Source organism: Paracoccus sigandri, assembly GCF_003709565.1.
Classification (GTDB): Bacteria; Pseudomonadota; Alphaproteobacteria; order Rhodobacterales; family Rhodobacteraceae; genus Paracoccus; species Paracoccus siganidrum.
The window spans coordinates 1-52780 of sequence record NZ_QNRC01000001.1 but is presented as its reverse complement, the minus strand read 5'-3'; the positions used below and the strand labels follow the sequence as shown (position 1 = coordinate 52780).

The following is a 52780-nucleotide window of genomic DNA, read 5'->3' as shown; positions in this document are numbered from 1 at the left end:
CCGCAGGACCCCGAGGGCTTTCCGAAGGCGCTGCCGGTCTCGGCCGCGACGGGCGAGGGGCTGGACAAGGCCTGGGCCGAGATGCAGGCGCTGATCGAATGGCGCCGCGCGCATGGCCATTTCGACGCCACCCGCGCCGCCCAGGCCCGCCACTGGTTCGAGGCGGAACTGCGCGCGGGTCTTCTGGCGCGGCTGGACCAGCCCCGCGCGCGGGCCGAGATCCAGCGGCTGGGCGAGGCGGTGGCCGCGGGCGCCCTGGCGCCCGGCGCCGCGGCCTCGGAACTGCTGGACTGGCTGGGGCACGCGGAAGAGGCCTGCACGGGGACCGGGGCAGAGGTGGAATAGACGCCCGATTTTGCGGCCCCTGACCGCCGCGAATCGGGTAACAGGACGGGATGAGGAAGGACGCCGCCATGCTGGAGCTGCCCGATCCCCGCACGCTCTATGCCGCGCTGACCGCGCGCGACCCCCGCTATGAGGGGCGCGCCTTCGTCGGCGTCACCACCACCGGCATCTTCTGCCGCCTGACCTGCCCGGCGCGCAAGCCGCGCCCCGAGAACTGCCGCTGGTTCGCCCGGCCGCAGGATGCCCAGGCGGCCGGGTTCCGGCCCTGCCTGCGCTGCCATCCGACCGGCCTTCAGGCCGATGCGGTGGTCGCAAGGCTGGCTGCCCGGCTGAGGGCCGAGCCCGAGCGGCGCTGGTCCGAGGCCGAGCTGCAGGCGCTGGGGCATGACCCCTCGACCATCCGGCGCGCCTTCAAGCGCCATTTCGGGCAGAGCTTCCTGCAGATGGCCCGCGCGGAACGTCTGCGCAACGGCATGAGGACATTGACGAAAGGAGCGCAGATGATCGAGGCGCAGCTGGATGCGGGATTCGATTCGGCCTCGGGCTTCCGGGCGGCCTTCGCGCGGCTGTTCGGCCATCCGCCGCATGAATGGCGCGGCGCGGCGGACCTGCGGGCGGACTGGATCGACACGCCGCTTGGCGGGATGATCGCCATCGCCGACGACCGGGCACTGCACCTGCTGGAATTCATCGACCGCAAGGCGCTGCCGCAGGGGCTGCGGCGGCTGTCGGGCTTCGTCGGCGGCCGGATCGGCCTGGGCCGCAGCCCGGTCCACGATCTGGCCGAGGCCGAGCTGCGGGACTTCTTCACGGGCCGCAAGCCGGTGTTTTCCGTGCCGATCCAGCTGCATGGCACCGATTTCCAGCAGCAGGTCTGGCAGGCGCTGCGGCAGATCCCGGCGGGGCAGACGCGCAGCTATGCCGGGCTGGCCGCCAGCATCGGGCGGCCCTCGGCGACCCGCGCGGTGGCCCGCGCCAATGCCACCAACCGCATCGCGCTGGTGGTGCCCTGCCACCGGGTGATCGGCGCCGACGGGACGCTGACCGGCTATGCCGGCGGGCTGTGGCGGAAGGAGCGACTGATCGCGGCCGAACGCGCCTATGCGGGCGATGACGGGCCGACGGGGCTTGACGGTCCATCAGGGCTTGACGGGCGCGGGCTGGCGCTGTAACCACCCGCGAACGGAATTCCGGGCGCTGCCTCGCGGCGCCCTTTCACATTGGGTCGGACCCACCCGCCGGGGCCGCCCGCCCAGCTGAGACGAAGGATAGATACCATGTCGCGCGTCTGCGAACTGACCGGCAAAGGCCCGATGACCGGGAACAATGTCAGCCACGCCAACAACAAGACCCGCCGCCGGTTCCTGCCGAACCTGAACGAGGTCACGCTGCTGTCGGAAACCCTGGGCCGCGGCTATTCGCTGCGGATCTCGGCCGCGGCGCTGCGCTCGGTCGACCATCGCGGCGGCCTGGACGCCTTCCTGGCCAAGGCCAAGGACAGCGAGCTGTCGGATCGCGCGCTGAAGATCAAGCGCGAGATCGGCAAGAAGGGCGCCGAAGCCTCGGCCTGAGCCGGTTGCCGGTTCCGCGATGATCGCCCCGCCCTTCCGGCGGGGTTTTCGCGTTTGGGCCGTCGCGCGCCCGTGACCTGCGGCGCTGTCCCGGCCGCTAGCATCCGCCGGCAGATCCTCTAGGTTGAGGTCGTTGCGATACTGCACCTTCGACGCGAGGATGACGCATGAGACCGACCGCCTGCGCCGCCATCATGGCATTGCTTCCCCTTGCCGCCATCGGCGGCGAGACGCTGGTCCTGTCCGACGGCCATGTCCGCAGCGGCAATCCGCGATCCGCCGCCGCCTATCTGGCGATCGAGAATCGCGGCGCCGGGGACTGCCATCTGCGGGCGGTGGAATCGGAGCTGGCCGCGCGGGTCGAGCTGCACCGGACGCTGGATGAGGGCGGGGTGATGAAGATGGTGCCGCTGGCCGAGGGGATCACCATTCCCGCCGGAGAGACCCGTCACCTGCGCCAGGGCGGCGATCACGTCATGATGATGGGGCTGCACGCGCCGGTCGCGGAGGGCCAGCTGGTGCCGCTGTCGCTGGATTTCGGCGATTGCGGCACCGTCGCGCTGCAGCTGCCGGTGACGCCGCATGTGACCCCGCGCCGCCAGGGGGCGGCGCATCACTGAGGCTCAGCCGGAAAGGCGGCGGACGGGCGGCCGCGCCGGGCCCGGGTCCAGCATCGCCAGCAGTGCCAGCACCCTGGGCGTCAGGGCCTCGGCGATCAGCTCGACCCCCTGGGCCGAGGGATGGACGCCGTCCGCCAGCAGGTAAGGCGCCCGCTCGCCGACGGGGATCGCGGCCAGCGGGGCATAGAGATCCGCCAGCAGCAGGCAGCCATGCCGCGCCGCCAGCCGCGGCCACAGCGCCGCCCATTCCGCCCGCTGCGGATGATCCTCGGGGGTGCGGATGCCGACCAGCAGCACCGGCCGCCCGCCCTGGCCGGCCCGCGCCAGGATGGCGTCGAAATTCGCCTCGGCCCGCGCGGCGGGGATGCCCGACAGCAGGTCGTTGCCGCCCAGCTGCACGATCACCGCGTCGACGCCCCGGCGCAGCGACCAGCCGATGCGGACCCGCCCGCCATAGCTGGTATCGCCCGACAGCCCGCCATCCAGCAGGATCGCGGGGCGGCCCTGCTGCGCAAGCCGCCGGGACAGGACCGGCACCAGACCCTTGCCCCGGGGCAGGCCATAGCCCGCGGTCAGGCTGTCGCCGAAGGCGAGGATGCGGGGCGGGCTGGGGTCCGCGCCGGCGCCCGTGGCAAGCATCGCCAGGGCGCCGCCCAGCAGCAGGCGGCGTGTCGGGGCGGTGCGGGGAAGGGGATTTCGCGGGCGCATCGGCCTCAGATGTAGCGATCATGTCGCAAGTTCAAGGCAAAGGCGCGGCACTGGCGGCGACGTGAGTTGCGGACGGGGGGGCTTGTTGTGTATCTGTTTGGGCAATGCACCGGAATTCAAACAGGAAAGCCCTGACATGAACCGCCGTCAACTGATGTCGCTGGCCCTGCCGCTGATCGCCGCGTCCGCGCTGGCCCCCTCGTCGGCAATGGCCCAGGCGACGCCCGCGCCCGCCGCCGCCCGCGATCCCTATGCGCCGACCGAGGTCGCCATCCGCGAGGATTTCGAGGTCGGCAGCATCGTCGTGGTCAGCAAGGACTTCTTCCTCTATCACGTCATCGCGCCGGGCCGGGCGATCCGCTATGGCGTCGCCGTGGGCACCGCAGAGCTGGTCTGGAAGGGCCGCGCCGTGGTCGGCCGCAAGGTCGAATGGCCCAGCTGGCGCCCCACGAACGAGATGATCCAGCGCAACCCCGCCGCCTATGCGCGCTATGCCGACGGGATGCCGGGCGGGCCGAACAACCCCCTGGGGGCGCGGGCGCTGTATCTCTACAACGACAAGGGCCAGGACACGGCGATCCGCATCCACGGCACGACCGAGCCGAACTCGATCGGCCGGGCGGTCAGCAATGGCTGCCTGCGGATGCGCAACGAGGCGGTGATGAGCCTTTACGACAAGGTGCCGCTGGGAACGCCGGTCTATGTCTACTGACCGGGGCTGAGGCCGGAAAGACGCGGGCCGCGGGTTTATCCCCGCGGCCCCTTGCGTTCGGGGCGGGGGCAGGTGCCTCCGGCGGGGATATTTGGGCCAAGATGAAAGCGGCCGGGCGAGGGGTCAGGCGGCGCGCAGCAGGCGGCGCAGGATGCGTTCCAGCTTCGCCGCGCCGAGCGGGGCCATGGCCTTGGTGTGGTCGTGGCTGATCGCTTCGTCGCTCATCCCCGCGCCCATGTTGGTGATGACCGAGATCGCCGCGCAGCGGATGCCGAGGAAGCGGGCCAGGATGATCTCCGGCACGGTGGACATGCCGACCGCGTCGGCGCCGAGGATGCGCGCGGCGCGGATCTCGGCCGGGGTCTCGAAGCTGGGGCCCGAGAACCAGCAATAGACGCCCTCGGGCAGCTCGATCCCCTCGGCCTGGGCGGCGGCGAGGATGGCGGCGCGCAGGTCGGCGTCATGGGCATCGGTCATCGGCACGAAGCGGGCGTCGGTCTGTTCGCCGATCAGCGGGTTGGTGCCGGCGAAGGCGATGTGGTCGTTCAGCAGCATCAGCCCGCCCGGCGGGATGTCGGCGCGCAGCGATCCCGCCGCATTGGTTAGGATCAGCCGGTCGCAGCCAAGCGCGGCCAGGGTTTCGAGCGGCAGGCGCATGGCGTCGGCGCGGCCCGATTCGTAGTAATGCGACCGGCCGCCGAGGACCGCGACCCGGCGGCCCTCCAGCTGGCCGATGACCAGCTGCGGGACATGGCCCGAGACGCCCGCATGGGGAAAGCCCGGCAGGTCGGAATAGGGGATCGCCGTGCCCTGGACCGTTTCCGACAGATGGCCGAGGCCCGAGCCGAGGATCAGGCCGTATTCCGGCGCCGCCTGCCCCGCGCGGTCGCGGATCAGCCGGGCCAGTTCAACGCTCTTTGACATAGGGTTCTCCGCCCGCGCGCGGCGGGATGGCGCGGCCGACGAAGCCCGCCAGGATGATGACGGTCAGGATATAGGGCAGCGCGTTCATGAACATCGAGGGGATGGTGACGATCCCCAGGTCGAGATTGGGATAGCGGTTGGCGATTGCTTCCAGCAGGCCGAAGAGGAAGGTCGCGCCAAGCGCGCTCCACGGCCGCCATTTGGCGAAGATCAGCGCGGCCAGGGCGATGAAGCCGCGTCCGGCGGTCATCTCCTTGACGAAGCCCGCCGAGAGGCCGGTGGCCAGGTAGGCGCCCGCCAGCCCGCACAGAAGCCCGCAGATGGCGATGGCGGCATAGCGCAGCCGGGTGACCGAGACGCCCGCGGTGTCGACCGAGGCCGGGTTTTCGCCCACCGCGCGCAGGCGCAGCCCGAAGCGGGTGCGGAACAGCACCCACCAGGTCAGCGGCACCATCAGGAAGGCCACATAGACCAGGATCGTGTGGCCCGAGATCAGCTCGGCATAGATCGGCCCGATCACCGGCACGTCGCGCAGGGCGGCGGCGAAGGGCAGCTGGATCTCGGGGAAGCGGCCGGCGCCGGTCAGCGAGGGGGTGCGGCCGCCAAGCCCGAAGATCTTCTGGCCCAGCAGCACCGTCAGCCCCGAGGCGAGGAAGTTGATGGCGACGCCGGAAATCAGCTGGTTGCCGCGAAAGGTGATCGACGAGAGCCCGTGGACCAGCGACAGCGCCATCGAGCCCGCCACCCCGGCGATCAGCCCCAGCCAGGCGCTGCCGGTCGCATAGGCCACCGAGGCGGCGGTGAAGGCCGCCATCAGCATCTTGCCCTCGAGCCCGATGTCGAAGACGCCCGAGCGTTCCGAATAGAGCCCGGCGAGGCAGGCCAGCAGCAGGGGCGTCATCAGCCGCACCGCGCTGTCGAGGATCTGGATGACCGTGGCGAAATCCATCACGCGCGCCCCCGCTTGCGCATGGCCAGGAAGATCCGTTCAAGCGGCATCCGCACCATGTTGTCCAGGGCCCCGGTGAACAGGATCACCAGCGCCTGGATGACCACGATCAGCTCGCGCGGGATCGAGGTCCAGAGCGCCAGCTCGCCCCCGCCCTGGTAGAGGAAGCCGAACAGCAGCGCCGCCAGGAAGACGCCGAAGGGGTGGTTGCGGCCCATCAGCGCCACGGCGATGCCGATGAAGCCCGCGCCCTCGACCGCGTTCAGCACCAGCCGTTCGGATTCGCCCATGACGTTGTTGATGGCCATCAGCCCGGCCAGCCCGCCCGAGACCAGCATGGCGATGACGATGATGCGCACCGGGTTGATCCCGGCATAGAGCGCGCCGGGCTCGGACCGGCCGAGGGCGCGGATCTCGTATCCCAGGCGGGTGCGCCAGATCAGCAGCCAGACCAGCAGGCAGGCGGCGATGGCCACGAAGAAGGTGACGTTCACGGGCGTGTTGCGGCCCCAGTCCAGCCCGATGCCGGCCGCCATCTCGGACAGTTTCGGCAGATGGGTGGCCGGCGGGAAGCGGGCCGAGGCCGGGTCCATGCTGCCCACCGGGCGCAGCAGGTTGACCAGCACGTAGTTCAGGGCCGCGGCGGCGATGAAGTTGAACATGATCGTGGTGATGACGATATGGCTGCCGCGCTTCGCCTGCAGCCAGGCCGGGATCAGCGCCCATGCCGCGCCGAACAGCGCCGCGCCGACCATCGCGGCGGGCAGCGCCAGCGCCCAGTGCGGCAGCGGCAGGTAGAGCAGGACCAGCGCGACGCCCAGGCCGCCCATCGCCGCCTGGCCCTCGCCGCCGATATTGAACAGGCTGGCGTGATAGGCGACCATCACCGCCAGCCCGGTGAAGATGAAATTGGTGGTGTAATAGAGCGTGAAGCCCCAGCCATAGCTGGATCCCAGCGCGCCATCGACCATGGTGGTCAGCGCCTCCCACGGCGATTCCCCGATGGCCAGGATCACCAGCGCCGAGATCGCCATCGCGAGGATCAGCGAGATCAGCGGCGTCAGGATGACATCGGCCCATTTCGGCATCTTGTCCATCAGGCGCTTTCCCCCGGCAGTTCCTCGACATGCTTGTGCGCGGGCGGGATCGCGTCCTCGGGTGCGGTGGTGGCCGGGTCCACCCCGGCCATCAGGCAGCCCAGATCGCCGGTCGTCGCCTGGTGGGGCAGCCGTTCGCCCATGATGCGGCCGTCGAACATGACCAGGATCCGGTCGGCCAGCGACATGATCTCGTCCAGCTCGACCGAGACCAGCAGCACCGCCTTGCCGGCGTCGCGCAGCTCCACGATGCGCTTGTGGATGAACTCGATGGCGCCGATATCGACGCCGCGCGTCGGCTGGCCGATCAGCAGCAGGTCCGGGTTGCGCTCGATTTCCCGCGCCACGACGATCTTCTGCTGGTTCCCGCCCGAGAAATTCCGCGCCGCCAGGGCGGCATCGCGGGGGCGGACGTCGAAACGCTCCATCTTGCCCTCGGCATCGTCGCGGATGGCGGCATTGTCCATCAGCCAGCCGCGATTGTATTCGGGCGCGTGGTGATAGCCGAAGGCGACGTTTTCCCAGGCGGTGAAATCCATGATCAGCCCCTCGACCTGCCGGTCCTCGGGGATGTGGCCGATGCCCTGGCGGCGGCGCTCGGCGGCGTTGCAGCCGCCGCCCGACAGCGGCAGATCGCGGCCGTTCAGGCGGATGGCGCCGCTGAGCGTGCTGCCCTTCTCGGGATAGCCGCCGAGGATTTCCAGAAGCTGCGTCTGGCCGTTGCCGCTGACGCCGGCGATGCCCAGGATCTCTCCGGCGCGGATGTCGAAGCCGATGCCGCGCAGGCGTTCGACGCCCTCGTCATCGACCATCTTCAGCTCGCGCACCTCCAGCACTGGCGCGCCGGGCCGGGCCGGCGCCTTGGCGACATTCAGCAGGACCTTGCGCCCGACCATCAGCTCGGCCAGCTGCTCGGCGCTGGTCTCGGCGGTCCTGACCGAGGCGACCATCTCGCCGCGCCGCATGACCGAGACGTTGTCGGTGATCTCCATGATCTCGCGCAGCTTGTGGGTGATCAGGATGATCGTCTTGCCCTCGGCCTTCAGCCCGCGCAGGATGCGGAACAGGTGGTCGGCTTCGGCCGGGGTCAGCACGCCGGTCGGCTCGTCCAGGATCAGGATGTCGGCCTGCCGGTACAGCGCCTTGAGGATCTCGACCCGCTGCTGGTGGCCGACCGACAGTTCCTCGATCGTCTCGTCGGGATCGACGTTCAGCCCGTATTCCGCGGCCAGCTGCTTCAGCACCCCGCGCGCCTTGGCCAGCGAGGGGCGCAGAAGCCGCCCGTCCTCGACCCCCAGGATGACGTTTTCCAGAACGGTGAAGTTCTGCACCAGCTTGAAATGCTGGAAGACCATGCCGATGCCCGCGCGGATCGCCGACTGGCTGTCGGCGATGGTCAGCGGCTGGCCGTTCACCAGGATCTCGCCCGCATCGGGCTTGTAGAAGCCGTAGAGGATCGACATCAGCGTCGACTTGCCCGCGCCGTTCTCGCCGATGATGCCGTGGATGCTGCCTTTGGGCACGCGCAGGTCGATGTCCTTGTTCGCCTGGACCGGCCCGAAGGCCTTCGAGATGCCGCGCAGCTCGATGGCGGCGGGGGCGGCCGTTTCCGGTCGCCCCTCTGCCGTGTCGCCTCCGGCCGTCATTACTGGACCGGGCAGGTGTTGTCGGTCATGTAGTCGTGAACCGCGATCTCGCCCGAGGTGATCGCGGCGGTGGCCTCGTCGATGGCGGCCTGCATCTCGGGGGTGACCAGCTCCTGGTTGTGCTCGTCGATGGCGACGGCCACGCCGTCGGCGGCCAGGTCCATGACGGTGACGCCCGGCGCCAGGTCGGTGCCCGCGGTGAAGGCGTCGAAGACCGCGTTGTCCACCCGCTTGACCATCGAGGTCAGCACCTGGCCCGGATGCAGGTGGTTCTGGTTGCTGTCCACGCCGATCGACAGGATGCCCTCGTCGGCGGCCGTCTGCAGCACGCCGATGCCGGTGCCGCCCGCCGCCGCATAGATCACGTCGGCGCCCTGCGATTTCTGCGCGCGGGCCAGTTCGCCGCCCTTGACCGGGTCGTTCCAGGCCGCGGGCGTCGTGCCGGTATAGTTGATCAGCACCCGGCCTTCCGGCTTGACCGCCTTGAAGCCCTGCGCGAAGCCGCATTCGAACTTGTGGATCAGCGGGATGTCCATGCCGCCGATGAAGCCCACCGTGTCGGTCTGCGTGGCATGGGCCGCCATCACGCCGGCCAGATAGCTGCCCTGTTCCTCGGTGAAGACCACCGATTGCACGTTGGGCTGGTCCACGACCATGTCGATGATCGAGAATTTCGTGTCGGGATAGTCGGGGGCCACCTTGTTCAGCACGTCGCCGAAGGCGAAGCCGGTCATCACGATGGGATTGGCGCCGGTTTCCGCCAGCCTGCGCAGGGCCTGTTCGCGCTGCGCCTCGGACTGCATCTCCAGCTCCTTGTAGCTGCCGCCGGTCTCCTCGACCCAACGCTGCGCGCCGGTGAAGGCGGCCTCGTTGAAGGATTTGTCGAACTTGCCGCCAAGGTCGAAGATCAGCGCCGGTTCGGCCGAAGCGGCCCCGGCCGCAAGCGCCGCCAGCGCCGAGCCCGCCAGAAGCGATTTCATGAAGGTCATTGCGGAACCCCATCCTGTTTGATGCGGGCGATTCAGACGCCCTTGTAATGGGTTGATTAGGGCGCATCGGCCCGAAGGGGTCAACAGCATTATTGGTCCGCGGCCAGTGCCAGCGACAGCACCAGGGCGTCCCGGCCGGGCCCGTAATAGCCGCGCCTGCGCCCCGCCTCGCGCCAGCCCAGCCCGGCATAGAGCGCCCGTGCTGCCCGGTTGTCCGCCGCCACCTCCAGGAAGGCGCCGGTCGCGCCCCGCGCCCGCGACGTTGCGGCAAATTCGCGCGTCAGATCGCGGCCCAGCCCGGCGCGGCGGGCCTCGGGGGCGACGGCGAGGGTCAGAAGCTCTGCCTCGTCCGCGATCACCCGGCCCAGGAGGAAGCCCAGGGGGGTGTCCGGCGGGCGGGTCAGCAGGAAGCAGCGGGGGCTTTCCAGAAGCTGGGCGAATTCCCGTGCCGACCAGGGCCGGGGCGCGGTGAAGCAGCGGGCGTGCAGCGCGGCCAGCGCCTCGGGCGTCACGGCAGGATGACCGGGGCGGCTTCGCGCGGCGGGGCGGCATCGGCCGGGCGCAGGTAGAGCGGGGCCGGGCGCGGGCCGGGATCCTGGCGCCGCGCCAGCGCCAGGCGCGCGATGGCCTCGGCCAGCGGGACCGCCGGCGCAGCCGGCGCGGGGCCGGGCGGCAGCGCGCCGGCCGCAGCTTGCTGCGGACGGCTTCCCGCCTGTTCGTCTTCATCGGCGCCGAAATCCTGCCAGATCACCTGGTCGCGGCGCGAGGGGACGGCAACGCGGCAGGGGCGTGGCAGGTCGAAGGCCGCGGCTTCGGTGATGGTGACGCCGACGGCGGGGATGCCAAGCGACAGCGCCAGCCCGCGCGCCGCCGCCACCGCCACGCGGATGCCGGTGAAATTGCCCGGCCCGATGCCCACGCCGATCACGTCCAGCTCGGCCCAGCCCAGCCCGGCCTCGGCCAGAAGCCCCTCCAGCAGGGGAAACAGCCGCTCGGCCTGGCCCTTGGCCATCTCCTCGTGGCGCGATGCCAGAACCCGGTCGCCGCACAGCAAAGCGGCCGCGCAATGCGCGGCCGACGTGTCGAAACCCAGTCCGATCGGGTCAGGCAACGGGGCGGACCTCGATCACCTCGGGGATGTAGTGGCGCAAGAGGTTCTCGATCCCCATCTTCAGCGTCAGCGTGGACGAGGGGCAGCCCGCGCAGGCGCCCTGCATGTGCAGGTAGACGATGCCGCGGTCGAAGCCGTGGAAGGTGATGTCGCCGCCATCCTGGGCCACCGCCGGGCGCACGCGGGTATCCAGCAATTCCTTGATCTGGATGACGATCTCGGCATCGGGGCCGTCATGGCTGGCATGGCCCGCCGTGTCGGGGCCGTCGCCCTCGATCGCCGGGGCGCCGGACTGGAAATGCTCCATGATCGCGCCCAGCACCGAGGGCTTCAGGTGGTCCCAGGGAAGCGCCTCGGCCTTGGTCACGGTGATGAAGTCGCGGCCCAGGAACACGCCGGTCACGCCCTCGATCGCGAAGATCCTCTGCGCCAGGGGCGAATTGCCCGCCGCCTCGGCATTGGGATAGTCGGCGGTGCCCTCGCCCAGCACGGTCTCGCCGGGCAGGAACTTCAGCGTGGCGGGGTTCGGGGTGGTCTCGGTCTGGATGAACATGGGCGCGCTCCTTTGGCGCTGACAGATATGGAGATCGGCGGGCCTCGGGTCAAGGCGCGGGGCCCCTCAGGTGATCGCTTCAAGCCGTTCCTTCGACATGTCGCCCGGCACCAGCGTGATCGGGCAGGGCAGGGCCGTGACATCGCGCAACAGGCGGGTCAGCACCGGGTTCTGGGCGGATTTCTCGCTGGACAGGCCCAGCACGACGATGCCGATCTCGGGGTCCTCGGCCACGACGCGCAGCAGTTCCTCGGCCGGGTCGCCCTCGCGGATGATCAGTTCCGGCTCGACCTTGGGGCGCGAGCGCATCCATTTGGCAAAGACCTCGTAATGCGCCTCGATCCGTTCGCGGGCCTCGGCGCGCATCAGTTCGGCGACGCCGAAGCCGTGCTGGATGTCCTCGGCCGGGATCACCGACAGGATCACCACGCCGCCATCGCTGTTCGAGGCGCGCATCGCCGCGAAGCGCATGGCGTTCAAGCATTCGTGAGTATCGTCCAGAAGAACGAGGAATTTGCGCATCAGCGCCCTCTGACTTGGCCATTTCCTGCCGACAGAGTGGCCGATGTGCCATGCTGGCGCAAGTCATTGGAACCGCGGCCCCGTCGCGTGGTTCCCATGCCGGAAGCTTTGTGCTACCGCAAAAAAAGCCAAGCATCGGACTAGCTGGATGGGATCGTGACAATTCACCACGACTGGGAGAAGACTGACGCGACCCGGATGACACCGCTCGTGTCGCCCAAGATGGCGTGGTTCCTTGGCGCCTCTCATGCCCATCCGATCCGGCCGATGCCGCTGGCCAAGCGGCTGTTCGATGTCGGGTTCGCGCTTATCCTGCTGATTCCGCTTGGCTTCGTGATGCTGCTGGTCGCCGGGATCCTGCTGCTGAAACAGGGCCGCCCGATCTTCTACGTGGCCGAACGGATGCGCGCGCCGGGCCATCCCTTCACCCAGGTGAAGTTCCGCACCATGCTGCGGCAAGAGGGCGATTTCGGCGCCACCGGCGCGCACAAGCACTGGCGGATCACGCCTTTCGGCCATTTCCTGCGCCGTTCGCGGATCGACGAATTGCCGCAATTGTTCAATATCCTGCGCGGCGACATGAGCTTCGTCGGCCCGCGTCCGCCGCTGCGCGAATATGTCGAGCGGTTTCCCGCCATCTATACGCAGGTGCTGAAAAGCCGCCCCGGCGTGACCGGGCTGGCCACGCTGATCTATCACCGGCACGAGGACCGCATCCTTGCCGGCTGCAAGAGCGCCGAGGCCACCGAGGCCGCCTATTACCGCCGCTGCCTTCCCGCCAAGCTGAAGATCGACCTGATCTATCAGCGCCATCGCAGCATGGCGATGGACCTGTGGATCCTGTGGAACACGGTGAAGATCGTGGTGTCGCGCCGCGATGAGCGCCCGCGCCGCCGCGGCCGCCGTTAACCTTAACGCAACGATTAACCTTAACGGCCGGTCCTGGCCTTCTGGTCCTAGCCTTCCGGGCTAAAAGGGTCCTGCGGATAGCCCACGCCGGTCAGATACAGGCCCTGCGGCGGGCAGACCGGGCCGCAGGCCGCGCGGTCGCGGGCTGCCAGTACCTTGGCTACCCGCTCGGGCGGCCAGGCGCCCGCGCCGACCCGCTCCAGCGTGCCGACGATCGAGCGCACCTGGTTGTGCAGGAAGGACCGCGCCCGCAAGGTGAAGCGGTATTCGCGCCCGTGGGGCAGCGCGATCTCCTCGATGTCGACCTGGTCCAGCGTCTTGACCGGGCTCTGCGCCTGGCAGATCGAGGACCGGAAGGTGGTGAAGTCGTGCCGTCCGACCAGATGCGCCGCGCCCGCGCGCATGGCCGCGAGGTCCAGCGGGTTCAGCACCTGCCAGACCAGCCCGCGATCATGGGTGGCGGGCGCGCGGCGGACCAGCAGGCGGAACAGGTAGCGCCGCTCGGTCGCGGAGAAGCGGGCGTGGAAATCCCCGGCCACCCGCGCTGCGGCCAGCACCGCCACGGGGGCGGGTTTCAGGTGCCAGTTCAGCGCCTCGCGCAGCCGGAACGGATCCCAGTCGCGGACCAGATCGGCATGGGCGACCTGGCCGGTGGCATGGACCCCGGCATCGGTTCGGCCCGCCGCCGCGATCCGCGCGCCCGCCGCGAAGCCGGGGTCCAGGCGGGCCAGCGCGGCCTCGACGGCGCCCTGGACCGAGGGCCGGTCGGCCTGCGCCTGCCAGCCCGCGAAAGGGGCGCCGTCATATTCGATCTTCAACGCGAAACGCGGCATGGATCAGTCGCGCTTGCCGTCGCGGGGACGGGGGGAAAACCCGCCCAGCAGATCGTCCAGCACCTGCGCCCGCTGCGATTGCAGCGCGGGGGGCTCGGGATCCGTGGCGGCCGGCCGGACGCCCTCGCGCGCAAGGCGTTCGCGCAGGACCGAGATCTCGATCTCCAGGTCGCTGCGGTCGCCCTCCAGCAGCTGGTCGCGGCGGGCGATGAAATCCTTTTCCAGATCGTTCAGGAAATCCTCGTAGGCGGCCCGCGCCCGCGCGTCCTGCGTGCGGGCGGCGATATCGGCGAATTTCACCGTCGCGTCGCGGGCGCCCATCAGGTAGATGCCCATGTAGCGCCGCGCGGCGGACAGGTCGCGCGGGTCCTGCCGCACCTGTTCGAACAGGTCCTGCACCGTGGCCTCGAACATCGCGACGCGGGCCTCCAGCCGGCGGTCGCCCGCGCGGCGGATGGCGTCGCGCATCTGGTCCAGATGGGCCTGGCCCTCCTGGATCATGCGGTTGGCGCGGTCCTGCTGGAAGCCGTCCAGGCCCTCCATGCCCTTGTCGCGCATCGGGTCGGGGCCGAAGGCCAGCCAGTGCAGCGCCAGGCCCGCCAGCCCGATCAGGCCGGCCCCGGCCAGCGCGCCGGGTTCATGCGCGCCCAGGGCCAGACCCAGCGCGGCGGTGATGCCGCCGAACAGCTTGCGCGGGATCGCCGGGCGGCGAGCGGTGCGGCGCGCGTCATAGGCGGCCTCGGCCACCAGCCCCTCGCGCGTCAGCCACATGCCGGCGGCGACCAGGCCGAAGGCGGCAAGGCTGGTGGCCATGCCCACCGGGGACTGGAAGAACGCGCCCAGCAGGAAGGGCGAGGCGGCGATGGTGATCCATTTCGGCCGCCCCTCCAGCGGGTGGCGCGGCGGGGCCAGCGGCCGCCGCGGATCGGGGCGCGGGTTGCCGGGCGAATATCTGCCGCCGAAGCGATTGCTCATGCCCGCGCGCCTCAGGCCGCGCCGGCCAGCGACGCATAGAGCGCCAGCAGGACCAGCAGGTAGAAGCTCAGCCTTTGCATCGCGTTGCGGGACATCGGTTTCCTTTCGCGTGGTCGGTCGGCCAGTGGCCACGCCGCATATATCGGCATCCGGGCGCGAAATGCAAAGAGGCCGGCGTCAGGCCGCGAATATCCGCGCCAGGGCATCGTCCAGCGGGGCGGGGTCGGCCAGGCGCAGCCGCACCGGCAGGGCCAGCACCTTCGGGCGGAAGCCGCGCGGCAGGCGCACCGCGTCCTTTTCGGTGGTGACAAGCTGGGCGCCAAGCATCCGCGCCTCGGTATCCAGCCGGGTCAGCAGGGCGGGGGTGAAGGGCTGGTGGTCGTCCAGCGCCTCGCCCCGCACCAGGTCGGCGCCGAGGTCGCGCAGGGTGGCGAAGAATTTCTCGGGATGGCCGATGCCGGCGAATGCCAGCACGCGATGGCCCTGCCAGTCGATGCCGGTCTGCAGCGGCTCCAGCGCGCCCTGCAGGCGCGGGGGCGCGGGCGGCGCGTCGAAGCGGGCCTGCGCCTCGGGCGGGCCGATCGACAGCAGCAGGTCGGCGCGGGCAAGGCCGGTGGCGACGGGTTCGCGCAAGGGGCCGGCGGGCAGGCACAGCCCGTTGCCGAAGCCCTTCGCGGCATCGACCACCACCAGCGACAGGTCATGGGCCAGCGCCGGGTCCTGGAACCCGTCGTCGAGGATGATCGCCTGCGCCCCGGCCTGGGCCGCCGCCCGCGCCCCCGCCAGCCGGTCGTCGGCGACCCAGACCGGGCCGAAGGCGGCCATCAGCAGCGGCTCGTCCCCGGTCAGCGCGGCGTCGTGGCGCTGTTCCTCGACCCGCAGCACGCCCTGCGCGCTGCCGCCATAGCCGCGCGAGACGACATGCGCCGCGATGCCGCGCGCCGACAGCAGCTGTTGCAGGTGGATCACGGTGGGCGTCTTGCCGGTGCCGCCCGCATTCAGGTTGCCGACGCAGATCACCGGCACGCCGACCCGCGCCCGCGCGCCGCGCGCCAGCCGCCGCGCCGTCGCCCGCGCGTAAAGCGCGCCGAGCGGGGCCAGCAGGCGCGCCTTGGGCGTGGGCGGGCGGATATGCCAGAAGGCGGGGGCGCGTCTCATGCCGGGCGCTCCTCCAGCACCTTCAGGACCGGGGCGGCGATCTGCATGGCGACGCCGACGCCGCCGGTGCTGACGGTCCAGGCATTGCTGGCCAGCGTGGCGATCAGGTCGGGCTGCGAGAGTTCGGCGATGGCCCCGGCCAGGTCCTCGGCGTCCGAGACGCGGCGGGCGGCATGGGCGCCGTCCAGCTGCCGCCATTCGGTGGCGAAGCGGTCGGTGGCCGGGCCGTGGACGATGGCCGACCCCAGCGCGGCGGGCTCGAAGGGGTTGCGGCTGTTCGCATCGTCGCCCGACAGCGTGCCGCCCAGATAGGTGACGGGCGCGAGGCGATACCACAGCCCCATCTCGGTCGGCCCGTCCGAGATCATCACCTGCACCTCCTCGATCGGCTCCTCGTCGGCGGTGCGGCGGGCGACGATCAGCCCGCTGGCCTCGATCTCGTCGGCCAGGGCGTCGGCGCGCTCGGCCGAATCGGGGACCAGGAACAGCAGCGCGCGATGCGACAGGCGCAGCGCGGCGCGATGCGCCTCGACCACCGCGGCCTCTTCCGAGGGCGGCACGCAGGCCGCCAGCCAGGCGTGGCGGCCCGACATCAGCTGCGCGAAGCCGGCGCGCTCGGCCTCGGTGCAGGACAGCGGCTCGTGGATCTGCGTGACCGGGCCGGTCATGGTCAGGCGGCGGCGGGAAATGCCCATCCGGCGGGCGGTGTCGTAGCTGTCGGCATCCGCGACCATCACCGCCTGCATCTCGCCCAGAAGCGCGCGGCGCATGGCGGCGCGCAGGCTCCAGCCGCCGTCCTGCGGGTCCAGATGGGCGTCGCCCAGGATGATCGGGATGTCCCGCGCGGCGGCGGCGGTGATCAGGCCGGCGGGAAGATCCGCGCCCAGCAGCAGCAGCGCGAAGGGCCGTGCCTGGTCGATGAGCCGCTCGGCCGCCGCCGGATCCTCGGCCGGGTCGGGGGCGCCTGCGGTTCCCAGCGACAGGATGCGCAGGTCGGGGCGCGCCTTCACCAGCCGGGCGCCGACCTGGGTGGCGGCGGCATGGGCCTCGGGCGTGGCCCGCATCACCAGAAGCGGGCCGTCGCCCGGCGACAGCGCGATCCGGTCGGGCATGGCCGGGTGGCGGCCGCGCAGATGCAGCCACAGCCCCAGCCGTCCCAGGCCGGAAAGCACCATCAGCTGCCCAGTTCCTCGGTCGCGCTGGCGGCGGTTTCCTCGTCGCGCAGGCGATGCAGATGGGCGATGAAATAGCGGGTATGGGCGCTGTCCACGGTGCGCTGCGCCTCGGCCTTCCAGGCGGCATAGGCGCTGGCATAGTTCGGGAAGATCCCGACCATGTGGATCTGCGAGGTGTCGCGGAACTCGCTACGCTGCGGATCGACGAGTTCGCCGCCGAAGACGAGGTGAAGACGTTGGCTCATGGGATCTCCTGGCTGTCTGTCGCATCGGGCGGAAGCCTAACGCGGCAGTGCAGCGAGATGAAGCGCGATTATGGCCCCGGCGGCGCGGGGGGCGGCCGGGGAATGGATATTTGGGCCAAGATGAAAGGCAGGGGTCAGAGCCCGGCCAGTTCCATCACCACGTCCCATTCCGCCTTCGTCACCGGCTGGACCGACAGGCGCGAGTTGTTGACCAGCACCATGTCCTTCAGCCGCGGCTCGGCCTTGGCCTGGTCCAGCGAGACCGGGCGGGGCAGGGGCTCCAGCGCCTTCACGTCGACGCATTCCCATTTCGGGTCGGCGGCCTTGCTGTCGGGATGGGCCTCGGCGATCACCTCGACGATGCCGACGGCCTCCTTGCCGATATTCGAGTGATAGAACAGCCCGCGATCGCCCAGCTTCATCTCGCGCATGAAGTTGCGGGCCTGGTAGTTGCGCACCCCGTCCCATTCCTCGCCCTGCTCGCCCCTGGCGACCAGGTCGTCCCAGCCGAAGACATCGGGTTCGGACTTGAACAGCCAGTAGCGCATCAGCCCACCACCCTTTTCCATTCGGTGATCTCGACGCTGTCGAACAGGCCGGCCAGCGCATAGGGATCGTTCGCCGACCAGGCCTTCGCGGCCTCCATGTCCTCGGCTTCCATCACCAGAAGCGAGCCGCGCATCTGGCCATCGGTGATCATCGGGCCGCCGAACAGCACCACGCCGGTATCGCGGACATAGGCCAGATGGGCCTCGCGATTGGCCATGCGGGTGTCGAGCGCGCCGGGCTTGTCGCGGCAGATCATGGCGAAATAGGGCATCATTCCTCCTTCAGGGGGCGGGTCATCAGGGCCGTTATGGCGTTTTCCACCGAAACACCGCCCTCGGCAAGCCGGGCGACCATGGCGGCGATGGGCATGTCCTCGCCCAGCCGGGCGGCCAGGGCGGCGACGGCGCGGGCGGTGGCGGCGCCCTCGACCGTCGTTGCCGGGTCGAAATCCGCGCCGGCGCCAAGCGAGCGGCCGAAGCGGAAGTTGCGCGACTGGGCCGAGGTGCAGGTCAGCGTCAGGTCGCCGAGGCCCGAGAGGCCGGTCAGCGTTTCCGGCCGGGCGCCGAGCCGGGCGGCCAGCCGGGTCATCTCGGCGAAGCCGCGGGTGATGATCGCGGCGCGGGCGCTGTCGCCGAGGCCCGCGCCGATCACCGTGCCCGCCGCGATGGCGATGACGTTCTTCAGCGCGCCGCCCAGTTCCGCGCCGGTCACGTCGGTGGTGCGGTAGAGCCGCAGCACCGGCGTGGACAGCGCATGTTGCAGCGCCCGGCCCGCATCCGCATCGGCGCAGGCGAGCGTCAGCGCCGTGGGCAGCCCGCGCGCGATGTCGGCGGCGAACGAGGGGCCGGTCAGCACCGCCATCGTGGCCCGCGGGCAGGCGTCCGAGATCAGGGCCGAGGGGCCGGTCAGCCGCGTCAGGTCGATGCCCTTCGCCGTGCTGACCAGCCGCTTGCCGTCCAGCTGCGCGGCATGGTCGCCAAGAAAGCCGGCCAGCTGCTGGGCGGGCAGGGCCAGCAGCAGCATGTCGGCACCCGCTGCCTGGGCCAGCTCGCCGGTGACGGCGACGGCATCGGGCAGGGCGACGCCGGGCAGGCGCGGGTTCTCTCGGCCCGCCGCCCAGGTGGTGTCGCGGCCCCACAGCGTGACCGGCCCGTTCGCCGACAGGGCCACCGCCAGGGCGGTGCCGAAGGCGCCTGCGCCGATGATCGCGATGCTCATGCCTTTGCCCCTTTCTTGCCGCCGCCCAGCATCGGCGCGGCGCGGTCGTCCAGCGGCCAGCGCGGCCGGGCGGCCAGGTCCATGCCGTCGCGATGGCCCAGCCGGAACCGCTCGATCCCCGCCCAGGCGATCATCGCGCCATTGTCGGTGCAAAGCCGCAGCGGCGGGGCCAGGAAACGCGCGCCGGCCTGGGCGGCGACATGTTCCAGCGCCGCGCGGATGGTGCCATTGGCCGCGACGCCGCCCGCGACGGCCAAGAGCGGCGCCGGGCTTCGGGCAAGGGCGCGGCGGGATTTTTCCGCCAGGACCTCGGCCACGGCGTTCTGGAAGGCGGCGCAGAGATCGGCGCGGTCCTGCTGGCGCAAGCCCCCCTGCTGGGCGATCAGCTGGTCGCGCTGGCGCAGCGCCGCCGTCTTCAGCCCCGAGAAGGACATGTCGCAGCCGGGCCGGTCCAGCAGGGGGCGCGGCAGCTCGAACCGGCCGGGATCGCCGTGCCGCGCCTCGGCCTCGACCGAGGGGCCGCCGGGCTGGGGCAGGGCCAGAAGCTTGGCCAGCTTGTCGAAGGCCTCGCCCGGCGCGTCGTCGATGGTGCCGCCGAGGCGGGTGAAGCCCTCGGGCCCGTCCACGCGCAGGAACTGGCAATGCCCGCCTGAGACCAGCAGCATCAGGTAGGGGAAATCCACGCCGTCGGTCAGCCGCGGGGTCAGCGCATGGCCGGCCAGGTGGTTGACGCCGACCAGCGGCAGCCCGGCCCCGGCCGCGATGCCCTTGGCGCACATCACCCCGGCCATCACCCCGCCGATCAGCCCCGGTCCCGCCGTCACCGCGACGCCCGACAGCTGGCGCAGGCTCACGCCCGCATCGGCCAGCGCCTGCTCGACGGCATAGTCCAGGCGCTCGGCATGGGCGCGGGCGGCGATCTCGGGGACGACGCCGCCGAAATCCTCGTGCAGGGCCGCCTGGCCGGTGACGACCGAGGCCAGGATGCGCCGGTCGCCGGTCACGATGGCCGCCGCCGTGTCGTCGCAACTGCTTTCGATGCCGAGGAAGGTCAGGTCGTCCATGCTCTTGCCGGGCGGGGAATTGGCGCTTACCCCTGACGCCCTAGCACCGACGGATGGGAAATGCCAATGCCGACCGGGATGCCTCCGGCCCTGCTTCTGACCCGGCCCGAACCGGATTCGCGGCGTTTCGCGGCGCTTCTGCCGGAAATGCGGGCGGTGATCGCGCCCATCCTGCGGATCGTGCCGGTGGCGCATGACGCCGCGCGGCTGGCGGCGGCAGAGGGGCTGGTCTTCACCTCGGGCCATGCGGTGGCGGCTGCCGGGCCGGGGCGGGGGCGGCTGGCGATCTGCGTGGGCGCGCGCACGGCCCAGGTCGCGGCGGCGGCGGGCTTTGCCACGCAAAGCGGCAACGGCTTCGCCGAAAGCCTGATTCCGCTGATCGAGGCCGCGTCGGTGCCGCTGATCCACCCGCATGGCCGGCATCTTGCCAAGCGCCTGCCGGTCGAGGGGATGGTGGTCTATGACCAGCAGGCGCAGGCGCTGAACGATGCGGCGCGGGCGCTGCTGCGGGGCGCCGCGCCGGTCATCCTGCCGCTGTTCTCGCCGCGTTCGGCGCGGCTTGTCGCCGCAGCGGCGGCGGGCGCGCGGGCGCCGCGGTGGCCGGTGGCGATCAGCCCGGCGGCGCTGGCGCAATGGGACGGACCCGCACAGCGCAGCGCCGTCGCCGCCAGCCCCGATCTGCAGGGGATGGCCGATGCGGTGCGTGCGCTGGCGGCAGAGGAACAATCCTGATCGGGGCGGGTTGAGCATGGGCCCCCGGCTGATTAGGCTGCGTGGCGAAATCCGGGGCCGCGAATGCGAGCGCGGCAGGTCTTTACGGGGACAAGACGTGACGAATCCAGACCAGACCAAAGCTTCGGACGAAGCTGGGCAAGCCGCGGGCACGGGCAATGCGGAAAAGAAAACCGCGGCCCAGCCGGGCGTTATCGCGACCAGCGATGTGGGGACGGGTCGCGGCGACGCCGCCATGGCCCGCGGAGGAGAGATCCGTCCGGTCGATTCGTCGCTGCTGGGCCAATCCGCCGAGGACCGTCCCGCCGCCGCGCCCAAGGAGGCCAGGGGGACCGGCGACAAGGCGGGGGACCGGGCGGTGGATGTCAGCCCCTCGGGCGAGGCGGTGCCGCTGAGCCCCTCGAACATCCCCGCCACGGGCAGGCCGGAAAAGCCCGCCGCCGCCACGGAACCGAAGCCCGCCGAAACCGCGAAGCCGGATGCGCCCGCGCCGGTCCAACGGGTAACGGTCCAGAAGACCGGCTTCTGGCATGTGGTCCTGGGTGGGGTGGTCGCGGCCGGGATCGGTTCGGCGGCGACGATCTGGGCGTTGCCGCATCTGCCGCAGGGCTGGCTGCCCGCGACCGAGCCCGAACCGGCCATCGACGCCGAGGCGATCACGGCCGAAGCCGTCGCCGCCGCGCAGGAAAGCGCCCAGCAGCTGGTCGATGATTTCGCGGCCTCGCTGGACATTCCCGCGCCGGCCGAGGCCCCTGCCGAAGGCGCGGCGGGGACCGAGGATATCGACGGGCTGCGCCAGGAACTGGCGGATCTGCGCGCCCGCGTGGACGACCAGTCCAGCCGCCTCGACGAGTTGCAGGGCGCGCCGAGCGTGGATCCCGAAGCGGCCGACCGCATCAGCGCGCTGGCCCGGCAGGCCGAGGAGCTGGAACAGCGCATCGCGGCGGCCGCCGAACAGGCCAGCCAGCAGATCGGCGCGGCCCAGGCCGAGGCCGAGCGCCTGCAGGCCGCCGCCGCCGAAAGCACCCGCCGGGCCGAGGCCGTGGCGGCCATCGGCGCGCTGCAGGCGGCGCTGGATCGCGGCGTCAGCGGCGATCAGGCGCGCCAGGCGCTGGAGGGCGCGGGGATCGATGCCCCCGAGGCGCTCAGCCGGGACGTGCCCAGCCTCGACAGCCTGCAGGCCGGGTTCGGCGATGCCGCGCGCGCCGCGCTGCGGGCCTCGCTGCGCGAGGACAGCGCCAGCGGCGGCGGCAATGTGCTGACCAATTTCCTGCGCGCCCAGACCGGCGCCCGCTCGGTCGAGCCGCGCGAGGGCGACGATCCCGACGCGATCCTGTCGCGGGCCAATGCCGCGGTCGAGGCCGGCCGCATCGGCGAGGCGCTGGACGAGATCGCGGCGCTGCCCGAAACCGCCCGCGCGGCCCCGGCGATGGCCGAATGGCTGGCCGGCGCCACGGCCTGGCGCGACGCGCAGGCCGCCCTGTCGGACCTGTCGGCCACCACGAATTGAGGGCACCGCAATGTTGTTGTCGCTGTTGAAAATCCTGTTCTTCTTCGCGGTCGTCCTTGCCATCGCGCTGGGGGCCATCCAGCTGTCCGAAACCGGGCAGGTGCTGCGGCTGGAATATGCCGGGACCGAGATCGTGCTGACCCCGGTCAAGGCGCTGGTGGCGCTGCTGGTGCTGATGGTCGCGGCCTGGGTGGTCTTCAAGCTGCTGGGCCTGGCGCTGGCCTTCATCCGCTTCCTCGCCGGCGACGAGACCGCCATCAACCGCTATTTCGCCCGCTCGCGCGAGCGCAAGGGCTATGACGCGCTGGCCGAGGGGATGCTGGCGGTCGCCTCGGGCGAGGGGAAACTGGCGCAGGACAAGGCGGCGAAGGCCGGCAAGTATCTGGACCGGCCGCATATCACCAACCTCTTGGCCGCGCAGGCCGCCGAGGTCGCGGGCGACGGCAATCGCGCGCAGGAGATCTATCGCCAGCTGCTGGACGACGATCGCACCCGCTTCGTCGGCGTGCGCGGGCTGATGCGCCAGAAGCTGGCGCAGGGCGACACCGCGACCGCGCTTCTCTTGGCGCAGAAGGCCTATGCGCTGAAGCCGAAGCACAAGGAAATCCAGGACACGCTGCTGGAATTGCAGACCAAGGAACATGACTGGAAGGGCGCCCGCGCCATCCTGAAGGAAAAGCGCCGCCAGGGTGAATTGCCCAAGGATGTGCATCTGCGCCGCGACGCGGTCCTGGCCCTGCAGGAGGCCAGCGAGGTCCTGGCGCATGGCAATTCGATCAGCGCGCGCGAGGCGGCGATCTCCGCCGCCAAGGCCTCGCCCGACCTGATCCCGGCCGCGGTGCTGGCCGCGCGCAGCTATGTGGCGCAGAAGGATTACCGCAACGCCTCGCGGATCCTGGAAAAGACCTGGTCGGTGCGCCCGCATCCCGACCTGGCCGCGGCCTATGCCGAGATCGCCCCGGACGAGACCCCCTCGGCCCGGCTGCGCCGCTTCGACAGCCTGATCCGCCAGAATCCCGATCACGAGCAGTCGCGCCTGCTGCGCGCCGAGCTGCTGCTGGCGGCCGAGGATTTCCCCGGTGCGCGCCGGGCCCTGGGCGATCTGGCCGAGAAGCACCCGACCGTGCGCACCCTGTCGATCATGGCCGCGATCGAGCGCGGCGAGGGGGCCGAGGATTCGGTCGTGCGCGGCTGGCTGGCCCGCGCGCTGAGCGCCTCTCGCGGCGAGCAATGGGTCTGCGACAAGTGCCATAACGTGATGGCCGCCTGGTCGCCGGTCTGCGACAGCTGCGGCGGCTTCGACACGCTGAGCTGGCGCGAGCCGCAGGACGGCCGCCCCGCCGCCAGCGCCACCGGGGCCGAGATGCTGCCGCTGCTGGTCGGCGCGCCGAAGACCCCCGCGCCCGCCCCCGCCGAGGACGCCGAGACGCCGCCGCCGCCCGTGGCCGATCCCGCGCCGAAGCCCGCCGAAGCGGGCGACAAGGCGAAGGCGGGGAAGGTCGAGGTCGCCCGCGTGGCCCCCGGCATGGTCCCGCGCGAATCGGATTACGTCGAGGTCGAGCCCGCCACCACCGTGACCACCGCCGAGCCCGCGCCGCCGCCGCCTGCCGAGCCCGCGCCCGAGCCCCGGCCCGAACCCGTCGCCCCCCGGTCCGCGCCGGAACCCGAGCCCGAGCCCGAGCCTGAACCGGAAGAGCCGCGCATGGTGCGCCCCGATGTCGAGCCGCCCGAACCCGACGAGGCCGTCCGGCTCCGCTAGGCGAAAGATCCGGAAGGGGGCGCGAAAAATGCGTCATGCCCCCTTCCCCCCCGCACCGGAACCTGCTATCCGGCGCGGCACTGTGGAATGCCGGTGTAGCTCAGCTGGTAGAGCACGTCATTCGTAATGATGGGGTCGGGGGTTCGAGTCCCTTCACCGGCACCACAGTGATTGAAAAGATGCCGCGTTATCAGCCTATTAGGTGGTGCGCGAGCTTTTCAGTCCCCCTTTCAGCCCACCATCCGACCAGCGCAAGCGCCACTTCATCGGGAAACTTGTCGGGCACCGTCAACCGTCTGTCATCAGTGCCAGACATGCCGGGCCCGACAGTCGGCCTGACGCGAATCGCGGACCCGCTATCTGCTATTCCCGCTATTTCCGCTATTCGGGGGCGCCGACGACAGCGGCGCGCGGGACGGCTGGAGCCTGGACAGGGATACCGGCTGCCCCGTCTGCATCGCGTCGTCCCTGAACCCCCACCCGACATATTGACAAAACCCGACAAAAGGGTGCCCCGACATCACTGGATCAGGGTTCCTGACGTTCTGACGAAACTGACACAACTGACGAAATCCACGCTATGCGTGTTTTGAGGTCGTTGCTTCGCCTTGCGGTTGGCTTTCGTCAGTTGTGTCAGGGTGTCAGTATGGCGCCGGGCTACAGGTGAGGGCATCGTGAAGGAACTGATAATCGGCCTGTTCATCGCAGGAGCCATCCTGCTTGTCGTCTATGCCGGGCTTCAACATATGGTCGAGACGTTCGTTCGCGACCTGCCAAATCAGTAACGGGTGCCTGATAAGACGCTGGGCTGCCGCCTTTTTACGGCGTCTAAAAACCCGGCGCGGAGAATGACCCCACGTCCCTTGCACGGGCGCGCGTATCGCGCTGCGAATCCGGCAGGTCGCATCACCCTATGCCGTGCGGGGGTGCATTGCTCCTTGCGGTCTACCGTTTGCCGAGGGGCCTGATCAGCAGCGATGGTAGCGACAGAGCCAGCAGCAATGCGGCAAGGGGGGCGGAGAAGTAGAACCCCACATGGGCATAGCCAAGGGCGCCCACGATTCCGCCAAGGACATACGCCAGCACGAGGGAAACCAGAATGCGCAGCTTCTCGCGGTTGACCTTCACGGAACTCCCCGGAAGCAACAGGGCATAGCAGGCCCGCCCCATCTCAATCCCGATATCGGTAATCATCCCGGTCGCGTGGGTCGTTCGTATCCTTGCCCCGGATATCTTCGTGATGGTGGCGTTCTGCATCCCCATGATGAAGCAAAGGCAGGCGAGCGCAAACAGCCGCCCCGGCGCGGTGCTGAACACGCCCCCGAACGCAAAGCAGGCCAAGCATACACCCTGCGCCGCTACAGGAAGCGCGAACTGCTGCCGCCCCACGCGATGCCGGGCCCAGTTGACCAGCACCGCGCAAAAAGCGGCCCCCGTCACGAAGGCGCCAATCGCGAGGACGGCTGTCGCCACCACGACAAGATTGCCGACGACCAGATTATCGGCGATCTGCGACAGGTAGCCCGTCATGTGCGAGGTGTATTGTCCGAGGGCGAAGAACCCTCCCGCATTGGATGCACCAGCTATGGCCGCGAGATACAGGGCGAGCAGATAGTCGCTCCCCTGTGAGCGGCGATGCCCGACCAGCACTCTTGCGGAAACGAATGGTCGCGTGATGTGGCTGCGGCGCCCCATGATGAAAACCTGATCGGCGGAGTGGTATCGGTTGGCGCCTGGCGCTGAGTGCTGGACGCGAAGCCCTACTATCCGGCGATATGCTGGGGTTGCAAGGACCGCTCACGCCCCTGCTTCGGTCACGCCCGGCGCAGCTTCCCGCGCTGCTCGATCAGCATTGCACGGATGGCGGCGGCGGTTCGGCGCATCTCGCCTTCCTCCGGCGTCGGCAGGGATTTCCACGTCAATTCGGCGTTCGCGATATACCGTCTGGAGGTGATGTCGGTCTTTGCCACCAAGGGAACCAGATGGGCGTGGGCATGACCTATGTCGCCGCCCGTGAACAGGAAGCCCACGCGATCTACCTTGAAAAGCGCCTTCTGGGCCTTGGCCAGCCGTTGGGCGAGCAGCAAGACCTCTGACGCGATGTTCGGCGGCAGGTCGTCAAATGTATCGTGGTGGGCGCAGGGCACGATCTGCAAGTGCCCCTCCCTGATCGGCGAGATATCCAGGAAAGCGACGATGCGCTTGTTGCGGAAAACTTCCACGGCAGGAACCAGGCCCTGCCCGATCCGGCAAAACAGGCAATCAATGCACATACGGTTCGTCCAATGTCTGCTTGAATGCTGACTATGGCAGAGCAATCCCTGGAAGCAGTCAAGCCCGGAGGCGTGCGGAATGCAGGCTGTGCGTGCGATTGCAATCTGAGGTGGCAGGATGGTCGGCGCCGCTCGCGTCGGCTGGTGAGATGCGGACGGGCGATACCCCACACCCGCCCGCAAGGCCCTCGCTCACTCTCAACGAGACAGGTCTTTCCCGAATCGGAAGGCCAGACATTGATCCAGATCAAGGACAGGAAACGCGGCCTCGGTCACGGGCGCTGATTCTACTGCGTCGTCTCATCTGTCCGGGTTCTGCTTTTTCGTGCTGCCCGCCGCTTCCTGCGACCCAGCAGCATCGGGATGGAGCCGCCCCAGAAGACGATGGCCGTAGGATTGCCCGTGCCGCATCGTGAGCAGCGCAAGCCGCGCGCATAGGCCTGCACATCCAGATCGTTCCCATGTCGGGAAACCAGATCCTCCGCCCGTATCGTCGTTCTATGACCGCAGTCCCGTTCGTTCGCACAGCAGATGGCTACGCGGTAGCCAACCGGCCATGAAGTCATGCCTGTTCTCCTTTGCGCGCAGATGGCCCCGCAGGAAGGAGAACCGCAAGCCCTGGCGCGGCAAGGAACAGATCAATCTCTGATGTTCCAGCAGAAAGCCCCCACTCGGTGCAGGGGCTTCGGTCGATGCGGGTTGAGCGTTACCGGTCAGGCATTGCCTTCACGGAGCGTATCGGCGACGAGGGCGTTTGCGTGACCATGCCCCAGGCCGTGTTCCTGTTTCAACCACGCGACAAGCTCCATGTGCTTCTTGCCGGATTGTGCGCGAATGAGGTCTTTCCACTCGGCGACGGGGCGACCATATTTTGCCTCGATTGACGGGAAATACGATGCCGGTCCCTTGGTCTTCTCGGACATGACCCCTCCTTGATGACCGTTCATCAGCCTGGGCAAAGCCTAACCTGCATGGGGTGCGCTGCCAATGCTGCTGCACCGGGCCGATATGCAGGGGATCAAGCGCACCAGGGAGCCGGTAGCGCTGGACGCAGCCCGGACGTGGCCAGCACCAGCGGCGGCTCGTTCGGAAATGACCGGATGTCGAACCACTTGAAGCAGGTGCCGTCCGGGTTGCGGCGGTCGCCCGAGGATATGGGGAAGCCGTTCGATGCCTGCCGGATCAGCCCGGCACGGAAGGCGCGCAGATCCAGCAGCCACCACAGGTCGAAGCCTGTCCCCGCAGCATTGGCATGGCCGTAGAACAGCCAGTCGCCTTCGCCGTTCACTATCTTCGCCAGTTCAGTGGGGTTACCGGACGGCAGGCGCGAGCGGATGGTGAAATCGTAGGGATACCGCCCGGCATAGCCATGACGCCGCACACGGGCCGCTATCCTCACGTCCCGGCCATCCAGCATCAGCAGATCGGTTGCCTGCCGCATGTCCAGGTGATCCGGGGCCACGCTGAGCAGGTGTGCGCCGACAATGCGGCGGATCTCTGGAATGAATTGATCGGACCAATGTCGGTTGATGGAATAGGCCGCGTCCATGATGCTGCGCCGGTTGTTGAAAGGATCGGCGCCCGACCGGAGCCGGGCGCTGTAGGGTCATGCGACAGGAGTAGCGCCGGGGATTTGAAGGTCGGCAATCGACAGAGATTCGCCCGCCCTGTGGCGATCCAGGCGTTCAGCCGTCCAGGCCTGGAATTGTTCCGCGTCGATCTGGCGGGACTTGAGGGCGCGAAAGCCCGTCATGAATACCAGCTTTTCGATTTCGTCCATTGCCCGGAGTTTAGCGAGGATTTCCAGGTCTTCCTCGGTGAGGCTGTTGAGTTCCATCATGCCGGTTCCTCCGTGCGGCCCTGCGCCCCTCTGCCGAACCACAGCCAATCGAGGCTCAGGCCGGTGTTGCAGCAGTAGTGAAGGATTTCATCGGTGAACGTCCCGCCTTCGCCGTGTTCATCGATCAGGACATGCTCGGGCGGGGTCGTGCCGGTCTGCGCGGCGAACGCTTCGAGCCGCTGACGGACTTCCGGCTCGATTTCGGGATAGATGGTCATTCCATGGCTCCTTTCGGCAATGCCATTGTGTCAAGGTTATGGTTCAGGCCCTGAGCGAGGCCAAAGGCGGTCTCCGCCATCTGAATGCAGAGTGAGCGGGTCGTTTCGTCGGGGCGTTCGATCAGATGCAGCATGGCACCCACAACCGCCTCCAGCGCGGCCGCATTGTTCTGCTGGGTCTGGATATGTTCACGAAGCGCGCTCAAGCCACGCCCCCGGTCAAGGCGCGGATTTCGTTCCAGAGGGTCGTTAAGTGTTCGTTTTGCCCCTCAAGGTCGCCACTCCCGCACTGGGTCCACGCTGCGATTTTCAGCAGAACATCCCTTTCGTTCTCGCTGGGAGTCGAAACCAGACGTTTTTCAGCCTCCCAGCGGGTTTCCCATTGCGCGTCCCACCGCGCCGCCCATCCAGCGGACTTGAGGTCGCTTTCCGGCACATCGTCGCAACCGATGGCTTCCAGCTTTTGATCTTCCGCCTGCCAGACGCGGAACGCTCGCTCGACAGGTGTTTCTTCCGAGGCGATGGCCTCCCCCGACATGGCCAAGGCTGGGACGGCGCCAGCCGCCAGTGCCACAGGGGCCAGTTTCATCAGTTTACGGCGATTCATGTTCAGTTCTCCTTTCCAGGTGATTGATCTGCCAGCAGTTCACGCACCGCGAGTTCCAGCGGCAGGATGGGAATGACGAGGCCCGCGCCCTCGGCCTGGGCTTCAACCACACGGATGTAGCTCCAGATCAGATCGACCGCGCGTTGATGCCGGTCATGGACAGCGGGGCAGCACATGCTCAGGCCTCGCCGCCCAGCCGTTCAAGACGGCGGTGCGATGCGCGGATGGCCTCCCGCTGGTAGCGGACGGCTTCCCGGATCGACCGGAAGTCGCCTGCGCCGGTTTCGATTTCATCAAGCGCCAGCCGCAGCTTGTCGGCGATCAGTGCGCGCTCGGTGACGGGCATGTGCCGGCCCGCAGCTTGCAGGCGTGCGTCATCGGTCGGCCCCGGCTTGGGGTCGTTGTCGAACATCATCATCTCCCATGAAGCAGGCGGGCTCACTTCCCCGTCGAGTGATAACTATCTATCACTTGAATTAACTGATAGCAAGTGCACACTGAGAAAAAATTATCGGAGCAAGAATGAAGGCACGCATCAAAGCGGCGCGCGATCTGCTGGGCATCACGCAGGCAGAGCTTTGCGAGGCAGCAGACGTTCCACTGATCACCCTGCGCCGGGTGGAGGGTAAACCGGATCATGTTGGACTGGTGTCGGCAGAGGCAGTCCGGCGCATCGTCTCAGCGCTAGAGGCCCGTGGCATCCAGTTCCTCGAAGGGGGGCAGGTCGCGATGGGACCGGGAGTGGCCCTTTCTGCCGAATTGCCATCGAAGCCGTGAACCGAAGTCAGGAAATTTGTCGCAACTGACAAGCAAGGAGGCTTTGACTCGCAGCGCGGCCGCATTCAATCTGGGATTGCAGTTCAGAAAGCCCCAGAGACCGACATGCGCATACTTTTAGCCTTTCTCAGTGCCGCCATGACGGTTTCTGCTCCAGTATACGCATACACGGTCGATGAGATGTGGGCGGAATTCGACGCGTCAAAGCTCGCTGTCGAGGAAAAGCGTTTCCTGCAATTTGGGCTCGCGCTGGATGGAAGATACTCCGCCCTTATGGATGGAGCATGGGGGGGCCGTAGCCAGCGCGCTCTTGAGGCTTGGGCTCGGAGCGCCGGCCTCGATCCACCTATCGAGAACTGGGAAGTGGTGTTGCTGGCGCTAGAAAGCGCAAATCGTGTGCAGGCAGACGGGTGGGAGCAGCGATATTTCGAGCCTATGGATATTTCATTTGCTATTCCAGTCGGCCGGATACGCCAAGAGCCATCGACGGATGCCTTCCTGAACTACGCTCACACGACTAGTTCACTTCGCTATTCTTTGCATATCGGCGATCTGCCTCAGGTAATTGGCATACACACCTATGCGCTATCATCGGCGATTCCAGGTACGGCACCTTATACGCTCAGGCGCGAAAAAGTGATGATTACCTCCGTCGAACAAGCAGGAGGAACGATTCTCTACGCCCGCTCGGATCTGGGGCGTAGCGGCTGGTCAACTGTCGTGCTGTCAGCCGCGAAGATCGATCAAAGCCTTGTGAATGCTGTTTCGGGGAGTATTTCCAAGGGCTGGACGCCCGGTATCGAGCTGCCGCAATCTGGGAAAATCACAGAGGGTTTCACCTCTATGGCCGCAATCCTAGCGGAAGCGGAGCGCGACCCGCCAAACGAATATGCGATGCGTGAAAGAATGGTCGCTCCACCCACAGCGCCCGCTCCCCAGCAGCCAGCGGCGGCACCCGAGCCTCCAATGAAGTCAATGCCCAATGAGCAAGAATTGCAAGGTAGCGGGACCGCCTTTTTCGTTTCCGATCAGGGACATTTGCTCACCAATGCTCATGTTGTCGAGAACTGCGAGACGTTAAAGATTGACGGGCGCACAGTTATCTTGCTGGCGACAGATGATAGCTTCGACCTAGCGCTAATCAGGGATGTTCCTCAGGAAAGTGGTGCGGTTGCGCAGTTCGCCGCACGGCCCGCACCGTTAAACGCCGATATCACTGTTGCAGGCTATCCGCTCGCGGGGCTTCTCTCAGGCTTGAATATCACGCGGGGAAGCGTCAGTAGCCTCAAAGGCATGGCAGGGGACGCGATACGGATGCAGATATCGGCGCCGGTGCAGCCGGGCAACTCTGGTGGGCCTGCGGTAGATGCAGCGGGGCGTGTTGTTGGTGTGGTTGTATCGAAACTGGACGCCAAGTTTGTCGCAGATGTGACGGGTGATATTCCGCAGAATGTGAACTTTGCCGTGCGTGGCGAGATAGCCAAGCTGTTCATGTTTCAGAACGGAGTTGAGCCAGTCCTTGCTACCGACGAAGCACCCACGCTCGATCCGGTAACGTTAGGCAGGAACCTGGAAGCGTTCACTAAGCTTGTCGAATGCTATGCTGTTTCGGGTTGAGATATGCTCGGCCGGCCGAACACGGCCTCCATCCTGATGTGCCCTTGATTTCGTGTAGCCCATAAGCTACATATCATCATGATCGAGATCCGCCAGACAGATACCTTCCGGGAATGGCTGCTTTCCCTTCGCGATGCACGGGCCAAGCAGAAGATTGCCAGCCGCATCCAGCGGCTGCGGTTCGGAAACCCCGGAGACGTGAAGCCGGTAGGCGCTGGTGTGAGCGAGATGCGCATCACGAGGGGCCGGGCTATCGGGTCTATTTCGTTCAGCGCGGATCGGTGCTGGTCGTGCTTTTGTGCGGCGGCACCAAGAGCCGCCAGCAGGCGGACATTGAACAAGCGAAGCGGCTTGCCGCAGAGATGGAGGGTTGAGCATGGCACTGGAAACCACGGCCTTTGACCCGGCCGAATATCTGGACAATGACGAGGCGATTGCAGGCTACCTGTCCGATGCCCTGGAAACCGGGGATGGGGCGTTCATCGCGGATGCGCTGGGCGTGGTCGCGCGCGCGAAGGGCATGAAGCAGATCGCCGAGGATGCCGGGCTGTCGCGCGAAAGCCTCTATCGCGCCTTGAGCGAGAAGGGCAATCCCGAGTTCAGCACGGTCTTGAAGGTGGTCGCGGCGCTGGGCCTGCGGCTCTCGGCCATCCCTGTGCATCATCCTGCGGAGTAAGGCGGCGCCAGAGAGGGTGGCTGTGCGATGACGCCTGAAAAGGCATCCGTGGAAAGGCCATGGCGCGCTCGTGGCGATGTGGTGCCGTTCTCCAAGGAGGCCAACGGATCTTGCGTAGCTATCTCGTCATCCTTGCCCTGGTCCTGATTGGCTATGCCGCCGCTCAGATGGTGGATTTCAGGATAACCTGGGGCGAGCGGGGAATGGGGGCGTATCCGGGCGGCACGCTGAGCCCCGAGGAAGTGGCGGAATCCGAGCGTCGGGCGGTTGAGGCTGCCCGGAAGGCCGAGGAAGCGGTCAACGCGCTGCGGGCGGTTGAGCGGCAGGCCGGCCGCGACTGACGCAGGCCCATCACCTCGCTCTGGACGAATCGCGCACCGTCAACATGATGGCAGTGGGGGTTCATATGACCGATACCGATGCGTTACGGGTTTTCCTGCTGGATCTGCTGACGACAATGCCGACTGACTTCCTGGCAACCGAGGAAGGGCGGGCCGATGTGGTCATGTCCTATGAACGTATGGCGGATGCGGCGCACCCGGCTGTTGCGGATGTGCTGCGTGAGGCGGCAAGACGGGTGAAGGGATGAAAGAGAAGGGAATGACTTGACTGCAATTTTAGTGCCACTTCCGGGACAGCTAACATGCTTCGGGATGCTATCGGCCCTGTCCGATAGGCTGGACCTCCAACGGTTGCCATCGGAAGTTAGATTTGACTTTTCTCCTTTGCGGTTTGCCAGCCCAAGTGGAATAGTGCTGCTCCACAATCTCACCCGATTCTTAGTAAGCCGCGATATCGCCGTCTCCTATGAGAACTACGCAAGACAAACCGAGGCATTACGGTTCATTGATGATATAGGCTTCTTCGCCGATCACCTTGGGCACCATGCATCGCCACTGGCCAGACATCGGCCGACGACTTGCCGCTTGAAAGAGGTGCATCATCAACGCAGCTACGAATGGATTGACGGGACATTTCTGCCTTGGTTTTCGAACTGTGCGAACCGCCCAATCGGCGCCCTTGCACAGTTGCGCGTCTGTCTTACGGAGATTTTTAACAATATCCGCGACCATAGCAGCATTGAAGTCGGCAGCATCTTTGCCCAGTGGTATCCTAACAAGGAGGAGTTGAGGCTATCAGTCGGCGACTTTGGCAGAGGAATTCCGAAGAATGTGTGGGAAGTAGACCCATCTCTCACACCTTCTCAAGCCATCATCAGGGCCTTTGAGCCTGGCTTCTCAACCAGAGGTAACCCCAGGAACAGGGGTGCAGGATTAGGATATTTGCGCGATTTCGTTACCGAGCAGATGGGGGGAAACCTCACACTATACTCTGGCGGTGCTGCGGTGTATGCTGGCCCAAGCACTCAGGTCACCGCCGTCAACGTAAATTTAGGAAACTCAGGTTACACTGGCACGTTAGTTGACATCAACGTGCCTACTGTTCGGATAGAGTCCGTGGCCCCGGAAGCTGAGGATAACATATGGTAATCTATGTAAAAAACCACGTTTCCCGATGTGATACCAACGCCGAGGGTGAAGCAATATATTCCCTCATTGTGGCGGGTCTAGCTCGTGATGAGGGAGTCGAGGTGTGCTTTGAAGGGATGCTTAGCGCGTCAAGCTCGTTCGTTAACTCATCTTTCGTTCCGCTGCTAGATTTCATGAGTTTTCATGATGTTAAGCGAAGGATTCGTGTTACGAAGGCCCACCCGCAGATTGCCGCTATGATTCGTGACCGGTTGACTTTCGAGGCGTGTCAAGCGGCATAAGAACTGCGCGTCGGCCAGCGCTGTCTTGATCTGGCCGCCCGCTTCCGGCATCCCTCGCAGCAATAGACTGCATCGGCACGGCGCCATTGCGGGATCGGCTCAGCGCACCACCGGCAAGACCAGCCGTCCCGCCGCAGGTTGACCATGATCCGGCGGACGCGCGCGCCTTCCGCTGAGAGCGGCCCGATAGCATGAACATCTCATACAGGACGGATCAGCCGCCATTGGGCTTTTTCTCGATGGTCACGCCCCAGGGGTCGGGTGCTGGCATGGCAGGCCTTTCTACTCCGTGGGTCACATCCAGGTCAGGCTGCTGAACTTGCCGCCCCTCGGCGCTTATACCCCACCGGGCGGGCCGTGAAATTCGGCGTTCCGTCTGACCCCATGCGGCTTGATTTCCTTGATTGTTATTCAAGCCGGGAATCGGCGCGCGTGTTCTCCTTTGTTCCCGTAGGCGAATCGGCGGAAAGCCGCTTAGCTGGGGAAAATGGAGGGACAGATGGCCTGCTATATGATCGGATACGACCTCAACCGAGAGGGGGCGAACTATTCAGCCAAAAATCAGAGGCTCCGAGAACGACTTGAGGAGATGTTTCCCACCTACTGGCGTCATCTAGACTCCACTTGGATCGTCAAAACCAATCTCTCTGCTGTTAAAATCCGGGACGCGATTTCACCGATCCTAGACAACAATGATGAACTGTTGGTTGCGGCGCTAACCGGGGAAGCGGCGTGGTGTGGATTCACCGATAAGGGGTCCAAATGGCTCAAGGAACATCTTTAGGATTCGAGCAAACTTTATTGTTGTCATAAAATTTGACGTTTGCCCCTAGCAGTTTGCCTATCCACAACACAAAGCGTGTGCGCAAATCAAACTCTCCGGGGATCGACTTTAGGTGGATGCCCATGACTATTTCCTATCAGTGTGTGGGGGATTGAAGCTGAGGAACGCCACCGTCTGTCCATGACCGCTGCCACCTGCGCCGCTGAGCCTCGGCAATCCGCTGGCGCCCTTCCGGCGTCTTTGGCCCGGTGGACATCCCGCCATGGAACTTGCAGCGCCGCTTGCCGGGCTCGCTCTTGCAGCGGCAGGGCGTGCCCTTCCGGGTCTTGGCGCCGCAGATGACGCGCTTACCGGGGCGTAAGACCACAGGACGCTGAATGTCATGTTCTGCGACATAGACCGCCAGCGCCTCGATCATGCGCTTCACGGCCCACCCCCTACGGTCGAGAACGGGCCGGGCCTCCCAATACTGGACGGCATGACGCCCTATGCCGGCAAGTTCGGCCAGGGCCGCTTGCGTGAGCCGTGCGGCCTTGCGGTGGTGCCGCAGGCCTGCGCCGGTTGATGCGAATTCCGGGTTGAGCCGCATGACGAAAATCTCCTTATACGTGGTAATGGCTCTCTCTTTCAGCGTATGGATGTGGGCGGCGAAAGTGGTAAGATGAACGGATGACACAGCTTGTTTTCTGGCAGACGGTCGGGGCCGTATACTTCGGAAACTTCCTTTTTGCCCTTGCGGCCTACATGGTTTGGCGCGTCTCTCGGGAAGAAAGGGGGTTCGGGAAACGAGTCCCTGTTTGGGTATTTGCCGCCGGGCTCCTTGGCCCGGCGGCGGCTCTTTTTGCTTTCGCAACATTGCCCTAATAGGGATTCCCAACCCTCTCGCCAGATCTGGCAAACGCTGAGAAAGCGTTCATGATAGGAAGCGCCTGCGCTTGAGCCTGCAAGGCTGGGGCAAGGGCATTTCTTATGTCGCTTGACAGCAAAAGGCGCGCTATTTCCTCACGGGTTGCCGTGTTCCGACCTGATAGCGCGTTCAGAACGGCGTCTCCCGTCTGCCTTGCTGCGGCCCCAAAATTACCAGTCAAAGCATTGATGATCGGGCTCATGCTCATGGCAGACAGGTCGGCGGCGTCGGCAAGGTTGTCGGCAGTCATCGATCCGCCGCTTGCCGCATTGGCAGTGCGGAACATGTCGTTTTCTCGGGCGATCTGCCGCTGGAGAAGCGCAGGGTCGCGCGACATGGCGCCAAGCTCAGCCCGCGCCCCCTCTGAGGTCAAGGGCCGAGCGTTGTTGACGCCTGGCGCCGAGTTCTCAAGGCGCGCCATCAGAGGGTCGGAATAGCCTGACCGAAACGCCGCCTGCTGATCTGGGGTCAATGCTCCATATGCCGAAAGCGTGTTTTCCACGCGTGCCCTCGGACCTGTCGCAGCCCTGCCGGCGTCGATCTGATCGATGACGCGCGATGCCTGTGCAAACTGGTCATTGGCCTGCCGGTAGGCCGGGCTAGCGGCCTCCAGCGCCTCGTCCAACTGCGCTGCCACCCTGCCGAGTTCTCGTGCTTCGTTGTTGCGCCCGGCGCGCAGCGCGGCGCCGATGTCATCCTGGATGGCCTGCTTGACGCCTAGAACCCTATCGAAGTCCGACAGTTCAACCGACGACGCGCCAGGATATGAGGCGCCGCCCGGCTGCGACGTAAGACGTGCGCGATAGCTGGTCAGCTTGGCGTCTATCCCGTCTCCAGCTACCCCGCTCCCCTGCATGGGTCCGATCCGGTCATCAATCGCGGCCAGCGCGCCGCGCACATCCACAGGGCTGGCACCTCTCCGCGCCGCGTCGTATGCGACATTGGCCGCGCGGCTCCTTGCGCCGGTCAGCTGCCCGCGAACCTGCTCGGCAGTCATGCCCGTGAAATCTGCCGGATTGCTGCCGGGGATGGCGGGCAGGTTCCCGGCGTTACGGGGGCTGTTCAAAGCGTCGTCCAGGAACCCACCCAATCGCCGCGCCTGCCCATCCTGCCGAGAGGCAAGATGTTCTATGATTTCCTGACGGGCGGCACCTGGGGTCCGCGCCGCACCTGCAAGCATCCGCTGGCCGGAATAGCCCGTTGCATCGGCAACCGAATACATCGGCTGTCCCTCAGCCCCAGCCTGCCGAATGGCGGCGTCTATCTCGTCCAGGCTGCGTCCAGAGCGATCAACCGCCGACTGAACCGCACGGCTGGCGCGGACTTGGCTGGGGGCGGCGCGCATCGATGCGAAAGGCCCGCTGATATGGTCGATTGCGCGTCGTCCACCTTCAATGGCAAAGGGTGCCGCTGTTCCGAGTGTTAATCCGAAACCTAGTCCTTTGGCGGCGTTCCCGGCCCGATCTTCAATGCCTTCTCCCGTGGCGTATCCATAGCCAAGACCCTCAATGCCGCCCATGATGCCGCCCTGGACAACGCGACCACCGATGGTTGGGGCAGCTTGAATGCCAAGCGCCGAGGCGCCCCCGAGAGATGACAAGGCGCCGCCGCCGATTTCGGATCCATAGGCGATAATGGGATGGTTCTCGCGGGCCGAGGCCAGATCGGATCTCATCGACGCCAGCGCGTAGTCCCGGTTTTGCTCGTAGGTGCCGGGACCAGTCATCCCATACATTGCGCCCACGGCTTCATCCATCGTGCCGAAGCTGATGCCTTGCCCGAAGCCCTGCGCAGCCGCATCCAGGCGACCATTACCCCGCCGAAGGTCCATATCCTCCATGCGGCCCGTGCGCGGGTTATAGGCCACGCTGGCGGGCGCGGTGCCATCCTGTGTCGCGGCATATGACGCTTCGGACAGAAGGCGGTCAGCAGTCTCATAATCCCCAGCTGCTTCCGCCTGCTTGTATTGGTCCACCAACTGCTGCGACAGGGGGCGCTCGGCGGCCATGCCCTGGGCTGGGGAAGGTTGAGCGTTATCACGCAAAGCCACTGCCATTTCCAGGAGACGGCGCGCATCGTCGGTGTTTCCGTTGGCGTCCGCTTGCCGGGCCGCCGCGATCAGATCTTCATATGTCGCCATTATTGAAGCCCGTATTTTCTGAGAAGGTCGTCATCAGATCCAACGACCTTCTGTGGAGCGACAGGCTCAAGCGGCCGGGCGCCCGAACCAGAAGCCAAAAGCGCCTGACCCTGCGCCAAAATGGCCTCTGGGGGCATACCTGCCTCCAAGCCCGCAACGGCAAGTTGACGAGCCTGCGACTTCTGCGACAGAAGTTCATCGCTGTCACCGGGTTGGGGCAGGAAAACGCGAGTGTAGATCTGTTCTTCGCTCGGGGTCACCGCCGCGCCGGTATCCTTCCTGAGAACCGCCAGCAGGAAGTTCATGCCGGCATTCTGCGCGATCTGATAGTCAGGCTCCTGGAAGCCCCTCCCGAGGCCCCACGGGACCGCATCCAGAGCTTGCTGCTTCCTGCTGGTCATGGTGCTGGCAATCGGCTCGAACGTATCCAGAGCGGCCCGTGCGCGCGTGGCAAAGCCAATGTCCTTGCTCTGAGTTTCCGTGAACGGCTTACCAGCCCCTCCAGCCCCCGGACCTTGGACAATTCTCATCGTCCCGCCAGGTCCGGTTTCCACAGACATCCCAGAAGGGGGATTGATGGGATAGAACCGGCCATCAGCCCCGAATTGCCCGGCCTGGGCGCCGTATTGAGCGGCTTCTTCCGGGGTTGCAGGTCGGAAAGCCGGTCCAGCCTGCTGTTTCAGAACCTCCGCGACGCTCATATACCGCTGCGCCAACGCCTGCCGGTTGTCGAACTGGCCGACAAGGTCCGGGGCGATCTGGGACATTTGCGCATCCCAAGTGGCAGCATCAGGCAGGGCAAGGCCCATCTTCACCGCATCCTCGATCTGCTGTGCCTGCGCCGCCGCTTCCTCGGCTTGCAGCCCCCGCGCGTATTGCTCGACCTTCATGTTCCATTCCTGGTCGCCGCGCTCGTCAAGCCGCGCCTGCCGGGCGTCCTGCTGGCTGGCCCGCTGGCGTTGCCATGCCATCTGTTCATCGGCCCGCGCGTTGTTCCGGTTCTGCGTATGCATGTTGAATGCCGCAGTCGGATCATACTGCGCATACTGTGTCAGTGCGTTCTGGTCGCCAGACATCAGCCCGGCAGCGTTCTCTTGCAGGAAGGCGTTGCGCGCCCGTTCAAGCTGCATGTCGTTGTGCTGCTGCGCCAGAGCATTGCCGCGTTGGAGTGCGCCCAAAACGTCAGGCGAACGCCCGGCGAGAATTATGTTTGAATCGAGGGTCGCCATTCTATGCTCCCATTCTCGGCTTGTTCAGCCGTTGCTGATACTGCCAGGCCGACAACCCTCCGGTCAGGGCATCGCTCCAGGCGTTTCCGACGCCGGTAGCAGCGGCAGCCTGCGCGTTGCCGATGCTGCCGATGGCATTGCCCGCGCCGGTCGCGAAGGCATTGCCCGCCATCGCCTGATTGCCCGCCGCGCCCATGCCCATGTCGGTCAGCCCGGCCAGCCGGTTTAAATGCTGCCCGTGATGCTGCCATGCCAAGCCCTGACCTGTCTTTTGCAGGTCCTGCATCGTGCGACCGCTGACCAGTCCCCCACGCGTGCTGGCCAGTGCGTTAACGCCTGCCATGCCTTCATTAAAGGCGAACTCGTAGCCGGGTGTTTTCTGGAAGCCCTGGTATTGCGCCCTGCCGGTCGGGTTTGCCGCCGCCCATGCCTCGGCCTCTTGCCGGGTGTTGAACGTCCTGCCGCCGACCTGATAGCGCGCTCCGGTCCCACTGGCAGCGGGACCGCCAATCGTTTCACCGACGCGTTGATACGGAAGCCCGGTATCGGGATGAACGCCGCGTTGAGGAGCGCCGACAGGACCGGCTGCCGGATTCGCCGCAGATCCAGGAATTTCCGTGATCTGCGGAGCGGTGCCGCCCATCGTCGGGGCGGGGCCGAGACCCATCTCATACATGTAGGCCGCAAGCGCGTTGCTGCCAGCGCCGAGATAGGGGGCGAAGCGCTCTGTCGTCTCGTTATAGATCCGCTCTTGCAGGTCTATCTGCCGGTTAGCGGCCGCCTCCTGGGCGCGGGCACCTTTGCGGGCGGCGCTAGCCTGCGAGGCACCACCGATGACGCTGGCCCCGGCAATGAGGCCCCCTGTTGGATCAGGCATTGAATTCTCTCCAAATATCGTCAGGCGTCTCGCCATAGCTGCGGTAAATCTCGGGGCCGACCTCTGCCGCCCAATCGTCGCCGCCAGCAATCCACGCCATCAGGTGCCATACCTGATAGATCGCGGCGCGAAGCATGTAGGCTTTCGCAACATCGTTCCTGTCGCCTCGATCCAGGACGTTCGCCGCGCGCCATTGCAGATACATCGACAGCATTGCCGGGCGTAGAATGTGGGCATGGGCAACAAAGTATGGATCGTATTCCTTCCCCCAGCCCAACCACGAAAGCAGGCCGTTCAGGTTGCTGCATTGGCCCTCGTCTTCCAGGTCGTCCCACAGCTGACAGGCCTCAAAGAGAACCTGCGCAAAACGCATGGCGCCCGGATCTTCTCTGAACCAGTGACCAAAACCATCCCCGGCGCCGGTAGCGGCTTCCGAGGCGGCAAATTCAGGAACCCTGCGTGCCGCTGATGTCATGCTGTTACCTTTACCCCTGCGATGGGTATTATAATACCACATCACCTGGAGATCCGAAAGGGTTAAGCTGAACCAACTGGCATTCTGTTCACGGGCGGCGCAAACGATGCCCGCCACGCCATGAATATCGCAGCAGAGCGGGCGGCCTTGGCCCTCTGAACGCGCGGGATATCGGCCGGACCTTCCTGCGCTACGGCTGCAAACGGCATTCCTGCATCATCCAGAACAACCGCCAGCCATGCCCGGCCCGACCATTCGTGATTGATGTCGAAGCCGGGAAAGTGGGCCGCAACTTCCAGGCTGACCGGGCGGGCAAATTCCACCTCTTGGCGCCTGAGCATTGCCGCAATCGTGTCGCGCAGAGCGTCCACCACGTCAGCATTGCGTATGAACACGGTAGACGAACCATACATCGGGAAAAAGTGACTCGCCATTCGGGCGGCGTGCAGGTCCGCCGCCTCGCGTGCCTTTCGTTTGCTTGCCCTGGACATCGTTACGCCCTCCGCTCTGTCAGGATTTTCGGCATCGGATCAGCCATGCCGCCAAGAATGCGCAGCACAGATGCCGCGCCCTTCATGTCAAAATTGTCGTCGCCAAGGTCACGCAATACCACGACCGCAAAAGTCGGCTGGCCCTCACTGGTTGCGCCCACGGCCAGCCATGCGCCGTAGTCGAATCTCGCTCGCGCGAATTCCTCGATGCTCTGGGAACAATCCCCCGTCCGAAGAACGTGACCTAGGTATTCCATCAACGCCGCTGCACCCGGTTCGCCTGCCCGCCACTGGCTGGGGAAGCCGCGCGCCGTTTCAACATCGATCCGCTGAATGAAGTCATACCCGCCACGCCTGAGCATTCCGACAAATGCCTGTTGAAGGGCAGCCAATGCTGCAGGGTCGGTTACGCGAGCGACCTCACTCCCAATGGGGTCCAGACATTTGCCAGCCCATTCGCGGGCAATTTCTTCCGCTCTTTCGGCCATGATGGCGCGAAAAGCACGGCGGTTCTGAGCATACGCATCACGAGGGGGCATTACCTATCTCCTTTCCAGCATTCCGATTGCGGGCAGTCGGCATCCCGGCTCACCCATTGCTTGCAGATGCCGCAGAACAATCGCCCGGCCGGGCCGTGACGGTCCCATGCCGTCAGGTTGCGCCATTCATCCAGCCGAACGATGCGCCCGGTCCAGGTGCGGCAATAGCCGTCAGCATCGGGCCGGGCGTCGTCCTGCCGGTCGGGCTCAGGCGTTGCAGCTTCCAGACGGGCAACATGTTGGCTGCTATTCCCGCTATTCGGAGGGGGAAAATAGCAGGAATAGCGGGAATAACGGGAATAGCGGGCCGCTGGTGGTTGGTCGGGATCAGCTGTCACGTCCTCGGCGACCTGCTGGCCGCGCTCGGCGTGCGCAAGGTCAGTGCCCCGGAGCTGGTCCCGGACTTCCTCAACCACGCCTTCCGCGCGGGATACGGCGCGGTTGATGGTGCGCTTATCAACGCCCGTGGCTTCGGCTGTCTCGGAGGCGAACGCTGTGGGCCTATGCCCCCGCCCATCATCACGCTTGCTTTCAATCGGGACAATTTGCCCCGATTGACGCGCCTCCCAAAGCTCCTTCCGCTTGGCGAGATGCTCGGCCTCCTGCGTCGGCGTCAGTTCCGAGCGCATCAGGTTCTCGTCGGATTTCTCTACCCTACACCCTGACAAAACCTGACATAAGCCCGGATTTTGGGCTTCCGGGACCCTTTTGTCGGGTTTTGTCAATATGTCGGGTGGGGGTTTCCCGTTTTCATCGGGTCGCTTCGCGAGTGCCAGCCAGCGGCTCATTTCGACCCCCAGATCCGGGGATTGACGATGAACATCAAGCGCGGGCGACCGCCGGTATCCTCGGCCACCTGACGCAGCCAATCCCCCTGTTCGAGAACAGACATGGCCGCCCCGATTTGCTTGGAGGTCTGCAATCCGCTCAGGCCCCGGCGCTGGATCTCGCGAACATTCAGATTGCGAGGTCTTTCCCTGAGGATCAGGGCAGCCAGCTTTCGGGCATTGCGGATTTCTTCGGCGGGCTCTGCGGCGCCGTAGGCCCGGAAAGCATGGAGGCGCAGATGCTCGCCGACCAGATGGCAGGCACGGCCAACATGTTCGCTCTCGATGCTGTCGGGGTATCGGCCATCGGAACGGGCAGCCCAATCGAGATGCGCCAGCACGCAGGCGACACGCACCGCCAGGCCGGGCAGCTTGCCGATATGCCCCTTGAAGATGCCGGTCGCCTCGATCTCCCATTCACGACATTGCCCCCGGAACTCTTGCAGGGCGTCCGCAGCGTCAGGGCTGAACGGCACATAGAACGGACGGGCATTGCCTGAGTCGTCAAAGGCAGAAGGAAGTCCCCTGAGCCTTTCCAGGGCAATCCGCAGCTTTGCCGCATCGATCTGTGCGGACGGGCGTGAAAGCGGGACCGGCTCGGGATAGACAGTGAGGAAACGGGCAAGCAGGCCGTCATCATCGGTTTTCACCAGCAGACTGGTCAGCTTGTCAGGCTGCGTCCCCCCGAGGATGGCCACGGTCAGATGGTCAACGATGATCGGTTCGGGGCTGCCTTTCCGGTCCACGGTGTAGGAGCGCCCGCCATAGGCTTCCAGCCAGAAGGGACGGTCGCCGCCGCCGCTGTAGCGGTCCATGCTGCCCAGCCAGCCGGAAAGCTCGTCCCGTGACAGCAGAAGGCCCCGCCAGGTAGCCGCCAGCAACGACGCAACCCCCTCGGTTGTGGCGTCTGATATGCTGATGCGTTCGCGAACCGGAGGGGGGCCTGCACTGGCAATAGCGGGTTTGGCCGGGGCGTCGTTCCCCTCGGCGATGGCCTTCTTCGTCTCTACTTTCCATTGTGCCAGCGCGAGCGCGGCGATTTCCTCATCGCGCTCCCATTCGCTCCGCCTGGTCTTGTACTCCTCGCTCAACCCCCGCTCGATTTCCTTGACAGGATCAATGACGGCATCGAGCGCCGGGGATTTCCCGGCAGACGGATCACCCACCAGCATCGCCCACAGGACGGGAGGTTCCTTCCACCCCTCCCAAGGGGCTGCCCACCGCGAATTGCCGATGACCGCGCTGGCGGTGGCAAGAAGGGCAAGCGATACATAGTCAACCGGCGCACCTTTCACCTTCGCGGCGGTGCTGATCCATTCCGCCCACGGCCCGAACACGACCGAGAACTCGTCATCGGTCATTACGGGCGCTGGGGGCCGACCGGATTGCGAAAGCGTAAGATCCGGCTCGGGCCAGTTCGCAGCGGCGTCAAAGGGAATGGGCTGCGGGAATTCCGTATTCATGGCGGGAGCGTTCATGCTGCTGCCCCTTTCATTTGCAGAATGTCGTTCCAGTCGCGCCCCTCTGGCGCGGGAAGCAGGCTGACGGTCCAGCCGAGGGCGGCAGCGCGTTCGGCCAGCTTGTTCGCGGCCTCCCTGCCGGGCTTGTCGCCGTCCGGGGCGATGGTCAGGCGTCCGGGTCGGGACGGCAGGCGCAGCCCGGCGATACCGCCACAGGACAGAGCCGCCCAGATGGTCGCGGGCCGGGGCAGGAGGCCAGAGGCGAGGCTGAGCGCGGTTTCCATGCCCTCGGCCACCACCAGCGGTCCCTCGGCCTCCACGAGGCGCACAGCCCCACCCAGAGCGGCGCCCTGCATCGCCTTCGCAGGATCTATCTCCGCCTTGCCGCTGCCATCTGGTCGCAGGTAGGTGCGATGGATGGCCAGCCGGGGCAGCCCGTCGATCCGTGCGACCAGCGCCGGGAAGCGCCGGGCGGAAGGATGCCAGCACTCGGGATGAAAACGCAGCGTATCGGGCAGGGCGCAGGTGATGCCCCTGCCGCGCAGATAGGTTTCCGCGATGGTGCCACCGATCGGTTGCGCCTCGTTCCATGTCGCCATGGCCTTGCGCTCCATCCTGGCGGCTGCCGCCTCGGCCTCAGCTTTCCGTCTGGCGATTTCCGCCGGGCCGGGCGGCTGGGGTCGATTGTGCGGGTCGATCAGGCCCCGCTCGCGCAGAGCCGTCAGGACCTCCATGAAGCCGCAGCCTGCCTTGCAGTTCAGCAGCAGGCGGCCGTCATCACCATCGGCCAGCGTCAGGGACGGGCGGCGGTCGCCATGCGCCGGGCAGCAGGCAAGGCCATAGCGGCCATGCCATTTGCCATCCAGGGCAGCGGTGAGGGATTGCGCATCACTCATGCCCAGCCCCTTCCGTTGTCGCCGTCTCCGGGCCGTATCCCCCGCTCTGCCGGGGCATTTCGCGCCACCTGCGGAAGCGGATGGATCGGTCGGTGCCTTCTTCCGTGGTCAGGGCCGCGAATGCAGCCAGCGGCGCCGGGATGAAGCACAGGGTTTCCCCGCGATAGACCTCAATCAGTTCGGCGGGGTCTGCGCCCTCGGCCAGCAGCTTGCGGCAATAGGGCAGGAGCGAGGGTTTGACAGGAAGATCAATCCGCATGACCGTTCCCCCAGATCAGGGCAGCCAGAAGGGCGGCGCGGTCATGGCTCAGGCCGTAACGGGCGCAGAGCCGCGCAATGCGAAGGGCCCTCATGCGGCAGCCCTCCGACCGAGGGACACGCTGGATTGCAGAACGTATCGGGCGTGATGACCGGGGAACGGGCCGTCATGGTTCTCGTGAACCGTCTCGATGCAGACGCCCTGCTGGCGCAGCTTGAACACATAGGCCGACCAGCGCGGGCCGGGGTGGTCAATCGGGGTGCAGCCCGTCGATCCGGCGTGCATCAGGCATTCGAGCGCCCAACGGTCGCGGCCCTTGACGATGATAACGGCGGGTTCTTCGGTTCCGTTCTGGACCGTGAAGGCCTGTGCAGGCCATTGCTTTGCTGTATGCATTTCCTTGCCTCATCTCTTGCGGGCAAGGGCGTGATGCGCTATGTTTGTGGTATTCATCCACCACAGAACGAATGCGCCACCGCCCTAAGCCCCAGGGTGGTGGTTTCGTTATGCGGCGTCGGCACGGGCAGCTTTTGCCCGTTCGATGACCCCAAGGATTTCGGATTGTGGCCAGCGGGACAGCGCGCCCAGCTTGATCGGCTTCGGAATGGTGCCATCCGCTACACGACGCCAGAACGTTGGAACGCTGATGCCGAGAAGCGGCGCGGCTTCGCGGTCTTTCAGAAGGGGATCGGTGATTGGCATTGGTCAGCCCATTGCTTAATTGCGATGGGGTGATGATGGGTGACAAGCCATTAGCCTTCATGCCGGATATTGTCGGGATTTTTCCGACACGCTCAAAGCTTGATTAAATGTAGGGGAAAACCAGCTAAGGCGTTCTGTGGCCCGGCTTCTTGGATATCCTTTTGCTTGGCCAGCTCGGCGTTCACGGCGTCGGCAAGACGGTAATACCGTCCCCGAAACTGCTTGTTGTTCCAAACATCTTTCACCGCGCGAAACGTTACTTCATGTCGCCCATACGCAGCAAATGCATCCGCTATTAGGTCGCAAGCTGATGCATGCTCCGAACTAACATCGTTTCTGCTGGCGTTAATTTTGAACCCATCGATCAACTCTTTCATCATGGTGAAAATGAAAACATCACGCTCGTGGTTTGTGGATAAGGTTTTACCGCGCTTCTTTGGCAGTGGCGGGGCCGTGCCGTCAAGAATCGATGCGGCAAAGAAGGATTCTGCTTTTGTTAACGCCACTCCCGCATGAAGTTTAGAGGACGCAATACGAGAAAGAAGTTTGCGAGCGTCCGCGTTGCATCGAGCGGCTGAAACCAGCCAGTCGCGAAGGCAGTCATACATTACGATGTAAGTGGCGTTGGGGCCTACGCGATATTCACAACCTAGTTTCCACCACAACAAATACTCGCCCGGTGATTGTGGAATGCCTGTTTCCGATGAGATCCAGCGAGAAACCTCACGATTTGCGAAATCAGCGGCGGCGTCCAAGTTATGTTTCTTCAATATGCCATCCTGACCAATTGCCCCGACTGCCCGGTGACATACTGCGCCCAGCGCGCCAGCAAGGCCCGGCGCTGTTCCAGGAAATCCGTGCGGCGGTAGGCCCGCTCGACCGATCCGCCAACCACATGCCCCAGCATAGTCTCTGCCACCTCGTGGGGGGCGTCGGTCGCCTCGGCCAGCCAGTCGCGAAGGCTGGAACGGAAGCCATGCGGGCGAGCCTCCATCTCGCGGCGCTCCATCAGCCGGGCCATGGTGGCATCGGAAATCACCCCCTTGCGCACGCTCGGGAACAGGAACCCGTCGCGGGCGTGGGCTTGTGCGGCCTCGATAACGGCCAGAGACTCGGGAACCAGCGGCACCCGGAAATCTGCAGTGGCATCCCTTCGGCCTTTCATCGCCTCGGCCGGGATGGTCCACACGTCGCCGTCGATCTGGCTTTCATGCAGGAATCGCAGCGGCAATGAGCGCACACCGGTCAGGATGAGCAGGCGCAAGGCCAGGTGCGTGACCGTGCCGTCATTCAGGCTGTCATAGAAAGCGGGAACGTCCTGCCACGGCAAAGCTGGGATGTTCCCGGACTTGTGACGGGGCTTTCCCAGCAGCGCCCTGGCCTTTTCCGTTGCCTGCAAATCGACCTCCAGGCCGAGTGCAGCAGCGTGCTTGAGGCACAGGCTAAGGCGATTGATCGCTTTTCGCGCCGTCTCGGCCTTGCTGTGCCAGATCGGCAAGAGGCAGTCGCGAATGTCGGCTTGGTCGATATCGGCCACGGGAACCTTGCCCAGCTTCGGAAGGATGTGACGCTCAAGCGGGCTGAACCAGCGCCCGGCCTTGCCGTCGCCTTTCAGTTCGGCCTTGCGGCTCTCGAAAGCATCAAGGGCGATGTCTTTCAGCAGGTGCAGATTGCGCGCTGCTTCCCGTTTCTCGCGCTGGCGCTCCTTGATCGGATCAAGCCCGGCGCGGACCTTGGCGCGGGCGGCATCAGCATGTTTGCGGGCTTCGGCCAGCGGCACGGCGGGGAATGCGCCGAGCCCCATTTCGCGCCGCCTGCCGTGAACAGTGACTCGCAGCACCCATTTGCCCCGCGCGGTTTCTTCCTTCACCAGCCATAGCCCGGCCCCATCCGCATACTTGCCGGGGCCAAGTGCTGCCGCTGCCTTCGCGCTCAATCTGTTGGTCGCCCGCACAGTCCACCTTTCCCACCGAAGATCTGGTCCCCCCTGGGGTCCACCCCTAGATATGGTATGCGCTGATTTTCGCTGATAGAGGGTGAACGCGCCATCTGCCCAAAAAGGCAGGTTTTGATGGATGACCGAGAATTCCTGAGAGGCGCTGATTTCTAGATATAGTGGTATTCAATGCCCTTCACCGGCACCAGTCACAGACTGGAAACCGCAGCCAGGGACCGCCTTTCGGGGCGGTCTTTTGCTTTTCCGGCTGCGGCGCTTTCGGGCAGCGCGCCCCGGCGCGGCGCCGGAAAATGCGGCCACTTTCATTCGCCCCGCATCGCGGCTAGACAGGCGCCGACTGACAAGGACGCAGACATGGCCCGCCATCTCATCACCTCGGCAATTCCCTATATCAACGGCATCAAGCACCTGGGCAACCTGGTCGGCTCGCAGCTGCCCGCCGACCTGTTCGCCCGTTACCTGCGGGGCCGGGGGCATGAGGTGATGTTCATCTGCGCCACCGACGAACATGGCACGCCGGCCGAGCTGGCGGCGCAGAAGGCCGGCCAGCCGATCGCCGAATTCTGCGCGGAAATGCATGCGGTTCAGGCCGATATCGCGCGGCGCTTCGGGCTGTCCTTCGACCATTTCGGGCGGTCCTCCAGCGAACGCAACCGGGTGCTGACCCAGCATTTCGCGGGACGGCTGGCCGATAACGGCTATATCGCCGAGGTCAGCGAGAAGCAGGTCTATTCCGTCGATGACGGCCGCTTCCTGCCCGACCGCTATATCGAGGGCACCTGCCCGAATTGCGGCTATGACAAGGCGCGCGGCGACCAGTGCGAGAACTGCACCAAGCAGCTGGACCCGACCGACCTGATCGAGCCGCGCAGCGCGATTTCCGGCAGCACCAACCTGGAAGTGCGCGAGACCAAGCACCTGTATCTGCGCCAGTCGGCTCTGAAGGACCAGATCAGCGACTGGATCGACAGCAAGACCGACTGGCCGATCCTGACCACCTCGATTGCGCGGAAATGGCTGAACGACGGCGAGGGGCTGCAGGATCGCGGCATCACCCGCGACCTTTCCTGGGGCGTGCCGGTCCGGCGCGGCGACCAGCCCTGGCCGGGGATGGAGGGCAAGGTCTTCTATGTCTGGTTCGACGCGCCCATCGAATATATCGCCGCCACCGCCGAATGGGCCGATGCGCAGGGCCTGGACGACAGCGCCTGGCGCCGCTGGTGGCGGCTGGACCAAGGCGCCGGGGACGTGACCTATACCCAGTTCATGGGCAAGGACAACGTGCCCTTCCACACGCTGTCCTTCCCGGCGACCATCATCGGCTCGGGCGAGCCGTGGAAGATGGTCGACTACATCAAGAGCTTCAACTACCTGACCTATGACGGCGGGCAGTTCTCGACCAGCCAGGGGCGCGGCGTCTTCATGGACCAGGCGCTGGAGATCCTGCCGGCCGACTACTGGCGCTGGTGGCTTCTGTCGCACGCGCCGGAATCGGGCGACAGCGAGTTCACCTGGGACAACTTCCAGCAATCGGTGAACAAGGACCTGGCCGATGTGCTGGGGAATTTCATCAGCCGGATCACCAAGTTCTGCCGCAGCAAGTTCGGCGAGGTGGTGCCCGAAGGCGGCGAATACGGCCCGCAGGAACATGAGCTGATCGAGGCGATGGCCGCCCGCATCCGCGCCTATGAGGATTGCATGGCACGGATGGAGGTTCGCAAGGCCGCGGCCGAATTGCGGGCGATCTGGGTGCTGGGCAACGAATACCTGCAGGCCGCCGCCCCCTGGTCCACCTTCAAGACCGACCCGGAACGGGCGGCGATGCAGGTGCGCCTGGGGCTGAACCTGATCCGGCTCTATGCGGTGCTGTCGGCGCCCTTCATCCCGTTCTCGTCCGATGCGATGCTGGCGGCGATGCGGACCGGGCAACGCGACTGGCCGGGCGACGTGGCCGGGGCGCTGGCGGTCCTGCCGGCGGGTCACGCCTTCACCGTGCCCGAGGTGCTGTTCGCCAAGATCAGCGACGAGAGCCGCGAGGAATGGCAGGCCCGTTTCCAGGGCGTGCGCGGCTGAGGGACGCAACCGGCGGGTGATCCTTCGCTGCCGGCGGCGGAAACCCCGTGATCGGGCCTGTTCTTGCCGACCCCGGCGCCGCATCCGCTTGCGTTTTTCGCGCCGCAGGCCTATGGGCGGGGCGCCGACCCAGGAACGGGCGTCTTCCCTCTCGCCCCGCCCCAGGCAAGCCGTTTTCCCATCCCGTGACGCCATGCGCCGCCTGCCGGCTGTGGACTTTCCGCGCCGGGCCGCTTTATCTCGGCCCCAGCGGACAGGAGGACGAGATGACCCATTGCATCCTGATCGGGGCCCCGGTGGACGAGGGCCAGCGGCGGCCCGGCTGCCTGATGGGCCCCGCGGCCTATCGCACCGCCGGGCTTGCCGGCACGCTTGCCGCGCTTGGCCACGGCGTCGAGGATCGCGGCGATGTCCGGCCCGCGCCGGGCCGGGGCGAGAGTTGCGCCAATCCCGCCGTCCACCACCTGCCCGAGATGATCGCCTGGACCGAGGCGCTGCGCGCCGCCGCCGAGGCCGCGCTGCCCGACGGGATGCCGATCTTCATGGGCGGCGATCATGCACTGGCGCTTGGCACGGTGGCGGGGGTCGCCGCCCATGCCGCCCGCATCGGCCGGCCGCAATTCGTCATCTGGCTGGATGCGCACAGCGATTTCCACACGCTGGAAACCACCAGCTCGGGCAATATCCACGGCACGCCCATGGCCTATGCCAGCGGCCTGCCGGGATTCGATCCCTTCCCGCCCTTTCCCGCGCCGATTCCGGGCGAGCAGATCTGCATGTTCGGCATCCGCAGCGTCGATCCGGCCGAACATGCCGCCATGCAGCCGACCGAGATCACCGTCAACGACATGCGGGTGCTGGACGAACAGGGGATCGTGGCACCCTTGCGCGCCTTCCTGGACCGGGTGAGCGCGGCGGATGGGCTGCTGCATGTCAGCCTGGACGTGGATTTCCTCGATCCCTCGATCGCGCCCGCGGTCGGCACCACCGTGCCCGGCGGCACCACCTTCCGCGAGGCGCATCTGGTCATGGAACTGCTGCATGAATCGGGGCTGGTGAGTTCGCTGGACCTGGTCGAGCTGAACCCGTTCCTGGACGAGCGCGGCCGCACCGCCAAGCTGATGGTCGACCTGGTCGGCAGCCTGATGGGCCGCAAGGTCTTCGACCGCCCGACGCGCAGCTATTGACCGCCGGCCCGTCCTGCGCGGCGGGAGGGGGCGGGCATGTCATGCTTGCCAAGGCCGGGCGGGTTGGCTAGCCACAACCAGCCGGCGGGAACGCTGGCAGCGCCGGTGCGGGCGTGATGGAATGGTAGACATATCAGACTTAAAATCTGTGGGCCGACAGGCCGTGTGGGTTCAAGTCCCACCGCCCGCACCAGAAAACCGATCCATGGCAAGGGCTTGACGGGGCCCTTGCGGCCCTTTCCCGCTGCCGGCGATCGCTGCCCGGAAACGGGTCGCCTGTGGCATTGACGCAGCGTCAGGTTCTGCCGTGGCCGGCGGGCTTGAATTCCCTGGCCAAGGGATGCGTATCATCATAACAGACTGCGCCGGCAACCGCTGGCCGCTGGCGGAATTGCCGGGGGCCGTCATCTTCAGGTTGTTTCCTTGTCCCTTCGTTCCGCTATCGAAGGCGGTTCCTTGTTCGCCGGCAGCGCGATGTGGCGAAAACGACAGGGGTAGCCAATTGACCAGGCGTGCCGATTCGACGGGGGATTCCGAACAGACCGCAAGGGGCAGGCGGGATGGGCGGGGGGCCTTCCGGGCCTATGACCAGATCCCCCAGCCCGCGCTGCTGCGGGGCATGGCGGGCGACCGGCTGCGGGCCTTCCTGTCGGAATGCAGCCAGCACAGCCATCCCGCCTCGACCGAGATATTGCGGCAGGGCGAGAAGGCGGAGAACGCCTTCCTGATCGCCCGCGGGCGGGTCGAGGTCAGCTATATCGACATCGACGGCAATGTCATCATCGCCCATATCGCCCGCCCCGGAGAGGTGGTCGGCGAGGTCGAGCTGTTCTCGGGCAGGCCCTGCGCCGCCTCATGCCGGACCCTGCCGGACACGGTGCTGCTGTCCTTCGGGGCCGATCTGCTGTTCCGCCATGTCCCGGCGGCCGTGCTGCTGAAGAACCTGGCCAATATCATGCATGACCGGCTGACGCGGGACAACCGGCAGCAGTCGATCGCGCAGTTCTATCCCGCCGACCGGCGCATCTGCCTGCATCTGCTGAACCTGACGACCCCGATGGACCCGGAAACCCGCATCGGCCAGGCCGATCTCGCCTCGCTCTCGGGCACGTCGCGCGAGACGGTGAACCGCACGCTGGCCAAGCTGCGCGCGATGGCCATCATCGATATCGGCCGTGGCCGGGTGCGAATCCTGGATCGGGCCCGGCTGGAGGCGGTCAAGCTGAACTGACCCGTCCCTGGGGCCAGGGAAAAGGGGCAGCCTTGCGGATGCCCCTTTCCTGCTGTGGGTCGTTTCAGAAGATGCCGGTCAGATACAGGATCACGATCACCACCACGGGCACGCCCAGCCACCAGGCCACAAGACCTTTCATTTCGATCTCCTCGGGTTCGTTGCTGAAGAAGGAACGCGCGCCGGGCGATTGCGGTTTCCGCAAGATGTGATTGCTTGGGGGACGGGCGTGCGGATGCCGCTAGAGTCCCTTATGCATGGCCAGGGCCTGGCCCAGCACCGCGTCCACATGCGCGCTGAGCGGCACCATCCCGTCCAGCACCCCCCGGATCGGCAGCCATGCGGCATCGAGGGCGTCATCCGCCGCGGCGGGCTCGCCGGACTGATAGTCGCACAGCACGGCGGCCAGCAGGAAATGGAACTGCAGCGCGCCGTCGGGGCCGCGCAGGATCACGTCGACATTGTCGATATAGCGGCGCGGGCGGGCGATGATGCCGGTTTCTTCGGCCAGCTCGCGGGCGGCGGCCTCAAGCGCGGTCTCTCCGGGATCGACATGGCCGCCGGGGAAGCCCCACAGCCCCGCGTCGGGCGGATTGCGGCGCCGCACCAGCAGGACCTGATCCTCGCTGATCGTGACCGCCAGCGCGGCAAGGCGCGGGAAACCCGCCACCGTCAGCGGCGTCGGTCGCGGCGCGAGCTCATCGGCTGGAAGGCGACGCCGACATGGGCCTCGCAATAGGGCTTGCCGGGCTGGCTGGGCAGGCCGCAGAACCAGAATTTCTCGGTCGCCGGGTCGCCGATCGGCCATTTGCAGGTCCGCTCGGTCAGCTCCATCAGGGTCAGCTTGCGGGCGCGCTTCTCGACCTCGCGGACCGAGGCCAGCGCCTCGGGGCTGATCTCGTTGGCCGAGGGCTGCGGCGGCAGCGGCTGGCCGGCCGGCACGATCGGACGGCGCGGGACCGGGGTGAAGGCGGGCTGCGCCGCCGGGGCCTCGGCCGCGGGCGCGCGGGCCGCGGCCGGTTCCGGCGCGGGCTCGGGGCGCGAGGGCGCGGCGGCCGGCTTCTTCTCGACCTTCTTCTCGGGGGCCGGGGCC

Annotated in this window: 68 protein-coding genes and 2 tRNA genes (1 of these 70 cut by a window edge); 23 read left to right on the top strand and 47 right to left on the bottom strand. The window is 66.5% G+C overall.

The genetic code is table 11. The features are described 5' to 3' along the window. The 4 genes from meaB to C9E82_RS00315 form a co-directional block, all read left to right on the top strand. Positions 1-345: the 3' portion of a methylmalonyl Co-A mutase-associated GTPase MeaB gene (gene meaB, locus C9E82_RS00330; protein WP_119898331.1), read on the top strand. Its footprint begins 657 nt before the window's first position; 345 of the gene's 1002 nt are visible here — the last part of the coding sequence; its start codon lies off the left edge, out of view; the stop codon is at positions 343-345. A 50-nt stretch (positions 346-395) separates the two neighbouring features. Then, positions 396-1517 carry a bifunctional transcriptional activator/DNA repair enzyme AdaA gene (locus C9E82_RS00325; protein ID WP_221035965.1) on the top strand — a complete coding sequence of 374 codons (1122 nt, stop codon included), beginning with the start codon at positions 396-398 and terminating at the stop codon, positions 1515-1517. A gap of 105 nt (positions 1518-1622) precedes the next feature. Continuing rightward, entirely contained in the window at positions 1623-1916 is a 294-nt protein-coding gene (gene rpmB, locus C9E82_RS00320; RefSeq protein ID WP_119898330.1) for a 50S ribosomal protein L28, read from the top strand. A 167-nt stretch (positions 1917-2083) separates the two neighbouring features. Next, complete coding sequence (locus C9E82_RS00315; RefSeq protein ID WP_119898329.1) at positions 2084-2536, top strand: copper chaperone PCu(A)C; 453 nt, start codon at positions 2084-2086, stop codon at positions 2534-2536. Between the two features lie 3 nt (positions 2537-2539). On the opposite strand, the gene C9E82_RS00310 is transcribed toward C9E82_RS00315, so the two are convergent. After that, on the bottom strand, positions 2540-3244 hold the full coding sequence (locus C9E82_RS00310; protein WP_240643549.1) for a GDSL-type esterase/lipase family protein: 705 nt from the start codon (positions 3242-3244) through the stop codon (positions 2540-2542). Positions 3245-3380: 136 nt separating this feature from the next. Here C9E82_RS00310 and C9E82_RS00305 point away from each other — a divergent pair, with 136 nt between their 5' ends. Next, positions 3381-3956, top strand: coding sequence for a L,D-transpeptidase (locus C9E82_RS00305; RefSeq protein ID WP_119898328.1), 576 nt, complete (start codon positions 3381-3383; stop codon positions 3954-3956). Between the two features lie 123 nt (positions 3957-4079). On the opposite strand, the gene C9E82_RS00300 is transcribed toward C9E82_RS00305, so the two are convergent. The 9 genes from C9E82_RS00300 to C9E82_RS00260 all read right to left on the bottom strand — a co-directional run bounded on the left by C9E82_RS00300 (position 4080) and on the right by C9E82_RS00260 (position 11747). Beyond that, positions 4080-4880, bottom strand: coding sequence for a purine-nucleoside phosphorylase (locus C9E82_RS00300; protein ID WP_119898327.1), 801 nt, complete (start codon positions 4878-4880; stop codon positions 4080-4082). Continuing rightward, positions 4864-5829 carry an ABC transporter permease gene (locus C9E82_RS00295; RefSeq protein WP_119898326.1) on the bottom strand — a complete coding sequence of 322 codons (966 nt, stop codon included), beginning with the start codon at positions 5827-5829 and terminating at the stop codon, positions 4864-4866. The genes C9E82_RS00300 and C9E82_RS00295 overlap by 17 nt, the downstream gene beginning before the upstream one ends. After that, positions 5829-6926 carry an ABC transporter permease gene (locus C9E82_RS00290; RefSeq protein WP_119898325.1) on the bottom strand — a complete coding sequence of 366 codons (1098 nt, stop codon included), beginning with the start codon at positions 6924-6926 and terminating at the stop codon, positions 5829-5831. The genes C9E82_RS00295 and C9E82_RS00290 overlap by 1 nt, the downstream gene beginning before the upstream one ends. Then, positions 6926-8572 (bottom strand): ABC transporter ATP-binding protein, encoded by a 1647-nt coding sequence (locus C9E82_RS00285; RefSeq protein ID WP_119898324.1) that lies wholly within the window; start codon positions 8570-8572, stop codon positions 6926-6928. Before C9E82_RS00285 ends, C9E82_RS00290 begins: the two co-directional genes overlap by 1 nt. After that, positions 8572-9561, bottom strand: a complete 990-nt coding sequence (locus tag C9E82_RS00280; protein ID WP_119898323.1) for a BMP family lipoprotein — start codon at positions 9559-9561, stop codon at positions 8572-8574. The genes C9E82_RS00285 and C9E82_RS00280 overlap by 1 nt, the downstream gene beginning before the upstream one ends. Positions 9562-9650: 89 nt before the next feature. Then, entirely contained in the window at positions 9651-10073 is a 423-nt protein-coding gene (gene rimI / locus C9E82_RS00275) for a ribosomal protein S18-alanine N-acetyltransferase (protein WP_119898322.1), read from the bottom strand. Further along, complete coding sequence (gene tsaB, locus C9E82_RS00270) at positions 10070-10672, bottom strand: tRNA (adenosine(37)-N6)-threonylcarbamoyltransferase complex dimerization subunit type 1 TsaB (protein WP_119898321.1); 603 nt, start codon at positions 10670-10672, stop codon at positions 10070-10072. The genes rimI and tsaB overlap by 4 nt, the downstream gene beginning before the upstream one ends. Continuing rightward, complete coding sequence (locus tag C9E82_RS00265) at positions 10665-11225, bottom strand: NifU family protein (protein ID WP_119898320.1); 561 nt, start codon at positions 11223-11225, stop codon at positions 10665-10667. The genes tsaB and C9E82_RS00265 overlap by 8 nt, the downstream gene beginning before the upstream one ends. A gap of 66 nt (positions 11226-11291) precedes the next feature. Continuing rightward, the gene (locus tag C9E82_RS00260) at positions 11292-11747 is read right to left on the bottom strand and encodes a universal stress protein (RefSeq protein WP_119898319.1); all 456 of its coding nucleotides are present in this window, start codon (positions 11745-11747) and stop codon (positions 11292-11294) included. A 198-nt stretch (positions 11748-11945) separates the two neighbouring features. On the opposite strand from C9E82_RS00260, the gene C9E82_RS00255 reads away from it, so the two are divergent. Continuing rightward, positions 11946-12656, top strand: coding sequence for a sugar transferase (locus tag C9E82_RS00255; RefSeq protein ID WP_338068116.1), 711 nt, complete (start codon positions 11946-11948; stop codon positions 12654-12656). Between the two features lie 47 nt (positions 12657-12703). On the opposite strand, the gene truA is transcribed toward C9E82_RS00255, so the two are convergent. The 10 genes from truA to tsaD form a co-directional block, all read right to left on the bottom strand. Then, on the bottom strand, positions 12704-13489 hold the full coding sequence (gene truA / locus C9E82_RS00250; RefSeq protein WP_119898318.1) for a tRNA pseudouridine(38-40) synthase TruA: 786 nt from the start codon (positions 13487-13489) through the stop codon (positions 12704-12706). A gap of 3 nt (positions 13490-13492) precedes the next feature. Continuing rightward, complete coding sequence (locus C9E82_RS00245; protein ID WP_119898317.1) at positions 13493-14464, bottom strand: 5-bromo-4-chloroindolyl phosphate hydrolysis family protein; 972 nt, start codon at positions 14462-14464, stop codon at positions 13493-13495. Positions 14465-14475: 11 nt separating this feature from the next. Continuing rightward, positions 14476-14613, bottom strand: a complete 138-nt coding sequence (locus C9E82_RS24320) for a hypothetical protein (RefSeq protein ID WP_170162083.1) — start codon at positions 14611-14613, stop codon at positions 14476-14478. 28 nt (positions 14614-14641) lie between these two features. Further along, positions 14642-15622, bottom strand: coding sequence for a tetraacyldisaccharide 4'-kinase (gene lpxK / locus C9E82_RS00240; RefSeq protein ID WP_119898316.1), 981 nt, complete (start codon positions 15620-15622; stop codon positions 14642-14644). Beyond that, positions 15619-16797: a 3-deoxy-D-manno-octulosonic acid transferase gene (locus C9E82_RS00235; protein WP_119898315.1), complete on the bottom strand. Its 1179-nt coding sequence runs from the start codon at positions 16795-16797 to the stop codon at positions 15619-15621. Before C9E82_RS00235 ends, lpxK begins: the two co-directional genes overlap by 4 nt. Continuing rightward, complete coding sequence (locus C9E82_RS00230; protein ID WP_119898314.1) at positions 16797-17042, bottom strand: DUF4170 domain-containing protein; 246 nt, start codon at positions 17040-17042, stop codon at positions 16797-16799. Before C9E82_RS00230 ends, C9E82_RS00235 begins: the two co-directional genes overlap by 1 nt. Positions 17043-17176: 134 nt before the next feature. Beyond that, a complete protein-coding gene (locus C9E82_RS00225; protein WP_119898313.1) occupies positions 17177-17590 on the bottom strand; it encodes an EVE domain-containing protein in 414 nt (137 codons plus the stop codon). Further along, positions 17590-17865 (bottom strand): YciI family protein, encoded by a 276-nt coding sequence (locus C9E82_RS00220; protein ID WP_119898312.1) that lies wholly within the window; start codon positions 17863-17865, stop codon positions 17590-17592. Before C9E82_RS00220 ends, C9E82_RS00225 begins: the two co-directional genes overlap by 1 nt. Continuing rightward, positions 17862-18809: an NAD(P)H-dependent glycerol-3-phosphate dehydrogenase gene (locus tag C9E82_RS00215; protein ID WP_119898311.1), complete on the bottom strand. Its 948-nt coding sequence runs from the start codon at positions 18807-18809 to the stop codon at positions 17862-17864. The genes C9E82_RS00220 and C9E82_RS00215 overlap by 4 nt, the downstream gene beginning before the upstream one ends. Beyond that, on the bottom strand, positions 18806-19873 hold the full coding sequence (gene tsaD / locus C9E82_RS00210; protein WP_119898310.1) for a tRNA (adenosine(37)-N6)-threonylcarbamoyltransferase complex transferase subunit TsaD: 1068 nt from the start codon (positions 19871-19873) through the stop codon (positions 18806-18808). Before tsaD ends, C9E82_RS00215 begins: the two co-directional genes overlap by 4 nt. A gap of 78 nt (positions 19874-19951) precedes the next feature. Between tsaD and C9E82_RS00205 the strand changes: the two genes are divergently transcribed. From C9E82_RS00205 to C9E82_RS00190, 4 genes are all read left to right on the top strand, one after another. Further along, positions 19952-20605, top strand: coding sequence for a uroporphyrinogen-III synthase (locus C9E82_RS00205; protein ID WP_244935981.1), 654 nt, complete (start codon positions 19952-19954; stop codon positions 20603-20605). A 235-nt stretch (positions 20606-20840) separates the two neighbouring features. Continuing rightward, positions 20841-22115, top strand: coding sequence for a COG4223 family protein (locus tag C9E82_RS00200; RefSeq protein WP_122449158.1), 1275 nt, complete (start codon positions 20841-20843; stop codon positions 22113-22115). Between the two features lie 10 nt (positions 22116-22125). After that, positions 22126-23874 carry a heme biosynthesis protein HemY gene (locus C9E82_RS00195; protein ID WP_122449157.1) on the top strand — a complete coding sequence of 583 codons (1749 nt, stop codon included), beginning with the start codon at positions 22126-22128 and terminating at the stop codon, positions 23872-23874. Positions 23875-23963: 89 nt separating this feature from the next. Then, positions 23964-24039 (top strand) — tRNA-Thr (locus C9E82_RS00190). Positions 24040-24819: 780 nt separating this feature from the next. Here C9E82_RS00190 and C9E82_RS00185 read toward each other — a convergent pair. The 10 genes from C9E82_RS00185 to C9E82_RS00145 all read right to left on the bottom strand — a co-directional run bounded on the left by C9E82_RS00185 (position 24820) and on the right by C9E82_RS00145 (position 29224). Continuing rightward, positions 24820-25524 (bottom strand): YoaK family protein, encoded by a 705-nt coding sequence (locus C9E82_RS00185; RefSeq protein WP_183154021.1) that lies wholly within the window; start codon positions 25522-25524, stop codon positions 24820-24822. A 164-nt stretch (positions 25525-25688) separates the two neighbouring features. After that, complete coding sequence (locus C9E82_RS00180; RefSeq protein ID WP_119897718.1) at positions 25689-26147, bottom strand: HIT family protein; 459 nt, start codon at positions 26145-26147, stop codon at positions 25689-25691. 713 nt (positions 26148-26860) lie between these two features. Further along, entirely contained in the window at positions 26861-27070 is a 210-nt protein-coding gene (locus tag C9E82_RS00175) for a DUF4287 domain-containing protein (protein ID WP_119897719.1), read from the bottom strand. A gap of 95 nt (positions 27071-27165) precedes the next feature. Continuing rightward, entirely contained in the window at positions 27166-27696 is a 531-nt protein-coding gene (locus C9E82_RS00170; RefSeq protein ID WP_119897720.1) for a hypothetical protein, read from the bottom strand. Between the two features lie 57 nt (positions 27697-27753). Next, positions 27754-27987 carry a hypothetical protein gene (locus C9E82_RS00165; protein WP_119897721.1) on the bottom strand — a complete coding sequence of 78 codons (234 nt, stop codon included), beginning with the start codon at positions 27985-27987 and terminating at the stop codon, positions 27754-27756. Continuing rightward, the gene (locus C9E82_RS00160; protein WP_119897722.1) at positions 27984-28205 is read right to left on the bottom strand and encodes a hypothetical protein; all 222 of its coding nucleotides are present in this window, start codon (positions 28203-28205) and stop codon (positions 27984-27986) included. Before C9E82_RS00160 ends, C9E82_RS00165 begins: the two co-directional genes overlap by 4 nt. Then, on the bottom strand, positions 28202-28411 hold the full coding sequence (locus C9E82_RS00155) for a hypothetical protein (protein WP_119897723.1): 210 nt from the start codon (positions 28409-28411) through the stop codon (positions 28202-28204). The genes C9E82_RS00160 and C9E82_RS00155 overlap by 4 nt, the downstream gene beginning before the upstream one ends. Continuing rightward, positions 28408-28812, bottom strand: a complete 405-nt coding sequence (locus C9E82_RS00150) for a hypothetical protein (RefSeq protein ID WP_119897724.1) — start codon at positions 28810-28812, stop codon at positions 28408-28410. Before C9E82_RS00150 ends, C9E82_RS00155 begins: the two co-directional genes overlap by 4 nt. Positions 28813-28814: 2 nt before the next feature. Beyond that, positions 28815-28988 (bottom strand): hypothetical protein, encoded by a 174-nt coding sequence (locus C9E82_RS24315; protein WP_170162044.1) that lies wholly within the window; start codon positions 28986-28988, stop codon positions 28815-28817. A 2-nt stretch (positions 28989-28990) separates the two neighbouring features. Then, positions 28991-29224 (bottom strand): hypothetical protein, encoded by a 234-nt coding sequence (locus tag C9E82_RS00145; protein WP_119897725.1) that lies wholly within the window; start codon positions 29222-29224, stop codon positions 28991-28993. A gap of 110 nt (positions 29225-29334) precedes the next feature. Here C9E82_RS00145 and C9E82_RS00140 point away from each other — a divergent pair, with 110 nt between their 5' ends. The 8 genes from C9E82_RS00140 (at position 29335) to C9E82_RS00105 (ending at position 34437) form a co-directional block, all read left to right on the top strand. Next, positions 29335-29589 (top strand): helix-turn-helix domain-containing protein, encoded by a 255-nt coding sequence (locus C9E82_RS00140; RefSeq protein ID WP_119897726.1) that lies wholly within the window; start codon positions 29335-29337, stop codon positions 29587-29589. 105 nt (positions 29590-29694) lie between these two features. Beyond that, positions 29695-31206: a S1 family peptidase gene (locus C9E82_RS00135; protein ID WP_119897727.1), complete on the top strand. Its 1512-nt coding sequence runs from the start codon at positions 29695-29697 to the stop codon at positions 31204-31206. Between the two features lie 78 nt (positions 31207-31284). After that, positions 31285-31608, top strand: coding sequence for a type II toxin-antitoxin system RelE/ParE family toxin (locus C9E82_RS00130; protein WP_240643498.1), 324 nt, complete (start codon positions 31285-31287; stop codon positions 31606-31608). Next, positions 31583-31882: an addiction module antidote protein gene (locus tag C9E82_RS00125; protein WP_119897728.1), complete on the top strand. Its 300-nt coding sequence runs from the start codon at positions 31583-31585 to the stop codon at positions 31880-31882. Before C9E82_RS00130 ends, C9E82_RS00125 begins: the two co-directional genes overlap by 26 nt. 110 nt (positions 31883-31992) lie before the next feature. After that, complete coding sequence (locus tag C9E82_RS00120) at positions 31993-32223, top strand: hypothetical protein (protein WP_119897729.1); 231 nt, start codon at positions 31993-31995, stop codon at positions 32221-32223. Positions 32224-32288: 65 nt separating this feature from the next. Next, positions 32289-32471 carry a hypothetical protein gene (locus C9E82_RS00115; protein WP_119897730.1) on the top strand — a complete coding sequence of 61 codons (183 nt, stop codon included), beginning with the start codon at positions 32289-32291 and terminating at the stop codon, positions 32469-32471. 103 nt (positions 32472-32574) lie between these two features. Then, entirely contained in the window at positions 32575-33372 is a 798-nt protein-coding gene (locus C9E82_RS00110; RefSeq protein WP_183154019.1) for an ATP-binding protein, read from the top strand. A 780-nt stretch (positions 33373-34152) separates the two neighbouring features. After that, on the top strand, positions 34153-34437 hold the full coding sequence (locus tag C9E82_RS00105) for a SinR family protein (protein WP_119897732.1): 285 nt from the start codon (positions 34153-34155) through the stop codon (positions 34435-34437). Positions 34438-34573: 136 nt separating this feature from the next. On the opposite strand, the gene C9E82_RS00100 is transcribed toward C9E82_RS00105, so the two are convergent. The 12 genes from C9E82_RS00100 to C9E82_RS25400 all read right to left on the bottom strand — a co-directional run bounded on the left by C9E82_RS00100 (position 34574) and on the right by C9E82_RS25400 (position 44822). Then, a complete protein-coding gene (locus C9E82_RS00100; RefSeq protein WP_122449152.1) occupies positions 34574-35026 on the bottom strand; it encodes a helix-turn-helix domain-containing protein in 453 nt (150 codons plus the stop codon). Positions 35027-35297: 271 nt separating this feature from the next. Further along, complete coding sequence (locus C9E82_RS00095) at positions 35298-37484, bottom strand: ATP-binding protein (protein ID WP_119897734.1); 2187 nt, start codon at positions 37482-37484, stop codon at positions 35298-35300. Then, positions 37484-38713 carry a hypothetical protein gene (locus C9E82_RS00090; protein ID WP_119897735.1) on the bottom strand — a complete coding sequence of 410 codons (1230 nt, stop codon included), beginning with the start codon at positions 38711-38713 and terminating at the stop codon, positions 37484-37486. The genes C9E82_RS00095 and C9E82_RS00090 overlap by 1 nt, the downstream gene beginning before the upstream one ends. 1 nt (position 38714) lies before the next feature. Then, complete coding sequence (locus tag C9E82_RS00085; protein WP_119897736.1) at positions 38715-39590, bottom strand: hypothetical protein; 876 nt, start codon at positions 39588-39590, stop codon at positions 38715-38717. Then, on the bottom strand, positions 39583-40182 hold the full coding sequence (locus tag C9E82_RS00080) for a hypothetical protein (RefSeq protein ID WP_221035964.1): 600 nt from the start codon (positions 40180-40182) through the stop codon (positions 39583-39585). Before C9E82_RS00080 ends, C9E82_RS00085 begins: the two co-directional genes overlap by 8 nt. Then, positions 40128-40556 (bottom strand): hypothetical protein, encoded by a 429-nt coding sequence (locus tag C9E82_RS00075; protein WP_119897738.1) that lies wholly within the window; start codon positions 40554-40556, stop codon positions 40128-40130. The genes C9E82_RS00080 and C9E82_RS00075 overlap by 55 nt, the downstream gene beginning before the upstream one ends. A gap of 2 nt (positions 40557-40558) precedes the next feature. After that, a complete protein-coding gene (locus tag C9E82_RS00070; RefSeq protein WP_147393067.1) occupies positions 40559-41095 on the bottom strand; it encodes a hypothetical protein in 537 nt (178 codons plus the stop codon). Then, entirely contained in the window at positions 41095-41883 is a 789-nt protein-coding gene (locus C9E82_RS24015; protein ID WP_147393068.1) for a hypothetical protein, read from the bottom strand. The genes C9E82_RS00070 and C9E82_RS24015 overlap by 1 nt, the downstream gene beginning before the upstream one ends. Next, positions 41880-43283 carry a YfjI family protein gene (locus C9E82_RS00060; protein ID WP_244935980.1) on the bottom strand — a complete coding sequence of 468 codons (1404 nt, stop codon included), beginning with the start codon at positions 43281-43283 and terminating at the stop codon, positions 41880-41882. The genes C9E82_RS24015 and C9E82_RS00060 overlap by 4 nt, the downstream gene beginning before the upstream one ends. Before the next feature lie 113 nt (positions 43284-43396). Next, positions 43397-44278 carry a DUF7146 domain-containing protein gene (locus C9E82_RS00055; protein ID WP_119897741.1) on the bottom strand — a complete coding sequence of 294 codons (882 nt, stop codon included), beginning with the start codon at positions 44276-44278 and terminating at the stop codon, positions 43397-43399. Next, the gene (locus C9E82_RS00050) at positions 44271-44537 is read right to left on the bottom strand and encodes a hypothetical protein (RefSeq protein ID WP_119897742.1); all 267 of its coding nucleotides are present in this window, start codon (positions 44535-44537) and stop codon (positions 44271-44273) included. The genes C9E82_RS00055 and C9E82_RS00050 overlap by 8 nt, the downstream gene beginning before the upstream one ends. 90 nt (positions 44538-44627) lie before the next feature. After that, positions 44628-44822, bottom strand: a complete 195-nt coding sequence (locus C9E82_RS25400; RefSeq protein WP_425325173.1) for a winged helix domain-containing protein — start codon at positions 44820-44822, stop codon at positions 44628-44630. A 105-nt stretch (positions 44823-44927) separates the two neighbouring features. Here C9E82_RS25400 and C9E82_RS25395 point away from each other — a divergent pair, with 105 nt between their 5' ends. Next, positions 44928-45272, top strand: a complete 345-nt coding sequence (locus tag C9E82_RS25395) for a hypothetical protein (protein WP_425325172.1) — start codon at positions 44928-44930, stop codon at positions 45270-45272. Positions 45273-45331: 59 nt separating this feature from the next. On the opposite strand, the gene C9E82_RS24010 is transcribed toward C9E82_RS25395, so the two are convergent. Both C9E82_RS24010 and C9E82_RS00035 read right to left on the bottom strand, forming a co-directional pair. Further along, entirely contained in the window at positions 45332-46009 is a 678-nt protein-coding gene (locus C9E82_RS24010; RefSeq protein WP_147393069.1) for a hypothetical protein, read from the bottom strand. After that, positions 46006-47193, bottom strand: coding sequence for a tyrosine-type recombinase/integrase (locus C9E82_RS00035; protein WP_119897745.1), 1188 nt, complete (start codon positions 47191-47193; stop codon positions 46006-46008). Before C9E82_RS00035 ends, C9E82_RS24010 begins: the two co-directional genes overlap by 4 nt. Positions 47194-47550: 357 nt before the next feature. Between C9E82_RS00035 and metG the strand changes: the two genes are divergently transcribed. From metG to C9E82_RS00015, 4 genes are all read left to right on the top strand, one after another. Next, positions 47551-49269: a methionine--tRNA ligase gene (gene metG, locus C9E82_RS00030; protein ID WP_119897746.1), complete on the top strand. Its 1719-nt coding sequence runs from the start codon at positions 47551-47553 to the stop codon at positions 49267-49269. Between the two features lie 266 nt (positions 49270-49535). Continuing rightward, positions 49536-50456 carry an arginase gene (rocF, locus tag C9E82_RS00025; RefSeq protein ID WP_119897747.1) on the top strand — a complete coding sequence of 307 codons (921 nt, stop codon included), beginning with the start codon at positions 49536-49538 and terminating at the stop codon, positions 50454-50456. A 107-nt stretch (positions 50457-50563) separates the two neighbouring features. Further along, positions 50564-50649: transfer RNA gene (locus C9E82_RS00020), tRNA-Leu, on the top strand. A gap of 309 nt (positions 50650-50958) precedes the next feature. Beyond that, a complete protein-coding gene (locus C9E82_RS00015; RefSeq protein ID WP_170162046.1) occupies positions 50959-51687 on the top strand; it encodes a Crp/Fnr family transcriptional regulator in 729 nt (242 codons plus the stop codon). A 64-nt stretch (positions 51688-51751) separates the two neighbouring features. Here C9E82_RS00015 and C9E82_RS24310 read toward each other — a convergent pair whose 3' ends face one another. From C9E82_RS24310 to C9E82_RS00005, 3 genes are all read right to left on the bottom strand, one after another. Continuing rightward, the gene (locus C9E82_RS24310) at positions 51752-51892 is read right to left on the bottom strand and encodes a hypothetical protein (protein WP_170162043.1); all 141 of its coding nucleotides are present in this window, start codon (positions 51890-51892) and stop codon (positions 51752-51754) included. A gap of 36 nt (positions 51893-51928) precedes the next feature. Then, complete coding sequence (locus C9E82_RS00010) at positions 51929-52357, bottom strand: NUDIX domain-containing protein (protein ID WP_119897749.1); 429 nt, start codon at positions 52355-52357, stop codon at positions 51929-51931. A gap of 2 nt (positions 52358-52359) precedes the next feature. Further along, the coding region (locus C9E82_RS00005; RefSeq protein ID WP_183154018.1) for a GcrA family cell cycle regulator at positions 52360-52780 on the bottom strand (421 nt) is incomplete at its 5' end.

Bases quoted from the DNA above. Each gene is read 5' to 3' on its own strand.
- C9E82_RS00145 (WP_119897725.1), bottom strand. From the start codon at position 29,224: ATGTTCGACAACGACCCCAAGCCGGGGCCGACCGATGACGCACGCCTG.
- C9E82_RS00225 (WP_119898313.1), bottom strand. From the start codon at position 17,590: ATGCGCTACTGGCTGTTCAAGTCCGAACCCGATGTCTTCGGCTGGGAC.
- C9E82_RS24015 (WP_147393068.1), bottom strand. From the start codon at position 41,883: ATGAGCCGCTGGCTGGCACTCGCGAAGCGACCCGATGAAAACGGGAAA.
- C9E82_RS00280 (WP_119898323.1), bottom strand. From the start codon at position 9,561: ATGACCTTCATGAAATCGCTTCTGGCGGGCTCGGCGCTGGCGGCGCTT.
- C9E82_RS00200 (WP_122449158.1), top strand. From the start codon at position 20,841: ATGGCCCGCGGAGGAGAGATCCGTCCGGTCGATTCGTCGCTGCTGGGC.
- C9E82_RS00115 (WP_119897730.1), top strand. From the start codon at position 32,289: ATGACCGATACCGATGCGTTACGGGTTTTCCTGCTGGATCTGCTGACG.
- C9E82_RS00070 (WP_147393067.1), bottom strand. From the start codon at position 41,095: ATGCCCCCTCGTGATGCGTATGCTCAGAACCGCCGTGCTTTTCGCGCC.
- C9E82_RS00325 (WP_221035965.1), top strand. From the start codon at position 396: ATGAGGAAGGACGCCGCCATGCTGGAGCTGCCCGATCCCCGCACGCTC.
- C9E82_RS00235 (WP_119898315.1), bottom strand. From the start codon at position 16,797: ATGGTGCTTTCCGGCCTGGGACGGCTGGGGCTGTGGCTGCATCTGCGC.
- C9E82_RS25400 (WP_425325173.1), bottom strand. From the start codon at position 44,822: ATGCACGCCGGATCGACGGGCTGCACCCCGATTGACCACCCCGGCCCG.
- C9E82_RS00310 (WP_240643549.1), bottom strand. From the start codon at position 3,244: ATGCGCCCGCGAAATCCCCTTCCCCGCACCGCCCCGACACGCCGCCTG.
- rocF (WP_119897747.1), top strand. From the start codon at position 49,536: ATGACCCATTGCATCCTGATCGGGGCCCCGGTGGACGAGGGCCAGCGG.
- C9E82_RS00295 (WP_119898326.1), bottom strand. From the start codon at position 5,829: ATGGATTTCGCCACGGTCATCCAGATCCTCGACAGCGCGGTGCGGCTG.
- C9E82_RS00315 (WP_119898329.1), top strand. From the start codon at position 2,084: ATGAGACCGACCGCCTGCGCCGCCATCATGGCATTGCTTCCCCTTGCC.
- C9E82_RS00130 (WP_240643498.1), top strand. From the start codon at position 31,285: ATGATCGAGATCCGCCAGACAGATACCTTCCGGGAATGGCTGCTTTCC.
- C9E82_RS00060 (WP_244935980.1), bottom strand. From the start codon at position 43,283: ATGACCGATGACGAGTTCTCGGTCGTGTTCGGGCCGTGGGCGGAATGG.
- C9E82_RS00215 (WP_119898311.1), bottom strand. From the start codon at position 18,809: ATGAGCATCGCGATCATCGGCGCAGGCGCCTTCGGCACCGCCCTGGCG.
- tsaD (WP_119898310.1), bottom strand. From the start codon at position 19,873: ATGGACGACCTGACCTTCCTCGGCATCGAAAGCAGTTGCGACGACACG.
- C9E82_RS24315 (WP_170162044.1), bottom strand. From the start codon at position 28,988: ATGTGCTGCCCCGCTGTCCATGACCGGCATCAACGCGCGGTCGATCTG.
- C9E82_RS00265 (WP_119898320.1), bottom strand. From the start codon at position 11,225: ATGTTCATCCAGACCGAGACCACCCCGAACCCCGCCACGCTGAAGTTC.
- lpxK (WP_119898316.1), bottom strand. From the start codon at position 15,622: ATGAGACGCGCCCCCGCCTTCTGGCATATCCGCCCGCCCACGCCCAAG.
- C9E82_RS00085 (WP_119897736.1), bottom strand. From the start codon at position 39,590: ATGCCTGATCCAACAGGGGGCCTCATTGCCGGGGCCAGCGTCATCGGT.
- C9E82_RS00255 (WP_338068116.1), top strand. From the start codon at position 11,946: ATGACACCGCTCGTGTCGCCCAAGATGGCGTGGTTCCTTGGCGCCTCT.
- truA (WP_119898318.1), bottom strand. From the start codon at position 13,489: ATGCCGCGTTTCGCGTTGAAGATCGAATATGACGGCGCCCCTTTCGCG.
- C9E82_RS00140 (WP_119897726.1), top strand. From the start codon at position 29,335: ATGAAGGCACGCATCAAAGCGGCGCGCGATCTGCTGGGCATCACGCAG.
- C9E82_RS00305 (WP_119898328.1), top strand. From the start codon at position 3,381: ATGAACCGCCGTCAACTGATGTCGCTGGCCCTGCCGCTGATCGCCGCG.
- C9E82_RS00220 (WP_119898312.1), bottom strand. From the start codon at position 17,865: ATGATGCCCTATTTCGCCATGATCTGCCGCGACAAGCCCGGCGCGCTC.
- C9E82_RS00260 (WP_119898319.1), bottom strand. From the start codon at position 11,747: ATGCGCAAATTCCTCGTTCTTCTGGACGATACTCACGAATGCTTGAAC.
- C9E82_RS00095 (WP_119897734.1), bottom strand. From the start codon at position 37,484: ATGGCGACATATGAAGATCTGATCGCGGCGGCCCGGCAAGCGGACGCC.
- C9E82_RS00165 (WP_119897721.1), bottom strand. From the start codon at position 27,987: ATGATGGAACTCAACAGCCTCACCGAGGAAGACCTGGAAATCCTCGCT.
- C9E82_RS00230 (WP_119898314.1), bottom strand. From the start codon at position 17,042: ATGAGCCAACGTCTTCACCTCGTCTTCGGCGGCGAACTCGTCGATCCG.
- C9E82_RS00175 (WP_119897719.1), bottom strand. From the start codon at position 27,070: ATGTCCGAGAAGACCAAGGGACCGGCATCGTATTTCCCGTCAATCGAG.
- C9E82_RS24320 (WP_170162083.1), bottom strand. From the start codon at position 14,613: ATGCCGATATATGCGGCGTGGCCACTGGCCGACCGACCACGCGAAAGG.
- C9E82_RS00125 (WP_119897728.1), top strand. From the start codon at position 31,583: ATGGCACTGGAAACCACGGCCTTTGACCCGGCCGAATATCTGGACAAT.
- C9E82_RS00195 (WP_122449157.1), top strand. From the start codon at position 22,126: ATGTTGTTGTCGCTGTTGAAAATCCTGTTCTTCTTCGCGGTCGTCCTT.
- C9E82_RS00300 (WP_119898327.1), bottom strand. From the start codon at position 4,880: ATGTCAAAGAGCGTTGAACTGGCCCGGCTGATCCGCGACCGCGCGGGG.
- C9E82_RS00245 (WP_119898317.1), bottom strand. From the start codon at position 14,464: ATGAGCAATCGCTTCGGCGGCAGATATTCGCCCGGCAACCCGCGCCCC.
- C9E82_RS00105 (WP_119897732.1), top strand. From the start codon at position 34,153: ATGGCCTGCTATATGATCGGATACGACCTCAACCGAGAGGGGGCGAAC.
- C9E82_RS00170 (WP_119897720.1), bottom strand. From the start codon at position 27,696: ATGGACGCGGCCTATTCCATCAACCGACATTGGTCCGATCAATTCATT.
- metG (WP_119897746.1), top strand. From the start codon at position 47,551: ATGGCCCGCCATCTCATCACCTCGGCAATTCCCTATATCAACGGCATC.
- C9E82_RS25395 (WP_425325172.1), top strand. From the start codon at position 44,928: ATGCATTTCCTTGCCTCATCTCTTGCGGGCAAGGGCGTGATGCGCTAT.
- C9E82_RS00150 (WP_119897724.1), bottom strand. From the start codon at position 28,812: ATGAATCGCCGTAAACTGATGAAACTGGCCCCTGTGGCACTGGCGGCT.
- C9E82_RS00135 (WP_119897727.1), top strand. From the start codon at position 29,695: ATGCGCATACTTTTAGCCTTTCTCAGTGCCGCCATGACGGTTTCTGCT.
- C9E82_RS00160 (WP_119897722.1), bottom strand. From the start codon at position 28,205: ATGACCATCTATCCCGAAATCGAGCCGGAAGTCCGTCAGCGGCTCGAA.
- C9E82_RS00075 (WP_119897738.1), bottom strand. From the start codon at position 40,556: ATGTCCAGGGCAAGCAAACGAAAGGCACGCGAGGCGGCGGACCTGCAC.
- C9E82_RS00050 (WP_119897742.1), bottom strand. From the start codon at position 44,537: ATGCGGATTGATCTTCCTGTCAAACCCTCGCTCCTGCCCTATTGCCGC.
- C9E82_RS00100 (WP_122449152.1), bottom strand. From the start codon at position 35,026: ATGCGGCTCAACCCGGAATTCGCATCAACCGGCGCAGGCCTGCGGCAC.
- C9E82_RS00090 (WP_119897735.1), bottom strand. From the start codon at position 38,713: ATGGCGACCCTCGATTCAAACATAATTCTCGCCGGGCGTTCGCCTGAC.
- C9E82_RS00290 (WP_119898325.1), bottom strand. From the start codon at position 6,926: ATGGACAAGATGCCGAAATGGGCCGATGTCATCCTGACGCCGCTGATC.
- rpmB (WP_119898330.1), top strand. From the start codon at position 1,623: ATGTCGCGCGTCTGCGAACTGACCGGCAAAGGCCCGATGACCGGGAAC.
- C9E82_RS00055 (WP_119897741.1), bottom strand. From the start codon at position 44,278: ATGAGTGATGCGCAATCCCTCACCGCTGCCCTGGATGGCAAATGGCAT.
- C9E82_RS00285 (WP_119898324.1), bottom strand. From the start codon at position 8,572: ATGACGGCCGGAGGCGACACGGCAGAGGGGCGACCGGAAACGGCCGCC.
- C9E82_RS00180 (WP_119897718.1), bottom strand. From the start codon at position 26,147: ATGTGCATTGATTGCCTGTTTTGCCGGATCGGGCAGGGCCTGGTTCCT.
- C9E82_RS00205 (WP_244935981.1), top strand. From the start codon at position 19,952: ATGCCTCCGGCCCTGCTTCTGACCCGGCCCGAACCGGATTCGCGGCGT.